39 protein-coding genes (1 of these 39 running past the window's edge) are annotated in these 44,111 nt (G+C 63.3%); 16 read left to right on the top strand and 23 right to left on the bottom strand.

From position 1 onward, the window contains the following. The 9 genes from D906_RS19245 to rpsB form a co-directional block, all read right to left on the bottom strand. Positions 1-511: POTRA domain-containing protein (locus D906_RS19245; RefSeq protein ID WP_305888496.1), on the bottom strand; the 511-nt coding region annotated here is incomplete at its 3' end. 73 nt (positions 512-584) lie between these two features. Beyond that, the gene (rseP, locus tag D906_RS19240; RefSeq protein WP_019097525.1) at positions 585-1,937 is read right to left on the bottom strand and encodes an RIP metalloprotease RseP; all 1,353 of its coding nucleotides are present in this window, start codon (positions 1,935-1,937) and stop codon (positions 585-587) included. A gap of 33 nt (positions 1,938-1,970) precedes the next feature. Next, entirely contained in the window at positions 1,971-3,161 is a 1,191-nt protein-coding gene (gene ispC, locus D906_RS19235; protein WP_019097526.1) for a 1-deoxy-D-xylulose-5-phosphate reductoisomerase, read from the bottom strand. Then, on the bottom strand, positions 3,158-3,973 hold the full coding sequence (locus D906_RS19230; protein ID WP_016712932.1) for a phosphatidate cytidylyltransferase: 816 nt from the start codon (positions 3,971-3,973) through the stop codon (positions 3,158-3,160). Before D906_RS19230 ends, ispC begins: the two co-directional genes overlap by 4 nt. Then, entirely contained in the window at positions 3,973-4,728 is a 756-nt protein-coding gene (gene uppS / locus D906_RS19225) for a polyprenyl diphosphate synthase (RefSeq protein WP_016712933.1), read from the bottom strand. The genes D906_RS19230 and uppS overlap by 1 nt, the downstream gene beginning before the upstream one ends. 15 nt (positions 4,729-4,743) lie before the next feature. Continuing rightward, the gene (frr, locus tag D906_RS19220; protein WP_016712934.1) at positions 4,744-5,301 is read right to left on the bottom strand and encodes a ribosome recycling factor; all 558 of its coding nucleotides are present in this window, start codon (positions 5,299-5,301) and stop codon (positions 4,744-4,746) included. Then, positions 5,298-6,041 carry a UMP kinase gene (gene pyrH, locus D906_RS19215; protein WP_003252294.1) on the bottom strand — a complete coding sequence of 248 codons (744 nt, stop codon included), beginning with the start codon at positions 6,039-6,041 and terminating at the stop codon, positions 5,298-5,300. Before pyrH ends, frr begins: the two co-directional genes overlap by 4 nt. 180 nt (positions 6,042-6,221) lie before the next feature. Then, complete coding sequence (gene tsf, locus D906_RS19210; protein WP_016712935.1) at positions 6,222-7,085, bottom strand: translation elongation factor Ts; 864 nt, start codon at positions 7,083-7,085, stop codon at positions 6,222-6,224. A 185-nt stretch (positions 7,086-7,270) separates the two neighbouring features. Continuing rightward, on the bottom strand, positions 7,271-8,008 hold the full coding sequence (rpsB, locus tag D906_RS19205; RefSeq protein ID WP_003252287.1) for a 30S ribosomal protein S2: 738 nt from the start codon (positions 8,006-8,008) through the stop codon (positions 7,271-7,273). 347 nt (positions 8,009-8,355) lie between these two features. Here rpsB and map point away from each other — a divergent pair, with 347 nt between their 5' ends. The 4 genes from map to D906_RS19185 all read left to right on the top strand — a co-directional run bounded on the left by map (position 8,356) and on the right by D906_RS19185 (position 13,929). Beyond that, on the top strand, positions 8,356-9,138 hold the full coding sequence (gene map / locus D906_RS19200) for a type I methionyl aminopeptidase (RefSeq protein WP_016712936.1): 783 nt from the start codon (positions 8,356-8,358) through the stop codon (positions 9,136-9,138). 41 nt (positions 9,139-9,179) lie between these two features. Beyond that, positions 9,180-11,882 (top strand): [protein-PII] uridylyltransferase, encoded by a 2,703-nt coding sequence (locus tag D906_RS19195; protein WP_019097527.1) that lies wholly within the window; start codon positions 9,180-9,182, stop codon positions 11,880-11,882. Positions 11,883-11,912: 30 nt separating this feature from the next. Then, complete coding sequence (gene dapC / locus D906_RS19190) at positions 11,913-13,106, top strand: succinyldiaminopimelate transaminase (protein WP_019097528.1); 1,194 nt, start codon at positions 11,913-11,915, stop codon at positions 13,104-13,106. A gap of 76 nt (positions 13,107-13,182) precedes the next feature. Next, the gene (locus tag D906_RS19185) at positions 13,183-13,929 is read left to right on the top strand and encodes a M12 family metallopeptidase (RefSeq protein ID WP_019097529.1); all 747 of its coding nucleotides are present in this window, start codon (positions 13,183-13,185) and stop codon (positions 13,927-13,929) included. Between the two features lie 54 nt (positions 13,930-13,983). On the opposite strand, the gene D906_RS19180 is transcribed toward D906_RS19185, so the two are convergent. After that, positions 13,984-15,630, bottom strand: coding sequence for a Na+/H+ antiporter (locus D906_RS19180; RefSeq protein WP_025753716.1), 1,647 nt, complete (start codon positions 15,628-15,630; stop codon positions 13,984-13,986). A gap of 276 nt (positions 15,631-15,906) precedes the next feature. Between D906_RS19180 and D906_RS19175 the strand changes: the two genes are divergently transcribed. The 4 genes from D906_RS19175 to D906_RS19160 all read left to right on the top strand — a co-directional run bounded on the left by D906_RS19175 (position 15,907) and on the right by D906_RS19160 (position 19,015). Continuing rightward, positions 15,907-16,254: an ArsC family reductase gene (locus tag D906_RS19175; protein WP_003252272.1), complete on the top strand. Its 348-nt coding sequence runs from the start codon at positions 15,907-15,909 to the stop codon at positions 16,252-16,254. Positions 16,255-16,286: 32 nt separating this feature from the next. After that, a complete protein-coding gene (gene dapD, locus D906_RS19170) occupies positions 16,287-17,321 on the top strand; it encodes a 2,3,4,5-tetrahydropyridine-2,6-dicarboxylate N-succinyltransferase (RefSeq protein WP_019097531.1) in 1,035 nt (344 codons plus the stop codon). 81 nt (positions 17,322-17,402) lie between these two features. Next, positions 17,403-18,608, top strand: a complete 1,206-nt coding sequence (locus D906_RS19165; RefSeq protein WP_025753717.1) for a cysteine desulfurase — start codon at positions 17,403-17,405, stop codon at positions 18,606-18,608. Beyond that, positions 18,605-19,015 (top strand): SufE family protein, encoded by a 411-nt coding sequence (locus D906_RS19160; RefSeq protein WP_019098052.1) that lies wholly within the window; start codon positions 18,605-18,607, stop codon positions 19,013-19,015. The genes D906_RS19165 and D906_RS19160 overlap by 4 nt, the downstream gene beginning before the upstream one ends. Before the next feature lie 49 nt (positions 19,016-19,064). On the opposite strand, the gene tcdA is transcribed toward D906_RS19160, so the two are convergent. Further along, complete coding sequence (gene tcdA, locus D906_RS19155) at positions 19,065-19,874, bottom strand: tRNA cyclic N6-threonylcarbamoyladenosine(37) synthase TcdA (RefSeq protein ID WP_161751460.1); 810 nt, start codon at positions 19,872-19,874, stop codon at positions 19,065-19,067. 119 nt (positions 19,875-19,993) lie between these two features. Between tcdA and D906_RS19150 the strand changes: the two genes are divergently transcribed. The 4 genes from D906_RS19150 (at position 19,994) to D906_RS19135 (ending at position 25,039) form a co-directional block, all read left to right on the top strand. Next, on the top strand, positions 19,994-22,585 hold the full coding sequence (locus D906_RS19150; protein ID WP_019098054.1) for a glycosyltransferase: 2,592 nt from the start codon (positions 19,994-19,996) through the stop codon (positions 22,583-22,585). 95 nt (positions 22,586-22,680) lie between these two features. After that, positions 22,681-23,832 carry a succinyl-diaminopimelate desuccinylase gene (gene dapE / locus D906_RS19145; protein ID WP_019098055.1) on the top strand — a complete coding sequence of 384 codons (1,152 nt, stop codon included), beginning with the start codon at positions 22,681-22,683 and terminating at the stop codon, positions 23,830-23,832. Next, the gene (locus D906_RS19140) at positions 23,832-24,644 is read left to right on the top strand and encodes a putative RNA methyltransferase (RefSeq protein WP_016712947.1); all 813 of its coding nucleotides are present in this window, start codon (positions 23,832-23,834) and stop codon (positions 24,642-24,644) included. The genes dapE and D906_RS19140 overlap by 1 nt, the downstream gene beginning before the upstream one ends. Before the next feature lie 17 nt (positions 24,645-24,661). Further along, positions 24,662-25,039, top strand: coding sequence for a hypothetical protein (locus D906_RS19135; RefSeq protein ID WP_016712948.1), 378 nt, complete (start codon positions 24,662-24,664; stop codon positions 25,037-25,039). Positions 25,040-25,103: 64 nt separating this feature from the next. On the opposite strand, the gene D906_RS19130 is transcribed toward D906_RS19135, so the two are convergent. Next, positions 25,104-25,313 (bottom strand): cold-shock protein, encoded by a 210-nt coding sequence (locus D906_RS19130; protein WP_003252255.1) that lies wholly within the window; start codon positions 25,311-25,313, stop codon positions 25,104-25,106. 233 nt (positions 25,314-25,546) lie between these two features. On the opposite strand from D906_RS19130, the gene plsB reads away from it, so the two are divergent. From plsB to D906_RS19115, 3 genes are all read left to right on the top strand, one after another. After that, on the top strand, positions 25,547-28,033 hold the full coding sequence (plsB, locus tag D906_RS19125) for a glycerol-3-phosphate 1-O-acyltransferase PlsB (RefSeq protein WP_025753719.1): 2,487 nt from the start codon (positions 25,547-25,549) through the stop codon (positions 28,031-28,033). A gap of 76 nt (positions 28,034-28,109) precedes the next feature. Beyond that, positions 28,110-28,508, top strand: a complete 399-nt coding sequence (locus D906_RS19120) for a YbaY family lipoprotein (RefSeq protein WP_019098057.1) — start codon at positions 28,110-28,112, stop codon at positions 28,506-28,508. A gap of 33 nt (positions 28,509-28,541) precedes the next feature. Beyond that, positions 28,542-29,231 carry a DUF4197 domain-containing protein gene (locus tag D906_RS19115; RefSeq protein WP_019098058.1) on the top strand — a complete coding sequence of 230 codons (690 nt, stop codon included), beginning with the start codon at positions 28,542-28,544 and terminating at the stop codon, positions 29,229-29,231. Between the two features lie 37 nt (positions 29,232-29,268). On the opposite strand, the gene D906_RS19110 is transcribed toward D906_RS19115, so the two are convergent. Next, positions 29,269-32,334, bottom strand: a complete 3,066-nt coding sequence (locus tag D906_RS19110; RefSeq protein WP_019098059.1) for an efflux RND transporter permease subunit — start codon at positions 32,332-32,334, stop codon at positions 29,269-29,271. A gap of 6 nt (positions 32,335-32,340) precedes the next feature. Continuing rightward, positions 32,341-33,441, bottom strand: coding sequence for an efflux RND transporter periplasmic adaptor subunit (locus D906_RS19105; protein WP_016712952.1), 1,101 nt, complete (start codon positions 33,439-33,441; stop codon positions 32,341-32,343). 282 nt (positions 33,442-33,723) lie between these two features. Between D906_RS19105 and D906_RS19100 the strand changes: the two genes are divergently transcribed. Beyond that, the gene (locus D906_RS19100) at positions 33,724-34,965 is read left to right on the top strand and encodes an acyl-CoA dehydrogenase family protein (RefSeq protein ID WP_025753721.1); all 1,242 of its coding nucleotides are present in this window, start codon (positions 33,724-33,726) and stop codon (positions 34,963-34,965) included. Between the two features lie 44 nt (positions 34,966-35,009). On the opposite strand, the gene D906_RS19095 is transcribed toward D906_RS19100, so the two are convergent. The 9 genes from D906_RS19095 to D906_RS19055 form a co-directional block, all read right to left on the bottom strand. Next, on the bottom strand, positions 35,010-35,387 hold the full coding sequence (locus D906_RS19095; protein ID WP_027609576.1) for a hypothetical protein: 378 nt from the start codon (positions 35,385-35,387) through the stop codon (positions 35,010-35,012). A 10-nt stretch (positions 35,388-35,397) separates the two neighbouring features. Then, positions 35,398-36,633: an SfnB family sulfur acquisition oxidoreductase gene (locus D906_RS19090; RefSeq protein WP_050587797.1), complete on the bottom strand. Its 1,236-nt coding sequence runs from the start codon at positions 36,631-36,633 to the stop codon at positions 35,398-35,400. Between the two features lie 168 nt (positions 36,634-36,801). After that, positions 36,802-38,145: an OprD family porin gene (locus tag D906_RS19085; protein WP_027609574.1), complete on the bottom strand. Its 1,344-nt coding sequence runs from the start codon at positions 38,143-38,145 to the stop codon at positions 36,802-36,804. A gap of 265 nt (positions 38,146-38,410) precedes the next feature. Continuing rightward, positions 38,411-39,187 carry an ABC transporter ATP-binding protein gene (locus tag D906_RS19080; protein ID WP_027615519.1) on the bottom strand — a complete coding sequence of 259 codons (777 nt, stop codon included), beginning with the start codon at positions 39,185-39,187 and terminating at the stop codon, positions 38,411-38,413. Next, on the bottom strand, positions 39,184-40,533 hold the full coding sequence (locus D906_RS19075) for an ABC transporter substrate-binding protein (RefSeq protein WP_027615518.1): 1,350 nt from the start codon (positions 40,531-40,533) through the stop codon (positions 39,184-39,186). The genes D906_RS19080 and D906_RS19075 overlap by 4 nt, the downstream gene beginning before the upstream one ends. A 29-nt stretch (positions 40,534-40,562) precedes the next feature. After that, positions 40,563-41,903 (bottom strand): ABC transporter substrate-binding protein, encoded by a 1,341-nt coding sequence (locus D906_RS19070; RefSeq protein WP_027615517.1) that lies wholly within the window; start codon positions 41,901-41,903, stop codon positions 40,563-40,565. Between the two features lie 79 nt (positions 41,904-41,982). After that, positions 41,983-43,047 carry a branched-chain amino acid ABC transporter permease gene (locus D906_RS19065; RefSeq protein ID WP_019098067.1) on the bottom strand — a complete coding sequence of 355 codons (1,065 nt, stop codon included), beginning with the start codon at positions 43,045-43,047 and terminating at the stop codon, positions 41,983-41,985. 4 nt (positions 43,048-43,051) lie between these two features. Continuing rightward, on the bottom strand, positions 43,052-43,933 hold the full coding sequence (locus D906_RS19060) for a branched-chain amino acid ABC transporter permease (protein WP_025753728.1): 882 nt from the start codon (positions 43,931-43,933) through the stop codon (positions 43,052-43,054). Then, a protein-coding gene (locus D906_RS19055) for an ABC transporter ATP-binding protein (protein ID WP_019098069.1) crosses the window boundary here: on the bottom strand, positions 43,933-44,111 show its final stretch. Its footprint extends 589 nt past the window's final position; the window shows 179 of its 768 coding nt (coding positions 590-768); its start codon lies off the right edge, out of view; its stop codon occupies positions 43,933-43,935. Before D906_RS19055 ends, D906_RS19060 begins: the two co-directional genes overlap by 1 nt.

Raw genomic sequence — 44,111 nt, 5'->3', positions numbered from 1 at the left:
CTTCGTTGATCTTGATCTTCAGCGCGACGCGGTTGCGCGGTTGCGGCACCACTTCGGCGTCGACCTCGGCCGAGTATCGGCCCTGGGCCACGTACTGGCGCTGCAGTTCGTTACGCACGCCTTCGAGGGTGGCACGCTGGAAGATCTCGCCCTCGGCCAGGCCCGATTGCTTCAGGCCCTTCATCAGGTCTTCGGTGCTGATTGCCTTGTTGCCTTCGATCTCGATGCTCGATACCGACGGGCGCTCGACCACGTTGATGATCAGCACATTGCCATCGCGGTTCAGCTGAATGTCCTGGAAGAACCCAGTCTTGAACAGGGAACGGGTCGAGTCCACCAGGCGGCGGTCATCCGCCTGGTCGCCGACGTTCAGCGGCAGGGCACCGAACACACTGCCGGCGGAAACCCGCTGCAGGCCGTTGACGCGAATATCGGAGATGGTGAAGGACTCGGCGTGAACTTCAGCGATCATCAGTGCGGACATGACCGCAGTTAGCAGCAGACGTTTCATGAAGTCCTTTTATTCCAACTGGCAATAAACAACCCGCCGCGACAACACGGCAGGTTCGCAATTGAGCGAAGCTTTATAGTCGACCCAGATCGTTGATCAGGGCGAGCAACATCACCCCTATGACCAAACTGATACCGATCTGGACCCCCCAACCTTGCACCCGATCCGACAGCGGACGACCGCGCGCCCACTCGACCAGGTAAAACAGCAAATGCCCCCCATCCAGTACCGGGATGGGCAGCAGGTTAAGAACCCCCAGGCTTATGCTCAGGTAGGCCAGGAAATTCAGGAAATCCCCCACGCCGGACTGGGCCGAAGCGCCCGCCACTTTAGCAATGGTTATCGGTCCACTCAAGTTTTTTACCGAGAGCTCTCCGAACAGCATTTTCTTCAGCGACTCAAGGGTCAGGACGCTCATGCTCCAGGTGCGCGACAAGCCCTCACCCACCGCGTCCAGCGGGCCGTAGCTGACTTCGCGGAGCATGCTGGCAGGCCACTCGCCACCTTTTACCCCGGCACCCAGATAGCCACCAACTGCTTTGCCCTCGCCTTTGCGAGCCAGGGTCACCGGAACGTCCAGGGCCGCGCCATCACGCTCCACGCGCACCACGACCTTGGCATCCGGGCGCGCACGCACGCTGTCGACAACCTGTTGCCATTCGGTCACGGCCACGCCATCGACCGCCAGCAGTTTGTCACCGGTTTTCAGGCCAGCAGCGGCAGCTGGCCCCTTCGGATCGATCTCGGCCAGTACGGGCACGATCGCCGGGCGCCAAGGGTGCAGACCAAGCGACTGGATCGGGTCCGGCTCGTCGGCGCCCTTGAGCCAGCTGTCCAGTTTGACCTGCAATTGGCGCTCGGCAGTGGCGCCTTCGTCGAGCACGCCAACCTGCAAAGTGCCGCTCTCGCCCAGGCGGCGAACCAGCTGTAGATTGACCGCTGACCAACCGTTGGTCGGCTTGCCGTCAATGGAGACGATTTCCTGACCTGCGGTCAGGCCAGCCGACGCAGCCAGGCTGCCACTGTCGACCGCACCGATCACCGGACGGACCTGCTGGGTACCCAGCATTGCCAACACCCAGAAGAACAGGATGGCCAGCAGGAAGTTGGCAATCGGGCCTGCCGCGACAATCGCGATACGCTGGCGAACCGACTTGCGGTTGAACGACTGCCCGGCCAACGCAGGCGGCACATCACCCTCGCGCTCGTCGAGCATCTTGACGTAGCCACCCAGCGGAATCGCCGCGACCACGAACTCGGTACCGTGGCGGTCATGCCAGCGCAGCAGCGGCGTGCCGAAGCCCACCGAGAAGCGCAGCACCTTGACACCGCAGCGGCGCGCCACCCAGAAGTGGCCGAATTCGTGGAAGGTGACCAACACACCCAAGGCCACGAGGGTGCCGATAATCATGTAGAGCGCTGTCATGTCCATCTCCGAATGATGTTCAGCAGGCCGGCTTCAGCGACCGTGACGCCTCAGCCACTCACGGGAAAGCTCCCGGGCACGCTGGTCGGCGGCAAACACCGCATCCAGCGATGGCAGCGGCACGACGGGCTCTTGGTCGAGCACCTGTTCGATCATACCCGCGATCTCCGGGAAGCGGATACGCCGCCCAAGAAATGCCTCGACCGCCACCTCGTTTGCTGCGTTGAGCACAGCGGGTGCACTGTTGCCGGCCTCGGCAGCCTGCCGCGCCAGGCGCAGACAAGGGAAGCGCTGTTCGTCGGGCGCCTGAAAATCCAGACGGGCGATGGCGAACAGGTCCAGCGGTGCCACCCCAGAGTCAATCCGCTCTGGCCACGCCAGGGCATTGGCGATCGGCGTGCGCATGTCAGGGTTGCCCAGCTGTGCCAGCACCGAACCGTCCACATAGTCGACCAGGGAGTGGATCACGCTCTGCGGGTGCACCACCACCTCGACCTTCGCCGGCGCGGCATCGAACAGCCAGCAGGCTTCGATCAGCTCAAGCCCCTTGTTCATCATGCTGGCCGAGTCGACGGAAATCTTGCGCCCCATCGACCAGTTAGGGTGCGCGCAGGCTTGTTCAGGGGTCACGTCCAGCAGTGCCTCGACCGGCGTTTCACGGAACGGGCCGCCGGAAGCCGTGAGCAGGATCCGGCGTACGCCGACCGCGCTCAGGCCACGCGCATAATCGCCGGGCATGCACTGGAAAATCGCGTTGTGCTCGCTGTCGATTGGCAACAGCACGGCACCACTGCGCCGTACCGCCTCCATGAACAGCGCGCCAGACATCACCAGGGCTTCCTTGTTAGCCAGCAACACCTTCTTGCCCGCCTCGACTGCCGCCAAGGTAGGACGCAGGCCGGCCGCACCGACAATGGCTGCCATCACGGCGTCCACTTCCGCTGCCGAGGCCACCTGGCAAAGCCCGGCCTCACCCTCCAGCACTTCGGTAGCGCAACCGACCGCAGCCAGGCTTTCGCGCAGCCGCTGGGCCGCCTCGGCGCTTGGCACCACGGCAAACGCCGGACGATGGCGCACGCACAGGGCCAGCAATTCATCGATACGCGAATAGCCGCTGAGGGCAAACACCTGGTAGCGGTCGGGGTGCCGCGCAATCACATCCAGCGTGCTCAGGCCGATGGAGCCAGTGGCCCCGAGCACGGTAATACGCTGCGGGCGACTCACATCACACCCCATTCGGCAGCCCACAGCAGCACGGCGAAGATCGGGATCGCTGCGGTCAGGCTGTCGATGCGGTCCAGCACACCACCATGGCCAGGCAGCAGGTTGCTGCTGTCCTTGATGCCGGAACGGCGCTTGAACATGCTCTCGGTCAGGTCACCGACCACCGAGGACATCACCAGCAACGCGGCGCCCAGAAGGCCCAGCAAGAGCTGGCCAAAGCCCCAGTCGCGGCTGATGCCGACACCCAGGGTAATCAACAGGCTGACGGCAAGGCCGCCATACACACCTTCCCAGCTCTTGCCAGGGCTGACCTGCGGGGCGAGCTTGCGCTTGCCAAACGCCCGGCCAGAGAAGTACGCGCCGATGTCGGCAGCCCAGACCAGCACCATGACCGAAAGGATCAGCCAGTTGCCAAGCGGCCAGTGCTTGAGCAGTACCAACCCCTGCCAGGCTGGCAGCAACACCAGCAGGCCAATCAGCAACCGGCAGGCGGCACTGGCCCACAGCTCACTGCTGCGCGGATAGGTAAGCACCAGCCAGGTGGCCAGCCCCCACCATATCACCGCAGCGCCCAACACCCAGGGTGCCAGCTCCGGGAGGATGTACAGCAGCATCAGCGCCCCGGCGACCACCAAGGCATAGGCAATGCGCAGCGGCTGAGCCATGAGCCCGGCCAGGCGCGCCCACTCCCAGGCGCCAAGGGTCACCACGAAGCCGATGAACAGGGCAAAGTCCCCACCGTTGAGCAGGAAGAAACCGCCCAGCGCGATCGGCAGCAGGATCAGCGCGGTAATGATGCGTTGTTTAAGCATTAAGCACGAGCTCCAGCCTCGACCTGCTCGCTGGTCTTACCGAAGCGGCGCTGGCGCGAAGCGAAATCGGCCAGGGCATTGCGCATGGCCTCGTGTTTGAAGTCCGGCCAGTACAGGTCGGAGAAGTACAACTCGGCGTAGGCCAGTTGCCACAACAGGAAATTGCTGATGCGGTGCTCGCCACCGGTGCGGATGCACAGGTCCGGCAGCGGCAGCTCGCCGGTTGCCAGGCACGTCTGCAGCAGACCCGGGGTGATATCTTCCGGGCGCAGGTGACCGGCTTGCACTTCCCGCGCCAGCCGCTGGGCGGCCTGGGCGATATCCCACTGGCCACCGTAGTTGGCTGCGATCTGCAGGATGAAGCGATTGTTGCCGGCGGTCAGCGCCTCGGCTTCGCGCATGGCGGCCTGCAATTCAGGGTGGAAACGCGAACGGTCACCGATGATGCGCAGGCTGATGTTGTTCTCGTTGAGGCGCTTGGCCTCCCGGCGCAGGGCCGAGAAGAACAGCTCCATCAACGCACCAACCTCTTCGGCCGGGCGCTGCCAGTTTTCACTGGAGAAGGCGAACAGGGTCAGTACCTCGACCCCGGACTTGGCACAGACTTCGATGACCGCGCGAACGGCGTCGACACCCGCCTTGTGCCCGGCAACGCCGGGCAGCAGGCGCTTTTTCGCCCAGCGGTTGTTGCCATCCATGATGATCGCGACATGACGCGGCACCGAGGACGGTGCCGCCAACTTGGACTTTTCCATTAAAAAACCCCGGCCTTAGACGGCCATCAGGTCCTTTTCCTTGGCTTTGTACGCAGCATCGACTTCAGCAATGAACTTGTCGGTCAGCTTCTGGATCTCGTCCGCCGCGCGACGTTCTTCGTCTTCGCTGATTTCCTTGTCCTTGGTCAGCTTCTTCAGGTCGCCCAGGGCATCGCGGCGCACATTGCGCACAGCGACCTTGGCATCCTCGGCCACACCGCTGGCCTGCTTGGTGTAACCCTTGCGGGTTTCCTCGGTCAGCGCCGGCATCGGCACGCGAATGGTGGTACCGGCGCTGGACGGGTTCAGGCCCAGGTCGGAGGTGAGGATGGCCTTTTCGATGGCAGCACTGAGGTTCTTGTCGTGCGCGACAATCTTCAGGGTGCGGGCGTCTTCGACGGTGATCGCGGCCACCTGGTTCAGCGGCATCTCGCTACCCCAGGCAGTGACCTTGACGCTGTCCAGGATGCTTGGGTGCGCGCGACCGGTGCGGATTGCCGCGAGGTTGCGAGCCAGGGCTTCGATGGACTTGCCCATGCGCTCCTGCGCGTCTTTCTTGATGTCGTTGATCATGCTTGGCCTTCCTCGATCAGAGTACCTTCAGCGCCACCCACCACGATGTTCAGCAGGGCGCCAGGCTTGTTCATGTTGAATACCCGCAATGGCATCTTGTGGTCACGGCACAGGCAGATTGCGGTCAGGTCCATCACACCCAGCTTGCGATCCAGGACCTCATCGTAGGTCAGGTGATCGAACTTTTCGGCGTGTGGGTCCTTGAATGGATCGGCAGTGTACACACCATCGACCTTGGTCGCCTTCAGCACCACGTCGGCATCGATTTCGATGGCGCGCAGGCAGGCCGCGGAGTCGGTGGTGAAGAACGGGTTGCCGGTACCGGCGGAGAAAATTACCACATCCCCGGAGTTGAGGTGGCGAATAGCTTTGCGACGATCGTAATGATCGGTGACACCGACCATGGAAATGGCCGACATGACCAGAGCCGGGATGTTCGAGCGCTCCAGCGCATCGCGCATGGCCAGGCCGTTCATCACGGTGGCCAGCATGCCCATGTGGTCACCGGTGACGCGGTCCATGCCGGCTGCGCTGAGCGCGGCGCCGCGGAACAGGTTGCCACCACCGATCACCAGACCGACCTGGACACCGATCCCTACCAGCTGGCCAACTTCAAGGGCCATGCGATCCAGCACTTTCGGGTCGATCCCGAAGTCTTCCGAGCCCATCAGGGCCTCGCCGCTAAGTTTGAGCAAAATGCGTTTATAGCGAGGTTGGCGACCACTCACCTGCTGAGCCATTGCGAGTCTCTCCTGCGGCGTACTTTTAGAAAATTCGTGCGGGCTGTTTGCAGCCTGCTAACTGTAGCGTGGCACCGTTTTGGTGCCAGCGGCGGCGAGTTTTATAAACCCTTCGCCGTTTTGACAAAGAGGCTGCGCGCGTGAGCGGGCAGCCTCTTTTGGGCGACAGACGGGGCTGTCTTACTGCTTGGCAGCAGCTACCTGAGCGGCAACTTCAGCAGCGAAGTCGTCGACTGGCTTCTCGATGCCTTCGCCTACTTTGAAGTAGGTGAAGGAAACGATTTCAGCGCCGGCTTTCTTGGCCAGTTCGCCAACTTTGACTTCCGGGTTCATAACGAAAGCTTGCTCTTTCAGCGAGGCTTCGGCTTTGAACTTGGTGATACGGCCGTTGATCATGTTCTCAACGATGTTTTCCGGCTTGCCGGCGATCTTGTCGGCGTTCAGTTGCAGGAAGACACCCTTCTCGCGCTCGATGGCCTCGGCGGAGATTTCCGACGAATCCAGGAACTCTGGGTTCGAAGCTGCAACGTGCATGGCGATGTTCTTGGCCAGCTCGACGTCACCGCCTTTCAGGACAACGGCAGCGCCGATCTTGTTGCCGTGCAGGTAGGCACCGACAACGTCACCCTCAACGCGCACCAGGCGACGGATGTTGACGTTCTCGCCGCACTTGGCAACCAGGGCTTCACGAGCCGCTTCACGCGAAGCGATCAGCGGAGCAGCGTCGGTAAGCTTCTCGGCGAAGGCTTGCTCGAGGCTTTCGGCTACGAAGTTCTTGAAGTCGTCTTGCAGGGCCAGGAAGTCGGTCTGCGAGTTCACTTCCAGCAGGACGGCGGATTTACCGTCGGTCTTGACGGCGATAGCGCCTTCAGCAGCGACGTTGCCAGCCTTTTTGGCGGCCTTGATGGCGCCCGAGGCACGCATGTCGTCAATGGCTTTCTCGATGTCGCCGCCGGCCTTTTCCAGGGCCTTTTTGCAATCCATCATGCCTTCGCCGGTACGCTCGCGCAGTTCTTTTACCAGCGCTGCAGTAATTGCTGCCATTTCAAAATCCTCTTGGAAAGTTTTTCAACCATTCCACCCGTTCGTCACGGGCGTTCAATTCTGCTAATCCGCTGTTTTCATTTCAGCGAGCCCATGATGCGGGGCCGATGCTGACAGCAGGATTTCAAGGTGGCAAAAAGGGGGCAGAGCCCCCTTTTTGCGTGCCAAGTAGACGCTAGCGCCTATTACTCAGCAGCAGGTGCAGCCGCTTCTTCAGCGTAAACTTCGGTGCCGCCGGCAACGTTGTTGCGGCCGCGGATGACTGCGTCAGCCATCGAAGTCATGTACAGCTCGATAGCGCGGATGGCGTCATCGTTACCCGGGATGATGTAGTCAACACCTTCAGGGCTGCTGTTGGTATCGACAACGCCGATAACCGGGATGCCCAGCTTGTTGGCTTCGGTGATCGCGATGCGCTCGTGATCAACGTCGATAACGAACAGAGCGTCTGGCAGACCGCCCATATCCTTGATGCCGCCCAGGCTGCGATCCAGTTTTTCCAGGTCGCGGGAGCGCATCAGGGCTTCTTTCTTGGTCAGCTTGGCGAAAGTGCCGTCTTCGGCCTGGGTTTCCAGGTCGCGCAGACGCTTGATCGAAGCGCGGATGGTCTTGTAGTTGGTCAGCATGCCGCCCAACCAACGGTGGTCAACGTACGGCGAACCGCAACGAGCAGCTTGCTCGGCGACGATCTTGCCGGCGGAACGCTTGGTGCCGACGAACAGGATCTTGTTCTTGCCCTGGGCCAGGCGCTCAACGAACGACAGAGCGTCGTTGAACATTGGCAGGGTTTTTTCCAGGTTGACGATGTGGATCTTGTTGCGCGCGCCGAAAATGTACTTGCCCATTTTCGGGTTCCAGTAACGGGTCTGGTGGCCGAAGTGCACACCGGCCTTCAGCATATCGCGCATGTTGACTTGGGACATGATAGTTCCTTGATAAGTCGGGTTGGGCCTCCACGTATCCCAATGACCAACCCGCGAATTTCGCAACTCGGGGCACCCAGGTCATCGTGTCGACACGTGTGTGGGTTTAAGTGCTGACGGGGTCGTCCCCGAAAGCGGCGCATTTTATACCACACACCGCGGCCGAACGGAACCCGGATACTGTTGCGTCCGTCAGCGGCTTTTGCAGCACCTGCGCTTTCGCGCCAGAATGCCAGCTATAGACAGCAGCCTGGCCGCCTTTATCCCGACCGATCGGCGCCTTGCTCTGCTAGAATCCGGCCTTTCCCGTTTGTTCGCGCCGTATACGGCGCCGTAGAGAGCCTGTAATGACCGTCACCATCAAGACCGCAGAAGACATCGAAAAGATGCGCATCGCTGGCCGCCTGGCCGCCGAGGTGCTGGAAATGATCGAAGAACACGTCAAGCCTGGTGTCACCACCGAAGCGCTCGACCGCCTGTGCCACGACTATATCGTCAACGTCCAGCAGGCCATCCCGGCACCGCTCAACTACAAGGGCTACCCGAAGTCGATCTGCACCTCGATCAACCATGTGGTCTGCCACGGCATCCCCAACGACAAGCCGCTCAAGGACGGTGACACGCTCAACATCGACGTCACCGTGATCAAGGACGGCTACCACGGCGACACCAGCCGCATGTTCCACGTCGGTACCGTGCCGGTATGGGCCGAACGCCTGTCCAAGGTGACCCAGGAGTGCATGTACAAGGCCATCGAGCTGGTCAAGCCAGGCTGCCGCCTGGGCGACATCGGTGAAGTGATCCAGAAGCACGCGGAAAAGAACGGCTTCTCGGTGGTGCGCGAGTTTTGCGGCCACGGCATCGGCAAGGTGTTCCACGAAGAGCCGCAGATCCTGCACTACGGCCGTGCCGGCACCGGCATGGAACTGAAAGAAGGCATGACCTTCACCATCGAGCCGATGATCAACCAGGGCAAGGCCGACACCAAGGTACTGGGCGATGGCTGGACCGCCATCACCAAGGACCGCAAGCTCTCGGCCCAATGGGAACACACACTGGTGGTGACCGCGACGGGCTACGAGATCTTCACCCTGCGCAAGGACGACACCATCCCGCGCACCTCGGCCTGACCGTACTCCGACAGGCCACCCCACGACAGGAACGTGACGCGATGCCCCAGGTGGATCCCGAGCTGTTCGACCGCGGTCAGTTCCAGGCGGAACTGGCCCTCAAGGCGAGCCCTATCGCCGCCTTCAAGAAAGCCATCCGCCTGGCCGGCGAGGTGCTCGACAAGCGTTTTCGCGCGGGCGGCGAAATCCGCCCACTGATCGAAGCCCGCGCCTGGCTCGTGGACAATATCCTGCAACAGGCGTGGAACCAGTTCGACTGGGGCGACCACAGCGGCATCGCCCTGGTTGCGGTGGGCGGCTACGGGCGCGGTGAACTGCACCCGCATTCGGACATCGACCTGCTGATCTTGCTGGGCGCCGCCGAGCACGAGCAGTACCGCGATGCCATCGAACGTTTTCTCACCTTGCTGTGGGACATCGGCCTGGAAGTGGGCCAGAGCGTGCGCACCGTCGACGAGTGTGCCGAGCAGGCCCGCGCCGACCTGACGGTCATCACCAACCTGATGGAAAGCCGCACCATTGCCGGCCCCGAGGCCCTGCGCCAACGCATGCTGGAGGTAACCAGCACCGCACACATGTGGCCGAGCAAGGAATTTTTCCTGGCCAAGCGCGCCGAACTCAAGGCCCGCCACCACAAGTACAACGACACCGAGTACAACCTCGAACCCAACGTCAAGGGCTCACCAGGCGGCCTGCGCGATATCCAGACGGTACTGTGGGTGGCGCGCCGCCAGTACGGCACCCTGAACCTGCATGCACTGGCTGGCGAAGGCTTTTTGCTGGAAAGCGAGAACGAGCTGCTGGCCTCCTCCCAGGACTTTCTGTGGAAGGTGCGCTACGCCCTGCACATGCTGGCCGGGCGCGCCGAGGACCGGCTGCTGTTCGATCATCAGCGCAGCCTGGCCGCACTGCTGGGATACAGCGACGAAAACCCCAAGCGGGCAATCGAGCAGTTCATGCAGCAGTACTACCGGGTGGTGATGAGCATCAGCCAGCTGTGCGACCTGATCATCCAGCATTTCGAGGAAGTGATCCTCGCCGACGAGGACAGCGGCACCACCCAGCCGCTGAATGCGCGTTTCCGCCTGCATGATGGCTATATCGAGGCCACCAACGCGAACGTGTTCAAGCGCACGCCGTTCGCCATGCTGGAAATCTTCGTGCTGATGGCCCAGCACCCGGAAATCAAAGGCGTGCGTGCCGATACCGTGCGCCTGCTGCGCGAGCACCGGCACCTGATCGATGACACGTTCCGCACCGACATCCGCAACACCAGCCTGTTCATCGAGCTGTTCAAGTGCGAAATCGGCATCCACCGCAACCTGCGGCGGATGAACCGCTACGGCATCCTTGGCCGCTACCTGCCGGAGTTCGGGCTGATTGTCGGGCAGATGCAGCATGACCTGTTCCATATCTATACGGTCGATGCGCACACCCTCAACCTCATCAAGCACCTGCGCAAGCTGCAATACACGCCGGTGTCCGAGAAATTCCCGCTGGCCAGCAAGCTCATGGGCCGCCTGCCCAAACCCGAGCTGATCTACCTGGCTGGCCTGTACCACGACATCGGCAAAGGCCGCCAGGGCGACCACTCCGACCTCGGCGCAGTGGATGCGAAGAAGTTCTGCGAGCGCCACCAGTTGCCGGCCTGGGACAGCCGCCTGATCGTCTGGCTGGTGCAGAACCACCTGGTGATGTCGACCACCGCCCAGCGCAAGGACCTGTCCGACCCGCAGGTGATCAACGACTTTGCCCTGCACGTGGGTGACGAGACACGCCTTGACTACCTCTACGTGCTGACCGTGGCCGACATCAACGCCACCAACCCCAGCCTGTGGAACTCCTGGCGAGCCAGCCTGCTGCGTCAGCTGTATACCGAGACCAAGCGTGCCCTGCGCCGGGGCCTGGAAAACCCGCTGGACCGCGAAGAGCAAATTCGCCAGACACAATCCGCAGCGCTGGATATCCTGGTGCGCGAAGGCACCGACCCGGACGACGTCGAGCAGCTGTGGTCGCAACTGGGCGATGACTACTTCCTCAAGCACAACGCCGCCGACGTGGCCTGGCACAGTGACGCGATTCTGCAGCAACCCGCCGATGGCGGGCCGCTGGTGCTGATCAAGGAAACCACCCAGCGCGAGTTCGAAGGCGGCACGCAGATCTTCATCTATGCCCCCGACCAGCATGATTTCTTCGCCGTGACGGTGGCCGCCATGTCGCAGCTGAACCTGAACATTCATGACGCGCGGATCATCACGTCGAGCAGCCAGTTCACCCTCGACACCTACATCGTGCTGGATAACGACGGCGGCTCGATCGGCGACAACCCGCAGCGGGTCAAACAGATTCGCGACGGCCTGACCGAAGCGCTGCGCAACCCCGAGGACTACCCGACCATCATCCAGCGCCGGGTACCGCGCCAGCTCAAGCACTTCGACTTCCCGCCACAGGTAACCATCCTCAACGATGCCCAGCGCCCGGTGACCATCCTCGAAATCACTGCGCCCGATCGCCCAGGGCTACTGGCCCGGCTTGGGCGGATTTTCCTGGAGTTCGACCTGTCGCTGCAAAACGCCAAGATCGCCACCCTCGGCGAACGGGTGGAAGACGTGTTCTTCATCACCGATGCCGACAACCAGCCGCTGTCCGACCCGCAGCTGTGCAGCCGCCTGCAGGAAGCCATCGTGCAGCAACTGCAGGCCGGCCAAGGTAGCGACGCCAGCCCGACCCGCGTGACCTTTTAACGATTAGACGATTGACGAGACCTTGCGCCGATGAACCATGCCTTGACCCAGCTTCAGCCCTACCCCTTCGAAAAGCTCCGCGCCCTGCTGGGTAGCGTGAAGCCTGCGGCGGACAAACGCGCCATCGCCCTGTCGATCGGTGAGCCGAAGCACGAATCGCCGGCGTTCGTCGCCCAGGCCATGGCCGACAACCTCGACAAGCTGGCGGTATATCCCAGCACCATCGGCCTGCCGGCACTGCGCCAGGCGATTGGTCAATGGTGCGAACGGCGCTTTGGCGTGCCCGCCGGCTGGCTGGACGCCGACCGCCACATCCTGCCGGTCAACGGTACCCGCGAAGCGCTGTTCGCCTTCACCCAGGCCGTGGTCAACCGCGCCGATGATGGCCTGGTGGTCAGCCCCAACCCGTTCTACCAGATCTACGAAGGCGCAGCGCTGTTGGCCGGGGCCACCCCGCACTACCTGCCGTGCCTGGAAAGCAATGGTTTCAACCCCGACTTTGACGCGGTGCCGGCCGAAGTGTGGAAACGTTGCCAGATCCTGTTCCTGTGCTCGCCAGGCAACCCCACTGGCGCGCTGGTGCCGATGGATACCCTGAAGAAGCTGATCGCCCTGGCTGACGAGCACGACTTCGTGATCGCTGCCGACGAATGCTACAGCGAGCTGTACTTCGACGAAGACGCGCCGCCTCCAGGCCTGCTGACCGCCTGTGCCGAACTGGGCCGCAGCGACTTCAAACGTTGCGTGGTGTTCCACAGCCTGTCCAAGCGTTCCAACCTTCCGGGCCTGCGTTCGGGCTTCGTCGCGGGCGATGCCGAGATCATCAAGCCGTTCCTGCTGTACCGCACCTACCACGGCTGCGCCATGCCGGTGCAAACCCAGCTGGCCAGCATTGCCGCCTGGCAGGACGAGGCGCATGTGCGCGAGAACCGCGACCAGTACCGCGCCAAGTACGATGCCGTGCTGGACATCCTGCAACCGGTGCTGGACGTGCAGCGCCCGGACGGCAGCTTCTACCTGTGGGCCAAGGTGCCGGGTGGCGATGCCGAGTTCACCCGCGACCTGTTCGAAGCCCAGCATGTGACCGTGGTGCCGGGGTCGTACCTGTCGCGTGAGGTGGACGGCGTGAACCCGGGTGCCGGGCGTGTGCGCATGGCGCTGGTTGCACCGCTGGCCGAGTGCATCGAGGCGGCAGAGCGGATTCGGGACTTTCTTCGCGCCTGACATTGCAGCAAATAATTAAGGCACGCGCGAGTCGCTGCCAGTTGAGACTGAAGCACCTCAACCAGGAGACTCGCGCATGCACTCACTTCCTTTCTGCCGCTGCCGGAGCGACAAAGACCCGCAGTTGTCATACGAAAACGCCATTGCGGTCAACCCGCTCAATGCGCCCAACAGTGCCTCGTCAGGCTCACGCAAGAAACGCTCGGTAGCTCAACATGGCAAGCTGTGGCCAACCGGCAGCACGCTGAAGGTATCGTTCCTGGGCAGCCCGAGCGCCGACTTGAAAGAAGCCATCACCGACGTCGCCGCCAAATGGCTTGCCTACGGCAACATCCGCTTCCGCTTCATGAAAAACAACACGACGGATGCCGATATCACCATCTTGACCAGCAACGAAAGAGGGCCGATCAATGAATGTGCAATCGGCACTGACTGCCTGCTGGACCGCCCATGGGAGTCGATGGTGCTCACGGTAAGGCCGGAGCAAGGCGATTACTTTACCCATACAGTCCTGCACGAATTCGGCCACGCACTAGGCGCACAACATGAGCACCAGCATCCTGATGCAGAGATCCCCTGGAACAAGGCGCTCATACACTCGCTACACATAGGTATCCCTGGTTGGAGTGCACAAGATGTCGAACAACAGTACTTCACCCCACTCCCAGCTTCAGGGTTGCTGACCACCCCCTATGACCCTCTATCGGTCATGCACTATCAGGTCCAACCGGAGTTAACCGACGGTAGTTTCGAGATAAAACTCAACACTGAACTGAGTGAAAAAGACAAAACGTTCATGAGCCGCGCCTACCCCTACTATTAATTCAAACATCAGGGCCGCCGCGCCAAGGTTCAGGCGGCAAAGCGGCCCCCACACTTACCTGACCTGCCCCAGGTTCGCCTCACTCATGTCCAACTCCCCCAGCACCTGCCGCACCACTTCATCACCCACCAGGTGCTGGCGGTGCAGGTTGTAAAGTTCCAGCCGCTGCGCCCGCAGGGCACGCAGGCGCAAGCGGCGCTCCAGCAAGTCCATCTGCTCGGCCAGGGCCTTGGCTTCGGCACTGTCGTTGTAGCTGTCCAGTTCATCCCGGTATTCAGCCATCAGGCGTGCCTTGAGTTCGGTCGCCAGGGTTGCTTGCGCGGCGTCCTGCGGCGCGTTGCTGTCAATCACTTCCTCTGCCTCCAGCGCATGGATCGCAGCCTCGGCCGTGCGCCGCCAGGCATCCTGCACTTCCTGGTGCAGCCGCTCGTCCGGGCTCTTGGTCACCCCCCGCAGCAACAGCGGCAGCGCAATACAGGCACTGATCAACGACAACAGGATCACCCCGGCGGCGATGAAGATCAGCAGGTCACGCTCCGGGAACGCCTTGCCTGCCCCCATCAGCAGCGGCACCGACATCACACCGGCCAGGGTGACCGCACCGCGTACACCGCCCAGGGTCAGCAGCCAGCAGGAGCGCGCCGTGGGCATCAGCACCAGCGCCGGCTTGCCGCGCCAGCGACGCACCACACCGATCGAGCGCCAGATGCTCTGCACCCAGATGAACCGCAGTAAAATCAGCGCTGCAAAGATCGCCACCACGTCCAGGCAGCGCCAGGCCAGGGTTGGCCACAACGTGGTTTCATGGCTTACCACGGCCTTGATGATGTCTGGCAGTTGCAGGCCCAGCAGCAGGAAGATCAGGCCATTGAAGGCGAACTCCAGCAGCGACCAGACACTGCGGTTGAGCAGGCGGGTGCTGGTTTGCCGTGGCAGCAGGTCGAGCCAGCTCTGCATCATGCCCGCCGCGACTGCCGAGAGGATGCCCGACACGCCCAGGCGCTCGGCCAGCACGTAGGCGGCGAACGGCAGCAGCAACATGAACACCACATGGGTGGCCGGGTCGTCCCAGCCACGGGCGATCATCCAGGCGCGCAGGCGGCCCACCAGCCAGCTCAGGCCCACACCCACCGCGAGGCCGCCAAGCGCCACCAGGACGAAACTGAAGCTTGCATCCGTCAGCGAGAACACCCCGGTGATCGCCGCCGCCAGGGCGAACTTGAAGGTCACCAGGCCTGATGCGTCGTTCATCAGGGCCTCTCCCTGCAGCATGTGCATCAGGGGCGTGGGCAAGCGGTCCTGGGCGATGGCCGAAACCGCCACGGCGTCAGTCGGCGACAGCACCGCCGCCAGGGCAAAGGCCACTGGCAGCGGGATGCTCGGCAGCAACCAGTGAATGAAGTAGCCAGCTCCGACCACGGTGAACAGCACCAGACCAACGGCCAGCGCCACCACTGGCCCGCGGATGCGCCACAGCTCACGCTTGGGGATGCGCCAGCCGTCGGCAAACAGCAGCGGCGGCAAGAACAGGAACAGGAACAATTCGGGGTCCAGGGCTACATGCAGGCCCAGTGTCGGCAAGGCCAGCAAGGCACCGGCAGCGATCTGCACCAGCGGCAGGGGCAGCGGAATCATGCGGCCGACCAGCTTCGACAGGCTGACCAGCGTCAGCAGGATGAGGACGGTGTAGGCGGACTGCATCCGGGAAAGCTTCCTTTATGAACCAGAAACGATAGCAGGGCGAAACATCGCCATTGAAACAATATGTTAGCGGCGAGCAGCGGTTTGGGGCCGCTGCACGATAGTCGCAGGTGGCCAGGGAATATGTAACATGATGATACCTCGCTCGATCTCCGACACGCTGCACGGTTCAAGACAAGTACACCCGTGGCGCTCACAGGATCGTTCCCGCATAATCCCGCGACTGACATTTGGAAAACGGAGAGATTGGGGCAACCTGTGACCCCAATGCACACAATGACCTACACGCTCTACGGCATCAAAGCTTGTGACACCATGAAAAAGGCGCGTACCTGGCTCGAAGACAAGGCCATCGCCTACGAATTCCACGACTACAAGACCCAAGGCATCGACCGTGACAGCCTGAACCGCTGGTGCGACGAACACGGCTGGGAAGTCATCCTCAACCGTGCCGGCACCACTTTCCGCAAGCTGGACGACGCCAGCAAGGCCGACCTCGACCAGGCCAAGGCCGTCGAGCTGATGCTGGCCCAGCCGTCGATGATCAAACGCCCGGTGCTGGACCTTGGCGCGCGTACCCTGGTCGGCTTCAAGCCCGACCTGTACGCCGCTGCCCTGGCCTGAGCCCCCTCCCCTATTTCGCACGAGGTAATCACATGTCCAATACCCTGTTCAGCCTGGCCTTCGGTGTCGGCTCCCAGAACCGCCAGGGCGCCTGGCTTGAAGTGTTCTACGCACAACCCCTGCTCAACCCGAGCGCCGAACTGGTCGCTGCTGTAGCCCCAGTGCTGGGCTATGAAAGTGGCAACCAGGCCATCGCCTTCAGCAACGCCCAGGCCGCGCAACTGGCCGAAGCCCTGAAAGGCGTTGACGCGGCCCAGGCCGCCCTGCTGACCCGCCTGGCCGAGAGCCACAAGCCGCTGGTCGCCACCCTGCTGGCCGAAGACGCTGCCCTGACCTCCACCCCAGAGGCCTACCTGAAGCTGCACCTGCTGTCGCACCGCCTGGTCAAGCCGCACGGTGTTAGCCTGGCCGGTATCTTCCCGCTGCTGCCGAACGTGGCCTGGACCAACCAGGGCGCGGTCGATCTGGCCGAACTGGCCGAGCTGCAACTGGAAGCGCGCCTGAAGGGCGAGCTGCTGGAAGTGTTCTCGGTGGACAAGTTCCCGAAAATGACCGACTACGTGGTCCCTGCCGGCGTGCGTATCGCCGACACCGCCCGTGTGCGCCTGGGTGCCTACATCGGCGAAGGCACCACCATCATGCACGAAGGCTTCGTCAACTTTAACGCTGGCACCGAAGGCCCAGGCATGATCGAAGGCCGCGTGTCCGCTGGCGTATTCGTTGGCAAGGGCTCGGACCTGGGCGGCGGCTGCTCGACCATGGGTACCCTGTCCGGTGGCGGCAACATCGTCATCAAGGTGGGTGAAGGCTGCCTGATCGGCGCCAACGCCGGTATCGGCATTCCGCTGGGCGACCGCAACACCGTCGAAGCCGGCCTGTACATCACTGCGGGCACCAAGGTGAACCTGCTGGACGAGAACAACGAGCTGGTCAAAGTGGTCAAGGCCCGCGACCTGGCTGGCCAGACCGACCTGCTGTTCCGCCGCAACTCGCTGAACGGCGCCGTGGAGTGCAAGACCCACAAGTCGGCCATCGAGCTGAACGAAGCGCTGCACGCCCACAACTGAGAACCTTCCCCGGTTTGAGGTGTTAAGATCGGGTCTGGCGCCACCGCGCCAGACCCGATTTTCATTCCAGGCCCCGTGAACATGTTCCAGCCCTCCCCCTGGCGTGCCGACTTCCCCGCCATCGCCGCCCTGCAACGGCAGCACCAGACCTACCTGGACAGTGCCGCCACCACCCAGAAGCCGCAAGCCCTGCTTGACGCCCTGAGCCATTATTACGGCCATGGCGCGGCCAACGTGCACCGTGCCCAGCACTTGCCCGGCGCACTGGCAACCCAGGCGTTCGAGACCAGCCGCGACAAGGTTGCCGCCTGGCTGAATGCCGCAGACTCCCGGCAGATCGTGTTCACCCACGGCGCCACCTCGGCGCTGAACCTTCTGGCCTATGGCCTGGAACATCGCTTCGAAGCCGGTGACGAAATCGCCGTCAGCGCGCTGGAGCACCATGCCAACCTGCTGCCCTGGCAACAGCTGGCGCGCCGGCGCAACCTGCGCCTGGTGGTGCTGCCGCTGGATGCCCACGGCCGCATCGACCTGGACCAGGCGCTGCAACTGATCGGCCCCCGCACCCGGGTGCTGGCGGTCAGCCAGCTGTCCAACGTGCTGGGCACCTGGCAGCCGCTGCCGGCGCTACTGGCCCATGCCCGCGCCCAGGGCACACTGACCGTGGTCGACGGCGCCCAGGGCGTGGTGCATGGTCGCCATGATGTGCAGCACCTGGGTTGCGACTTCTATGTGTTCTCCAGCCACAAGCTGTATGGCCCGGACGGGGTTGGCGTGCTGTATGGCCGCCCTCAGGCGCTGGAACTGTTGCGCCACTGGCAGTTCGGGGGCGAGATGGTGCAACTGGCCGAGTACCAGAGCGCTAGCTTCCGTCCCGCACCGCTGGGGTTCGAGGCGGGAACGCCGCCAATCGCCGGGGTGATTGGTCTGGGCGCAACCCTGGACTACCTGGCCAGCCTCGACGCCCAGGCGCTCGAAGCCCATGAAACCAGCCTGCACCAGCACCTGCTCCGGGGGCTGGCCGACCGCGAAGGCGTGCGGGTGCTCGGTGCGCCACAGGCGGCCTTGGCCAGCTTTGTCATCGAGGGGGTGCACAATGCCGATATCGCCCACTTGCTTACCGAACAGGGTATTGCCGTGCGTGCCGGGCACCATTGCGCCATGCCGTTGCTGAAAGGCTTGGGCCTTGAAGGCGCAATTCGAGTGTCGTTGGGCTTGTACAACGACAGCGATGACCTTCAGCGCTTCTTCGCTGCGCTGGATCAGGGCCTGGAGCTGCTGCGATGAGCATGCCGGAGCAAGCACGTCAGGCGCTGGAGGCTTTTGCACAGGGCAAGGGTTGGGAACAGCGGGCGCGGCTGCTGATGCAGTGGGGAGAGCGGCTGGAACCGCTGGATGATACCGAGAAGACCGACGCCAACCGGGTGCATGGCTGCGAAAGCCTGGTTTGGCTGGTGGCCGAGCACGTTGATGGGCTTTGGCGGTTCAAGGCCACCAGCGATGCACGCTTGTTGCGTGGGCTACTGGCCTTGTTGCTGGTAAGGGTTCAAGGCTTGGCCAGTGAAGAATTGGTCGGGCTGGACCTGCGTGAGTGGTTCACACAGCTGGGGCTGGAGCGTCAGCTGTCGCCATCGCGCAGTAATGGGCTGCATGCGGTGTTGCAGCGGATGGCGGAGCTGGCGTCCAACCGCTAAATCGGCGCTGGCTTCTTCGCGGGTTTACCCACGAAGAAGCCCACGCAATTTAATCAGGTTTGACTCGTTCCGAGGGCCGCCGCGCACCTGCCACCAACTTTTCGATTGCCTTGCTCGCCGCCACCATGCCAAAGGTCGCGGTCACCATCATCACCGCGCCAAAGCCACCCGAGCAGTCCAGCCGCACCCCCTCGCCCACGAAACTCTTCTGCAGACAAACGCTACCATCGCCCTTGGGGTAGCGCAGCTGCTCGCTGGAGAACACGCATGGCACGCCATAGTTGCGGCTGACATTGCGCGAGAAGTTGTAATCGCGACGCAAGGTGGACCGCACCCGCGAAGCCAGCGGGTCGTTGAAGGTCTTGTTCAGGTCGGCAATCTGGATTTGCGTGGGGTCGATCTGCCCGCCGGCACCACCGGTGGTGACGATGGCGATCTTGCGCCGACGGCACCAGGCGATCAGCGCCGCCTTGGCCATGACGCTGTCGATGCAGTCGATCACGCAGTCGAGGTTTTCGGTAATGTACTCGACCATGGTCTCGCGGGTAACGAAGTCGGCCACCGCATGCACCGTGCACGCCGGGTTGATCGCCCGCAGGCGCTCGGCCATGACCTCGACCTTGGGCCGCCCCACCTGGCCTTCCAGGGCATGGGCCTGGCGGTTGGTGTTGCTGACGCACACATCGTCCAGGTCGAACAGGGTGATTTCCCCTACGCCGCTCCGGGCCAGCGCTTCAGCCACCCACGAGCCTACCCCGCCAATCCCGACCACAGCCACATGGGCCTGGCCCAGGCGCTGCAGCCCTTGGTCGCCGTATAACCGGGCAACGCCGGCGAAGCGTGGATCTTCTGTGCTCATCTTCATACCCCAAAAAACCGGCGCGCATTATATGCCAGCCGGCCCATGGCCTGCATCGTTAGGAAAGACACTGCCAACCCTGCTTTAATGTCCTATCACTTCGACACAAATGGACGACAATGTCTTCACGTAAATTCGGCCTGAACCTGGTCGTGGTCCTGGCCATCGCCGCGTTGTTCACCGGGTTCTGGGCCCTGATCAACCGCCCGGTTTCCGCCCCCGCCTGGCCAGAGCAGATCTCTGGCTTTTCGTATTCGCCGTTCCGCCTGGGTGAAAGCCCGCAAAAAGGCCAGTACCCCAGTGACGACGAGATGCGCCAGGACCTGGAGCAGTTGAGCAAACTGACCGACAGCATCCGCATCTACACCGTGGAGGGGACCCAGGCCGACATCCCGCGCCTGGCCGAGGAATTCGGCCTGCGGGTAACGCTGGGCATCTGGATCAGCCCGGACCTGGAGCGCAACGAGCGCGAAATCGCCACCGCCATCCAGTTGGCCAACACCTCGCGCAGCGTGGTGCGGGTCGTGGTCGGCAACGAGGCGCTGTTCCGTGAAGAGGTTACCCCGGAAAACCTGATCAAGTACCTGGACCGCGTGCGTGCAGCTGTGAAGGTGCCCGTGACCACCAGTGAGCAATGGCACATCTGGAAGGAAAACCCGGAGATTGCCAAGCACGTCGACCTGATTGCCGCGCACATCCTGCCCTACTGGGAGTTCGTGCCAATGAAGGATTCGGTCGAGTTCGTGCTCGACCGTGCCCGTGAACTGCGGCACCAGTTCCCGCGTAAACCCCTGCTGCTGTCAGAGGTCGGCTGGCCGAGCAACGGCCGCATGCGCGGGGGTGCCGATGCCACCCAGGCCGACCAGGCCATCTACCTGCGCACCCTGGTCAACACCCTCAACCGCCGTGGCTACAACTACTTCGTCATCGAAGCCTATGACCAGCCGTGGAAGGCCAGCGATGAAGGCTCGGTAGGCGCCTACTGGGGCGTGTATAACGCCGAGCGCCAGCAAAAGTTCAACTTCGACGGCCCGGTGGTGGCGATCCCGCAGTGGCGTGCGTTGGCCGTGGCATCGGTCGTGCTGGCCATGATCGCCTTGATGGTGCTGTTCATCGACGGCTCGGCCCTGCGCCAGCGCGGCCGCACCTTCCTTACCTTCATCACCTTCCTGTGCGGGTCGGTGCTGGTGTGGATCGCTTACGACTACAGCCAGCAATACAGCACCTGGTTCAGCCTGACCGTGGGCGTGCTGCTGGCCCTTGGCGCGCTGGGCGTGTTCATCGTGCTGCTGACCGAGGCCCATGAACTGGCCGAGGCGGTATGGATACACAAGCGCCGCCGCGAATTCTTGCCGGTGCAGGCCGACAGCGCTTACCGGCCCAAGGTGTCGGTGCATGTGCCGTGCTACAACGAGCCGCCCGAGATGGTGAAGCAGACCCTCGACGCCCTGGCCGCACTGGATTACCCCGACTACGAAGTGCTGGTGATCGATAACAACACCAAGGACCCGGCCGTGTGGGAGCCGCTGAAGGCCCACTGTGAAAAGCTCGGCGAGCGTTTCAAGTTCTTCCACGTCTCGCCCCTGGCCGGTTTCAAGGGTGGCGCGCTGAACTACCTGATCCCGCACACCGCCAAGGACGCCGAAGTGATCGCGGTGATCGACTCGGACTACTGCGTCGACCGCAACTGGCTCAAGCACATGGTGCCGCACTTCGCCGACCCGAAAATTGCCGTGGTGCAGTCGCCGCAAGACTACCGCGACCAGCACGAAAGTGCGTTCAAGAAGCTGTGCTACAGCGAGTACAAAGGCTTTTTCCACATTGGCATGGTCACCCGCAACGACCGTGACGCGATCATCCAGCACGGCACCATGACCATGACCCGGCGTACGGTGCTGGAAGAGCTGGGCTGGGCCGAATGGTGCATCTGCGAAGACGCCGAACTGGGCCTGCGCGTGTTCGAAAAAGGCCTGTCGGCAGCGTACGCCCACAACAGCTACGGCAAGGGCCTGATGCCCGACACCTTCATCGACTTCAAGAAGCAGCGCTTCCGCTGGGCCTATGGCGCCATCCAGATCATCAAGCACCACGCCAGCGCCCTGCTGCGCGGCAAGGACAGCGAGCTGACCCGCGGCCAGCGTTATCACTTCCTGGCCGGCTGGTTGCCATGGATTGCCGATGGCATGAACATCTTCTTCACCATCGGCGCGCTGCTGTGGTCGGCGGCGATGATCATCGTCCCGCACCGCGTAGACCCGCCGCTGATGATCTTCGCCATCCCGCCGCTGGCGCTGTTCTTCTTCAAGGTGGGCAAGATCATCTTCCTGTATCGCCGCGCGGTGGGGGTTAACCTGAAGGATGCCTTTGCCGCTGCGCTCGCCGGCCTTGCGCTGTCGCACACCATCGCCAAGGCGGTGCTGTACGGGTTCTTCACCAGCAGCATGCCGTTCTTCCGCACACCGAAGAATGCCGACAGCCATGGGTTGCTGGTGGCGCTGTCCGAAGCACGCGAAGAGCTGTTCATCATGTTGCTGCTGTGGGGCGCGGCGCTGGGCATCTACCTGGTGCAAGGGCTGCCGAGTTCGGACATGCGCTTCTGGGTGGCGATGTTGCTGGTGCAGTCGTTGCCGTATGTGGCGGCTCTGGTGATGGCACTGCTGTCTTCGCTGCCCAAGCCAGTGGAGAAGGCCGCCGAGCCGCAGCAGGCTTGAGATTGCCGGGGCTGCTTTGCAGCCCCACCGCCCCTCAGTTTGATATAAGATAACGCCCCTCAGATTTCCCGCCTTGCCTTGCCCCGGAGTCCCCCATGACGGCCCCTGCCGAGCTCTCGCCTACCCTTCAACTGGCCTGCGACCTGATCCGTCGCCCCTCGGTCACCCCCGTCGACGCCGATTGCCAGGCGCAGATGATGAACCGCCTGGGCGCCGTGGGTTTCCAGCTGGAGCCGATGCGCATTGAAGATGTCGACAACTTCTGGGCCACCCACGGCACCCAGGAAGGCCCGGTGCTGTGCTTTGCCGGCCACACCGACGTGGTGCCCACCGGCCCGGTGCAGCAATGGCAGCATGAACCGTTCGAAGCGCTGATCGACGCCGACGGCATGCTCTGCGGCCGTGGCGCTGCCGACATGAAGGGCAGCCTGGCCTCCATGGTGATCGCCAGCGAGCGCTTCGTGCACGACTACCCTAACCACCGTGGCAAGGTCGCCTTCCTGATCACCAGCGACGAGGAAGGCCCGGCTCACCACGGCACCAAGGCAGTGGTCGAACGCCTGAAAGCGCGCAACGAACGCCTGGACTGGTGCATCGTCGGCGAACCCTCCAGCACCACCCTGCTGGGTGACGTGGTCAAGAACGGCCGTCGCGGTTCGCTGGGTGCCAAACTGACCGTGCGCGGCAAGCAAGGCCACGTGGCCTACCCGCACCTGGCGCGCAACCCGATCCACCTGGCCGCCCCGGCCCTGGCGGAGCTGGCAGCCGAGCACTGGGACGAAGGCAACGCGTTCTTCCCGCCGACCAGCTTCCAGATCTCGAACCTCAATTCCGGCACCGGCGCCACCAACGTGGTCCCGGGCGAGCTGACTGCACTGTTCAACTTCCGCTTCTCTACCGAGTCCACCGTCGAAGGCCTGCAGGCGCGCGTCTCGGCGATTCTCGACAAGCATGAACTGGACTGGTCCATCGACTGGGCGCTGTCTGGCCTGCCATTCCTCACCGAACCGGGCGAACTGCTGGACGCTGTGGCGGCCAGCATCAAGGGCGTCACCGGCCGCGATACCCTGCCGTCCACCAGCGGCGGTACCTCCGATGGCCGCTTCATCGCCACCATGGGTACGCAAGTGGTCGAGCTGGGCCCGGTCAACGCCACCATTCACCAGGTGGACGAGCGGATTCTGGCCAGCGACCTCGACCTGCTGACCGAAATCTACTACCAGACCCTGGTCCGGTTGCTCGCCTGATGCTCGCCTGCCCCCTTTGCCAGGCGCCGCTGAGCCGGCTCGACAATGGTGTGGTGTGCCCAGCCGGCCACCGCTTCGACCGCGCCCGCCAGGGTTACCTGAACCTGCTGCCGGTACAGCACAAAAACAGCCGCGACCCGGGTGACAACCAGGCCATGGTCGAAGCCCGTCGTGATTTCCTCGATGCCGGGCACTATGCCCCGGTGGCCAGCCGCCTGGCCGAGCTTGCCGCCGAGCGCCAGCCCGGCGCCTGGCTGGACATCGGCTGCGGCGAGGGTTACTACACCGCACAGATCGCCCAGGCCCTGCCGGCCGCCGACGGTTACGCGCTGGACATTTCCCGCGAGGCGGTCAAGCGTGCCTGCCGTCGAGCACCGGAAGTCACCTGGATGGTTGCCAGCATGGCCCGCGTGCCCCTGGCCGACGCCAGTTGCCAGTTCATCGCCAGCGTATTCAGCCCGCTGGACTGGGCCGAGGCCAAGCGCCTGCTCAGCCCCGGTGGCGGCCTGATGCGGGTCGGCCCTACCAGCGGCCACCTGATGGAGCTGCGCGAAGTGCTCTACGATGAAGTCCGCCCTTACGCCGACGACAAACACCTGGCCCTGGTCCCCGAAGGCATGGCCCATGCCCACAGCGAAACCCTTGAGTTCCGCCTGAGCCTGGCCGAACCCAAGGCCCGCGCCGACCTGCTGGCCATGACCCCGCACGGCTGGCGCGCCAGCGCCGAAAAACGCGCGCTGGTCATCGACCAGGCCGAGCCGTTCGAGGTTACGGTTTCCATGCGTTATGACTATTTCGTGCGCCAAGACTGAGCACACCCGGAGCCCTTATGCGCCAACCTGATATCGAGATCTACCTGAAGGACGCCGACGTCGACCACAAGCAGATTGCCGAGTGGCTCGCCCAGGCAATCGGCCCGTGCAGCGAATGGAAGCAGAAAGGCCACACCTTCAAATGCCAGGCCGGTAACATTCCGGTCACCTGGTTACCCAAGGCTGTAGGGAAATGGAACAGCCTGTACCTGGAAAGCGACCAGACGCCATGGGCTGATGATGTCGCCTGCGCCCGCGCCGCCTTCGCCGCACTGGGTGTGGAAGTGCGTTGCGCGCCGGGTGGCTGGGTAGAGGAAGACGGGGAAGAAGATGCCGACCGCTGGGTCCGCATCAGCGCCGACGGTGAAGAGGAAATCACCTGGCGCACCAGCTGAAACAGGTTGCTTCAGGCTGCAAGTTACACGGTCAACTTGCAGCTTGAGGCTTACCGCAAAAGGCTCAGAGGCCCACTACGTCTTCGGCTTGCAGGCCTTTCTGGCCCTGCACGCAGGCGTATTCCACGCGCTGCCCTTCGACCAGGGTACGATGCCCCTCACCGCGGATCGCCCGATAGTGGACGAATACATCCGCACCACCTTCGCGCTGAATGAAGCCATAACCCTTGGCATCGTTGAACCACTTTACGTTCCCAGTCTCACGAGACGACATCTGAACTACTCCGGATTTTTATTGTGAAGATCGCCGTGCAGGCATAGGGTCACCTGCCCCGTGCCAACGCCGCTTGCCGAAATATCCTGCAAGTGGCAGGCCGAGTATATGACACAGAACAAAAAAAATTGATGACGGTCCCGCAGTTGGCCGATTTTTGCTGAACTTACGCCGATACGGCAGACTAATTAGCTGGATACTCACCTGAACATCACACCCAGGGCACACACCCCATGACCCGTTCCCCCCTGCACCGCCTGATCTTCGGCGGCCTGCGTCGCCTGTTGTACCTGTGGGTGCGCTCCGAGACCATCAACCAGTCGTCCATGTCCCTCAACCTCGACCGCAGCAGGCCGGTGTTCTATGCACTGCCGTCGCCCGCGCTCACCGACCTGGCCGTGCTCGACCACGAATGCACCAAAGCGGGGCTGCCGCGCCCGGTATTGCCGGTAGCCGTGGGCCCACTGCAGGAGCCGGCCGGGTTCTTCTACCTCACCCCCGACCCGGACTGGCTGGGCCGGCAGGACAAAAGCGGCGCGCCACCGACGCTTGAACGCCTGGTCGCTGCCGTCACCCAGCATGCCGAGGAAGATGCGCAGATCATTCCCGTCAGCGTGTTCTGGGGCCAGACCCCGGCCAGTGAATCCAGCCCGTGGAAGCTGCTGTTCGCCGACAGCTGGGCGGTTACCGGGCGCCTGCGCCGGCTGCTGACCGTACTGATTCTGGGGCGCAAGACCCGGGTGCAGTTCTCCGCGCCTATCCACCTGCGCGAACTGGTGCAGCACAACAAAGGGCACGAGCGCACCGTGCGCATGGCCCAACGCCTGATGCGCGTGCATTTCCGCAACCTCAAGACGGCGGTCATCGGCCCGGACATCTCGCACCGGCGCAACCTGGTCAAAGGCCTGGTGCACGCACCGCAAGTGCGCCAGGCCATCGTCGACGAGGCACAGCGCGAAAACCTGCCGCTGGCCAAGGCCGAAGCCCAGGCGCTGCGCTATGGCAACGAGATCGCCTCGGACTACACCTACACCGCCATCCGCTTCCTTGAAGTGGTGCTGAGCTGGTTCTGGAACAAGATCTACGACGGCATCAAGGTCAACCACATCGAGCAGGTGCAGGGCATCGCCCCCGGCCACGAAGTGATTTACGTGCCCTGCCACCGCAGCCACATCGACTACCTGCTGCTGTCGTACCTGCTGTTCCGCAACGGCCTCACCCCGCCGCACGTGGCGGCGGGCATCAACCTCAACATGCCGGTAGTGGGCAATCTGCTGCGCCGTGGCGGAGCGTTCTTCATGCGCCGCACGTTCAAGGGCAACCCGTTGTACACCGCCGTGTTCAACGAGTACCTGCACACCCTGTACACCAAGGGCTTCCCGGTCGAGTACTTCGTTGAAGGCGGCCGCTCGCGCACCGGACGCATGCTGCAACCACGTACCGGGATGCTGGCCATCACCCTGCGCAGTTTCCTGCGCTCGTCGCGCACGCCGATCGTGTTCGTGCCGGTGTACATCGGCTACGAGCGCGTACTCGAAGGCCGCACCTACCTGGGCGAACTGCGTGGTGCCAGCAAGAAGAAGGAGTCGGTGTTCGACATCTTCAAGGTATTTGGCGCGCTCAAGCAGCGCTTTGGCCAGGTCTACGTCAACTTCGGCGAGCCGATCCGCCTGGCCGGCTTCCTCGACGAACAACAGCCCGGCTGGCGTGAGCAAGACCATGGCCCGCAGTACCGTCCGGAATGGCTCAACGCTACCACCACCCGCCTGGGTGAAACCGTGGCCCGTCACCTGAACGAAGCGGCTGCCATCAACCCGGTCAACCTGGTGGCCCTGGCGCTGCTGTCCACCAGCCGCCTGGCCCTGGACGAACGCGCCCTGACCCGCGTGCTGGACCTGTACCTGGCGCTGCTGCGCCAAGTGCCCTACTCGCCCCATACCACCCTGCCCGACGGCGACGGCCAGGCGCTGATCGAACATGTACGCAGCATGAACCTGGTGGCCGAACAGAAGGACGCCCTGGGCCGCATTCTGTACCTGGATGAAGGCAATGCGGTCCTGATGACCTACTACCGCAACAACGTGCTGCACATCTTCGCCCTGCCGGCGCTGCTGGCCAGCTTCTTCCTCAGCAGCTCGCGCATGAGCCGCGAATTGCTGGGCCAGTATGTACAGGCGCTGTACCCGTACCTGCAGGCCGAACTGTTCTTGCGCTGGACACCAGAGCAGCTGGAGGAAGTGATCGACCAATGGCTGGCCGCGCTGGTGGAGCAAGGCCTGCTGCGCATGGACGGCGAGGTGTATGTGCGCCCGGCGCCCAGCTCGCGGCAGTTCGTGTTGCTGACCCTGCTCGCCCGCACTATCACCCAGACCCTGCAGCGCTTCTACATGGCCACTTCGCTGCTGCTCAACAACGGGCAGAACAGCCTCAGCGCCGAGGCGCTGGAAGACCTGTGCGTGATGATGGCCCAACGCCTGTCGATCCTGCATGGCCTGAATGCCCCGGAGTTCTTCGACAAAACGCTGTTCCGCCACTTCATCCAGACCCTGCTTGAGCAAGGCGTGCTGCATGCCGACGCTCAAGGCAAGCTGGGTTACCACGACAAGCTCGGCGAACTGGCCGAGGGCGTGGCCAAGCGTGTGTTGTCTGCGGAGCTACGCCTGTCGATCCGCCAAGTGGCCCTGCACCGTGACGATGGCCTGGAAACTTCGACCCTCTAACGCTTTATCTGCCGGGAAAATCCGCTAAAGTCCCTGGGGTTGGCCACAAGCCAACGCCAAGGACACCGGAGACTCCATGAAAAAACTCTTTATGCTGTGTTGCGCATCCCTGCTCGCAGCCTGTTCCAGCCAAACCCCATCCACCCAGGCCAGCCTGGACGGTGAAGTCTTCTACCTGCAGCGTATTGCCCTGCCGCCTGCCGCTACCTTAAGCGTGGAACTGCAGGATGTTTCGCTGATGGACGCCCCTGCCGTGACCCTGGCCCGCCAGGCCGGCCCTGTAAAAGGCAACGTGCCGCTGCCGTTCCACCTCACCTACGACCCTGCGCAGGTCAAGCCCGGCCACCGCTATTCGGTGAGTGCGCGCATCGAGCTGGATGGCAAACTGCTGTTCATCAGTACCGAGCACCATGGTGTGATGCTCGACGGCAGCGACCCGAAATCTGTACGCATCAAGGTCGACCCGGTTCGCTGATACCCGCCTCTATCTGTTTACAAGGAAAGCTTCATGATCCGCACCTCCCTGCGTTTCACCACCCTGTGCGCCGGCCTGCTGCTGTCGGCCAGCGCCCTGGCTCTGTCGCTGGGTGACCTGACCCAGAAAGACGCCACCGGCGGCCTGAAAGATGCCCTGACCCAAGGCGCGCAGCTGGCCGTCAAGCAACTGAGCACCCCGGGCGGCTTCAGCAACAACCCGGACGTGCGCATCGAATTGCCGGGCAACCTGGGCAAAGCCGCCAAGGCAATGAAAATGTTCGGCAAAGGTGAACAGGTCGAAGCCCTGGAAACCAGCATGAACAAGGCCGCCGAAGCTGCCGTGCCGCAGGCCCAGGCAATTCTGGTGGATGCCGTGAAGAACATGAGCGTGACCGATGCCAAAGGCATCCTAAGCGGCGGTGACGACTCGGCCACCCAGTACCTGAACAAGAGCAGCCGCGAGCAGATCCGCGCCAGGTTCCTGCCGATCGTCAAGCAGGCGACCGACAAGGTTGGCCTGGCCCAGCAGTACAACAACTTTGCCGGGCAGGCCGTGGCACTGGGCGTGGTGGATGCCAAGAGCGCCAGCATCGAGAACTACGTGACCGAAAAGGCGCTGGACGGTCTGTTCGAAATGATCGGCAAGCAGGAGCAAAGCATTCGCCAGAATCCGGCTGAAGCGGCTACCAGCCTGGCCAAAAAAGTCTTCGGCGCCCTCTGATGCCCCTAGGGGGCTGCTTTGCAGCCCCCTACGGTCTTCAGTCCTTCCTGACCCTGAACCACGCCGCATACAACGCCGGCAGGAACAACAGGGTCAACACCGTGGCCACGATCAACCCACCCATGATCGCCACCGCCATCGGCCCGTAGAACACGCTACGTGACAACGGAATCATCGCCAGCACCGCCGCCAGCGCGGTCAGCACAATCGGGCGGAAACGCCGCACCGTGGCTTCGATGATTGCCTGCCAGCGCTCCATGCCCGCCGCGATGTCCTGCTCGATCTGATCCACCAGAATCACCGAGTTGCGCATGATCATCCCCGCCAGGGCAATGGTGCCGAGCATGGCGACAAAGCCGAATGGCTGGCGGAACACCAGCAAGAACAGGGTGACGCCAATCAGCCCAAGCGGTGCGGTGAGGAACACCATCACCGTGCGCGAGAAGCTGCGCAGCTGGATCATCAGCAAGCTCAGCACCACCACCACGAACAGCGGCATGCCCGCGTTAACCGACTTCTGACCGCGCTCGGAGTCCTCGACCGTGCCGCCGACCTCCAGCAGGTAGCCATCCGGCAGCTTGGCGCGGATGTCACGCAGGGTAGGCTCGATCTGCTTCACCAGCGTGGCCGGTTGCTCCTTGTCGTAGATATCGGCGCGCACGGTCACGGTCGGCAAGCGGTTACGGTGCCAGATAATGCCCTCCTCGAAGCCGTATTCCAGGGTGGCTACCTGCGACAGCGCTACGCTCTGGCCGTTATCGGTGGGCAATGCCAGGCTGCCGAGGTTGCCCAGTTCGCCACGTTCCTGTTGGGTACCGCGCAGCAGAATCTCGATCAGCTCGTTGTCTTCGCGGTACTGGCTGACCGTAGTACCGGTTAGCGAGCTTTGCAGGAAGCTGGACAAGTGCGAGGTGCTCACGCCCAGGGCACGAGCGCGGTCCTGGTCAATCTCCAGGAACACCGCCTTGCTCGGTTCTTCCCAGTCCAGGTGCACGTTGACCACATGCGGGTTCTCCCGCACCTTGTCAGCCACTTCACGCGCCAGCGCGCGGGCCTTCTCGATGTGTTCGCCGGTCACCCGGAACTGCACCGGGTAGCCCACGGGCGGGCCGTTTTCCAGGCGCGTAACGCGGGCGCGCAGGTCGGGGAATTGCTGGTCCACGGTGCTGATCAGCCAGCTGCGCAGGCGCTCGCGGTCTTCCATCGACTTGGCCAGCACCACGAACTGGGCAAAGCTGGCGGCCGGGAGCTGCTGGTCCAGCGGCAGGTAGAAGCGTGGCGAGCCAGTGCCCACATAGGCCACGTAGTTGTCGATACCGTCCTGCTGCTTGAGCAGCGCCTCCAACTGTTTGACCCGCTCGGCGGTATTGGCCAGAGAAGCACCTTCAGCCAGCTTCAGGTCAACCATCAGCTCCGGGCGCCCGGAGGCCGGGAAGAACTGCTGGGGCACGAAACGGAACAGCAGGATGCTGCCGACAAAGGCGGCGATGGTCAGCAGAATCACGGTTTTGCGCCGCCGCACGCACCACTCCACCACTCGCCGCACACGCTGGTAGAACGGCGTGGCGTAAGGGTCTGGCGCGTGGCCGTCCTTGCCGTGGCGTGCGGCATGCAACTTGGCCAGATCTGGCAGCAGGCGCTCGCCCAGGTAAGGCACGAACACCACCGCCGCCACCCATGAAGTCAGCAACGCAATGGTCACCACCTGGAAGATCGAGCGGGTATATTCGCCGGTGCTGGAGGCTGCCGTGGCGATGGGCAAGAAGCCCGCTGCGGTAATCAAGGTGCCGGTGAGCATCGGGAAGGCAGTGCTGCTCCAGGCATAGCTGGCCGCCTTGAGGCGGTCGTAGCCCTGCTCCATCTTGATCGCCATCATCTCTACCGCAATGATCGCGTCGTCCACCAGCAAGCCCAGCGCCAGCACCAAAGCGCCGAGGGAGATCTTGTGCAGGCCGATGCCGAAGTAATGCATGGCGGCGAAGGTCATGGCCAGCACCAGCGGAATGGCCAGCGCTACCACCAGGCCGGTGCGCAGGCCCAGCGAGAAGAAGCTCACCAGCAGCACGATGACCAGGGCCTCGACCAGCACCTGCACGAACTCACCCACGCCGGCCTTGACCGCCGCTGGCTGGTCCGACACCTTGCGCAGCTCCATACCGGCCGGCAGGCTCCGCGCCAGGCGCTCGAATTCGCCTTCCAAGGCCTTGCCCAGCACCAGAATGTCGCCACCGTCCTTCATCGACACGGCCAGGCCAATGGCATCCTCACCCATGAAGCGCATGCGCGGCGCGGGCGGGTCGTTGAAGCCGCGGTGCACCTCGGCGACATCGCCGATGCGGAAGGTGCGGTCACCCACGCGGATGGGGAACTGGCGAATCTGCTCGACGCTGTCGAAGCGCCCGCTCACCCGCAGTTGCAGGCGCTCGCTGGGTGTTTCGAAGAAGCCGGCGGTGCTCACCGCGTTCTGCTCCTGCAGGGCCTGTTGCACCGCCTGCAGTGGCACGCCAAGGGTGGCCAGCTTGAGGTTGGACAGCTCGATCCAGATTTTCTCGTCCTGCAGGCCGACCAGCTCGACCTTGCCCACATCCTTGACCCGCTGCAGCTGGATCTGGATGCGATCGGCGTAATCCTTGAGCACCGCGTAGTCGAAGCCTTCACCGGTCAGCGCGTAGATATTACCGAAGGTGGTGCCGAACTCGTCGTTGAAGAACGGGCCCTGGATTTCCGGTGGCAAGGTGTGACGGATGTCCGCGACCTTCTTGCGGATCTGGTACCACAGCTCGGGAATGTCCTTGGAATGCAGCGAGTCGCGGGCCATGAAGGTGACCTGCGATTCGCCGGGGCGTGAGAACGAGACGATCCTCTCGTACTCGCCGGTTTCCATCAGCTTCTTCTCGATGCGCTCGGTAACCTGGCGCGACACTTCCTCGGCGCTGGCGCCGGGCCACAGGGTACGGATGACCATGGCCTTGAAGGTGAACGGCGGGTCTTCGCTCTGGCCCAGCTTGGTGTAGGACATGGCGCCAATGGCCGCCAGCAGGATCATCAGGAACAGGACAATCTGGCGGTTGCGCAGCGCCCAGGCAGAAAGGTTGAAACCCATCGGGACTTACTCCTTGGCCGTCAGGTTCACTACACGGTTGCTGCGGTCCACAGGGCGAACCTCCTGGCCCTCGCGCAGCACATGACCGCCAGCGGCGACCACCCAGTCGCCCGGGGCAAGGCCTTCGAGCACTGGCACACTGTCGCTGCCATACGCCCCCAGACGCACCACTGCCCGCTCCAGATGGCTGTCCTTGTTGACCCGCCATACATACGCCTGACCGTTTTCTGCGGTAACCGCCGACAGCGGTACCGACAGCGGGATCAGCCCCTCATGGGCAATGAACACCCGGGCGCTCTGACCCAGCTCGGCCGGTGCTGCGGCCGAAGTAAAGGCGATGCGCGCCGCGAAGGTGCGCGAACGCGGGTCGGCGGCCGGCGACAACTCGCGGATACGGCCCTGGAAGCGCTCCCGTGGGTACGACCACAGCTCCACGCTCACCGGCTCGCCCACGGCGAAGCGGGCGAACTGCTGCTCTGGCAGGCCGATAGCCACTTCCCGTTCACCATCGGCGGCCAGGGTGAACACGGTCTGCCCGGCGGCGACCACCTGGCCCACTTCAACCTGGCGCTTGGCGATCACCCCGGCCTGTGGAGCACGCAGCACGGCATATTCGGCCTGGTTGCCGGCCACATCGAATTCGGCCTTGGCCTGCTTCAAGCGGGCGAGGCCGGCACGGTAGAGGTTTTCAGCGTTATCGAACTGGGAATGGCTGACCATCTGCCGGTCCAGCAGTTTCCGGTAACGGTCGCGCTCGGCGCGCACCAGTGCCAGGTTGGCCTCGGCGGCTGCCAGTTGGGCGCGGTTGGCTTCCAGTTGCAGGCGCACGTCCTGTGGGTCCAGTTCAGCCAGCGGCTGGTCGGCCTTGACCCGCTGCCCCTCCTCGACCAGGCGTTTGCTGACCTTGCCGCCAATGCGGAAAGCCAGCTCCGGCTCGAAGCGCGCACGCACTTCACCGGGGTAACTGTCGGCAGCGGCTTCAGCCGGCTGCGGCTGCACCACCAGCGCCGGGCGCGGCGCTGCAGGTGGTGTGGCTTCCTGACCGCACGCCGCCAGTAACAGCACGGCAGCGGCGGGCAGAGCGATGGACAAGGCATGGCGCAACATGATGAATCCTTTCGCAGAGGTGCACATCGAATATTTATACTGGCAAGTATATTAAATCAGGCAATCGGTGCCGGGAAGCTGGCGTTACAAAGAAATCCAGACGGTTTTTCAACGGCCGTCAGCTGTTGCACAGCCCACAGCCAATCAACAAGTTGCCCCACCCCGCCACAGCCAGAAATCCCTCATATACGCCACAAACCCCGTATCACGGGCGTTCCACCAACCGGCACGACCTGTGCAATCAACGGTACACCCCCTCCTTCATGTACCTGGAGTATTCCGATGACTGCCCTCGAACAACACCTGACCGTCCCCGCCAACGGCGCCGACTACGCCACGCTGGCCGCCCGCTTCAGGCCCATCTTCACGCGCATTGCCGAAAGCAGCGTGGAACGCGAACGCAACCGCGCCCTGCCCCACGAACCGATCCGCTGGCTGAAGGAGGCCGGCTTTGGTGCCGTGCGCGTACCGGTCGAGCACGGCGGTGGCGGCGCTTCGTTGCCGCAGCTGTTCCAGTTGTTGATCGAACTGGCCGAAGCCGACTCCAACGTGCCTCAGGCCCTGCGCGGCCATTTCGCCTTCGTCGAAGACCGCCTCAACGCCCATGCCAGCGCGCCACAAAATGTGTGGTTCAAGCGCTTCGTTGCAGGTGACCTGGTGGGCTGCGCCTGGACCGAGATCGGCGCGGTGAAAATTGGCGATGTCATCACCCGCGTCTCACGTCAGGGTGAACAGTGGGTGGTCAACGGCACCAAGTACTACAGCACCGGCAGCCTGTTCTCCGACTGGATCGACCTGTTCGCCCGCCGCGACGACACCGGGGCCGACGTGATCGCAGCCATCCGCACCCAACAACCCGGCATCCGCCAGAGCGACGATTGGGATGGCTTCGGCCAGCGCACCACCGGCAGCGGTACCTCGGTGTTCGAAAATGCCGTGGTCGAGGAAGAGAACATCATCGACTTCGCCACCCGCTTCAAATACCAGACCGCGTTCTACCAGCTGGTGCTGCTGGCGGTGATCACCGGTTCCGGGCGTGCCGCCGTGCGGGATTTCAGCCACGAGACCCGCAAGCGCACCCGGGTGTTCAGCCACGGCAACGGCGCGGCAGTCAGTGAGGACCCACAGGTATTGCAAGTGATCGGCAAGGCCTCGGGCCAGGTGTATGCCGCCGAAGCCGCGACCCTGCGCGCCGCCGAGGCCAGCCAACAGGCTTACCTGGCACGTTTTGCCCATGACCCGGCCGCAGAACAGCAGGCCAATGTGCTTGCCGAACTGGAGTCGGCCCAGGCCCAGGTGGCAGCCATCGACTTGGTACTGCGCGCCACCAGCGACCTGTTCAATGCCTTGGGTGCCTCCACCACCAGCACCAGCCGCCAGCTCGACCGCCACTGGCGCAACGCCCGCACCGCGGCGTCGCACAACCCGGTGATCTACAAGGAGCGGATCGTCGGCGACTGGCATGTGAACGGTACTGAACCGCCGTATGTGTGGCAGATTGGTGGGGGGGCCAAGCAGTCCTGAGTAACCGCATTGGGGCCGCTTTGCGGCCCCGGCACTATCAGCAGCTAACCCAAGCCGTCGGCCAACGCCGCACCATTGAGGTAGTGATCCCCCAACAACCGCCGTTGGGTGGCCAGCACAGGCTCACCACCGCTCACCTCTGGCCGCGCCACGCTGCGACCGGCCAACTCGAAATACGCCTCGTCAGCAAGCCGAGCGCCCTCGGCAGCCGCCAGGCGAAACGCAATTGCCGACGCCTGCGAATCATCGGCCCGCTCCAGCAATGCATCGGCCGCATCAATTGCAATGCGCACCTTACCCACCGTGGCAATCACCAGGGTTTCGTGGCGGGCATTGCGGTCACGCAAGAACTCAAGCAGGGCCGCTTCCACCTGACGGGCATAGACCAGATCGTTCCGGCCGTGGGAATGGGTATTGGACATGTGCGCCTCCTCAGTTCCAGGCGTGACGTTGCGGCTTGATGCCGTTAAGCAATTGGTTTCCGACCAGGTGGTACTTCCAGCGCACCGGGTCATGCAGGGTGTGCGTGCGGGCATTGCGCCAGAAACGGTCCAGCCCCCGGCTGGCCGAAACACTGCGCGTACCGCCCAGTTCCAGCAGGCGGCTGGAAGCCTTCAGCGAAATGGCCGTGGACAGCACCTTGGCCTGGCCGACTATCACCGAGGCTTGCGCCACGTGCTCTTCGTCAGGCTGGGCAACCGCCAGGTCCACGGCCTGCCCCGCACGACGCAAGATGGCTTCGGCTGCCTGCAGGCGCCAGGCCAGTTCGCCGATCAGCGCCTGGCTCAACGGGTCCTGCCAGCCATGCTGCAGGCCACTGTCGGCCCACGGCCTTGCCTGGCGGGCCACCTGCAAGGTCGCGGCGAAAGCGCCACGGGCGATACCGGTGTCCACAGCGGCCTGGATGATCTGCGAGATCGGGCCATCGGCGGTGGGCTGGTCGTAGGCCTTCCAGGCCGGTATCACATCGCCCACCGGAACCCGCACGCCGTCGAGGCGCACCTGGCCACTGGCGGTGATGCGCTGGCCAAAGCCGTCCCAGCTGTCGATCACGGCGAGGCCTTCGGCATCACGCGGGACAAAGGCGATATGCGGTCGCCCGTCTTCATCAACGCCAGCAACAGGAACGATATGGGCAAACAAGGCACCGGTGCAGTACGCCTTCTCGCCGTCGATCACGGCGCTGTCACCGTTGAAGCGGATTTGCGTCTGGAAGGTGGTCACGTACTGGCCACGCGACTCGGAAAACGCATTACCGAAGCGGTAGCCCTGCAGCACCTTGGCGAAGTAGTCGCGCTTCTGCGTTTCGCTGCCGGTCAGGCGCAGGTTGCTGAGTACACCAAAGTGGTTTTGCGGCAGTTGGCCGAGGGACGAATCGGCCGCCGAGATGGTTGCAATCACTTCGCTGAGCGTGGTGTAAGACACGCCCGCGCCACCGTACTCCTTGGGCACGGTGATTGCCCAAAGGCCGCTGTCGGAAAAGCGGTCAAGCTCATCCCACGGCAAACGCCGCTCACGGTCGCGAAGGGCGGCCTCCTGGGCAAATTCCTCGGCCAGGCGCTGCGCGACTTCGATGGCTTCGGCATCGCTGCGGATGACATGGGCGGCGCGTCGTGGCGCCGAACGGGCCTGCGCAGGCAGGCTGGATGCGGATGAAAGGGTCGTCATGTGCTGCTCCATGCGTAACAGGTTCCACAGCTGTTGAGCAGAACCTGTGCCAACCTTACAAAGCCTTTAAATTCATATGGTTAGGTGAGTTATCCAGGCGTTCGAAAAGCCCCGAGGCCGACAAACTGCAGATTGTCTGTTGCCCCGCAAACAGTTCGCCGTGGCCACTCAAAGGCTGATGTCCAGCGGGTACTCGACGATCACCCGCAACTCGTCGACGTTGGCCTCGGCGGTATGGCCGCCGCCAACCCGGTGGGTGGCTTGCATCACGTTGAACGACAGGTTCCTGGCCGGCCCGCCCTGCACCACGTAGCGCACCCACAGGTTGCGCTCCCAGTGGCGGCCATCCTCGATGCCGTTGTAGTAGCTGTAGGCGCCGCCCGCGCGGGTGCCATCGATATCGCTGCCGCGCACATAGCGGGCAGTAAGCGACAGGCCTGGCAGGCCGAGCACAGCGAAGTTGTAGTCGTAGCGCGCTTCCCAGGCCCGTTCGTTGGGGTTGTTGAAGTCAGATACCTGCGATGCCGCGTCCAGCTGGATGTCGTAGGTGTTCCACACATAGTCGAACGGCGTGTCGCCGTCGATGCGCGTATACGACAGCTTGAAGCCATGCCCGCCTGCGTTGACCCCGGCATGCACGCTCCATGAATCGTTGTCGATCTTGCCGGCCAGCGCCTGGCCGCTGTCGCGGGTGCGGTAGTAATCCAGGCCTGTTTTCAGGGTCAGGCTGTCGCCCAGCGGCTGTACATAGTCGACGTTGAAGAACTGCTGGTTCCACACATCGTCCAGCCGGCTGGCGTGCAGGCGCAGGTTCAGCTGGTCATTGAAGCGGTAGTCGCCACCCAGGTACACCACGTCATTGGCGCCCTTCAGCCGCCCGGCGTACACGGTGCCAAGGTCGCCACGGTGGTTGCTGGCGTTGCGGTCGCTGCTGGACTCCAGCTTGCCGCCCTGCAGGCTCAGGCCTTGCAGTGAGTGGTCGTTGAACATGAAACCGCGCAGGGTCTGCGGCAGCAGGCGGATGTCACTGGCATGCAGCACCGGGCTGGTCGGGCTGACATCGCCGTAGCGCAGTTCGGTGTCCCGCACGCGCGCCTTCAGCGCTACGCCGACCTTGCCGTAGGCATCCTTGGGCTCGCCATCGAAGTTGCTGCCCGAGCGCGAGACGATGCCCGGCACCCCAACACCATTGCCCACCGTGCCATTGCCACCGTCCAGCTTCAGCCCGACCAGGCCTTGCACGTCCAGGCCAAGGCCGACCGTGCCCTGGGTGAACCCCGACTGCAGGTTGGCGATGATGCCGTGGCCCCATTCGCGGTGCTGGCTCTGGCGTTCGCCGGTGTTGGGGTTACGGGTGAAATCGCCGTTGCGGTAGTCCTGGCTGAAGTAATAGTTGCGGTTGATGATTTGCAGTTGAGTGCCGTCGAGAAAACCTTCGTCCTCGGCGAATGCCGGCGTGGTCAGGCCGATGACCAGGGCGAGGGTGACGGGTGGGTAGTTGCGCGAGCGCATGGCAGAACGTCCTTACGAGTTGGATAACCCCGCCGGGGCGGTGGGGTGTTCTGCGACTCCAATAACTGTGCCATACGTAAAATTCATATTTTTCAGATAGTTATGAATATTTTACAGCTCGGAAAAATGTGTTTTGCAGGCAAATTGTTCAGTTGCTGTTGCACTTCATACAGAAGGTTGCAGAAGACGCGTGTAGGAGCGGCCTTGCGGCCCTTTCGCGACACAAGGCCGCTCCTACAAAAGATCGTGCTCAGCAGCAGAGTGTTTAGCCAGCCTTCCCCCCCAGGTAGAAATGCCGCAGGTCTTCGCGCACAGCCAACTCCGCAGCAGCCCCCTCACCCGCCACTCGCCCGTTCTCCAGGATGTAGGCATAGTCGGCATGGCGCAGGGCAACGTTGATGTTCTGCTCGGCCACCAGAAAACTCATGCCTTCCTTGACATTGAGCTGGGCGACAATGTCGAAAATTTCTTCGACGATGATCGGCGCCAGCCCCATTGAGGGCTCGTCCAGCAGCACCAGCCGTGGCTGGGTCATCAGCGCACGGCCGATGGCCAGCATCTGCTGCTCGCCACCCGAGGTCAGCCCGGCCTGGGTCTTGCGCTTGGTTTTCAAACGCGGGAACCAGGCATAGATGCGCTCCAGCGCCTGTTCCAGTTCGCGCCGTGCCGGCTTGCGCAGAAAGCCCCCGGTACACAGGTTTTCCTCTATCGTGAGGTGAGCAAACACGTGCCGCCCCTCCAGCACATGCACAATGCCTTGGGCCGCCAGGCGGTTGGCAGCGATGCCGGCGGTGTCCTGGCCCTGGAAGTGGATGTGGCCACGGCTGACCCGCGCACGGTCGGCTTGCAGCAACCCGGAAATGGCTTTGAGCGTGGTGCTCTTGCCTGCGCCATTGGCACCCAGCAAGGCGACGATGTCGCCCTGCCCGACCCGCAGGGAAACCCCGGCCACGGCCAGGATCGCGCCGTCGTAGATCACTTCGATATCCTGCACGCCCAATAGCGCGTGGGCCGGCTCGGCAGCAAGCGGGCTGTGGGTCATGGGGTGGCCTCGTCTTTGGCGCATTCGCGGGGGGTAACACCTTTTTCACGGGCAAACTCGCCTGCCTTGGCATCGATCAGCGGGCGCAGGGTGGCGCGGTCGGCCTGTACCCAGTCGGTCACCAGCGTCCACTTCTGGCCATTCCATTGCTGCACCTTGGCCGCGCCACCCCCTTCATGGTCGCTGCACGACAGCTTCAGCGGCTGCATCAGGCCAAGGAAGCCGATTTCCTTCAGACGGGCATCGCCCAGGTCCAGGTGCTCCAGGCCCCAGCGCCCTTCCTCACCAGTCAGTGGGCGGTTGCCGAACTTCTTCTGCCCGGCGCGGATGGCCTCGACAGCGATGGCCGCGTTCACCAGGCCAGAGTTGTAGTACACGCTGCCAAAGCTTTTCGGGTCTTTGAGGTCGCTCTTACCGGTGTCGACGATGTACTTGCGGATGCGCTGGTGAATGTCGAAATCGGCGCCGCCGGGATAGGGCGTCAATGCCAGATAACCCTTGCCGGCCTCGCCCGCCGGCAGCACGTCTTCGTTGGAGCTGGCCCAGATGTCGCCGACGATGCGGTCTACCGGGAAGCCGAAACGCGCCGCCGTCTTGATCGCTACCGGCGTGGACACACCCCAGGTACGCAGGAATACCCAGTCCGGCTTCTGCTGGCGCACCTGGCGCCATTGCCCGGCCTGTTCGTTGCCCGGGTCGGCCACCGGAATCTGGATGTTCTCGAAGCCGTATTTCTGCGCCAGCAGCGCCATTGGCCCTTGGGTTTCGCGGCCATAGGCGGAGTCGTGATAGACAGTGGCAATCTTTTTGCCCTTGAGCTTGTCCAGCCCGCCTTCGCGCTCGGCCACGTAGTTGAGGAACGCCGAGGCCTCGCTGTAGAAAGTCAGCATCACCGGGAAGTTGTAGGGGAACACCCGGCCGTCGGTGGCTTCGGTGCGGCCATAGCCCAGGGTAATCAGCGGAATCTTGTCGGCCTCGGCCTTTTCCGCCAGGGCGTAGGCAGCCGGTGCGCCGTTAGGCTGATACAACGCCACCGGCGCACCGTTCAGGCCATTCTTGAAGCGCTCATAGCATTCGATGCCCTTCTCGGCCGTCCATTCGGTTTCGCATTCCTGCCAGACCAGCTTTACGCCGTTGATACCGCCTTCGACCTCGTTGATGTAGCGCAGGTAGTCGATCATCCCGGCCCATACCGGAATGCCACTGGAGGCGTAAGCGCCAACCCGGTAGGTGGCCAACGGGAAGAACTGTTCGTTGCTGGCGGCCTGGGCCACCGGCTGCCAGGCCGAGGCAAGGCCCAGTGCCAGGCCGAGGGCGGCGCCGTAGCGTTTGAAAGGTACGTACATGGTGATTTCCCTGATCTGTTATTGAGTGTTCACTGCTCGCCGGAGCAATCGCGCGGCGTGATGCCTTTTTCCTTGGCGTAGGCGGCCGACTTGGCCTCGATCAACGGGCGCAAGGTGGCACGGTCGGCCTGCACCCAGTCGGTCACCAGTACCCATTTCTCACCGTCCCACTGCTGCACGCGTGCCGCGCCGCCGCCTTCGTGGTCCGAGCAGGAAAGCTGCAGTGGCGGCAGCAAGCCTTCAAAGCCAATGGCCTTGAGCCGTGCCGCGTCGATGTTCAGGTGCTCGAAGCCCCAGCGCGCCTCTTCGCCGTTGAGCGGGCGGTTGCCGAACTTGGCCTGAGCCGTGCGTAGCGCCTCGACGGCAATGGCGGCGTTGATCAGGCCGATGTTGTAGTACACCTTGCCGAAGTAGCTCGGGTCCTTGAGGTCGCTCTTGCCGGTGTCGAGGATGTGCTGGCGCAGGCGCTGGTGGATGGCAAAGTCGCTGCCGCCCGGGAATGGTGCCAGCGCCTGGTAGCCCTTGGCCGCAGTGCCGGCCGGGATTACATCGGCCTCGGAGCCGGCCCAGACGTCACCGATGATGTGGTCGACCGGAATACCGAAACGCGCCGCCGTCTTGATGCCGACCGGGGTCGACACACCCCAGGTGCGCAGGAACACCCAGTCCGGTTTCAGCTGGCGTACCTGGCGCCACTGCGCCGACTGTTCATTGCCTGGGTCGGCCACCGGGATCTGGATGTTTTCGAAGCCATACTTCTGCGCCAGCAATTGCATCGGCGCCTGGGTTTCGCGGCCATACGCCGAATCGTGGTAAACGGTGACGATCTTCTTGCCCTTGAGCTTGTCGAAACCACCTTCGCGTTCAGCGATGTAGTTGATGCCCACCGAAGCCTGGCCGTAGTAGTTCAGCAACAGCGGGAAGGCATAGGGGAACACGCTGCCATCGGTGGACTCGGTACGCCCACCGGCACCGTCGATCAACGGAATTCGGTCGGCTGCGCCCTTCTCCATCAAGGCATACGAGCCCGGCGTGCTGTGGGTGAAGAAGAACGCCGTGGGCGCCCCGTCCTGGCCGTTCTTGTAGCGCTCGTAGCATTCGAGGATGCGGTCGACGTTCCACTCGGTCTCGCATTCCTGCCAGGTGAGTTTGACGCCGTTGATGCCGCCTTCGACCTCGTTGATGTAGCGGAAATAGTCGATTTCGCCGGCCCACCACGGGATCCCGCTGGAGGCATAGGCGCCGACCCGGTAGGTGGCCATGGGCACGAATTGCTGGTTGTCGGCAGCTGCGGCAACAGCCGGCAGCAAGGTAGGCGCGCCCAGCAGGAACAGGCTGGCGAGCAGGTGGCGACGCAAGGTTTTACGCATATTCGGTTCTTTTGAGTGAAGGGTTTGAAACCTCCTTTCCCGTGGCCGGGTCAAGGCGCCTGAAGGTGTTGGTTTGGAGTCAGAAGCGCAGCGGCCAGACGCGAATGCGTTCACGCAGGTTACCCAGCAGGCGCACCAGGCCCTCGGGCTCCTTGATCAGGAACCAGATGATCAGGCTGCCGAACAGGATCTTCTGCAGATTCTGCAATTGCCCGGCATCGACATGGCCGTTGAACAGCCACTGCCCGGCATGGCTGAGCAAAATCGGCGTAAGGCTGATGAAGGCTGCGCCAATGAAGTTGCCGGCAATGCTGCCCATGCCGCCGATAATGATGATGAACAGGATCTGGAATGAGCGGTTGATGTCAAAGCTGCTGGCGCTGGCCGTGCCCAGGTAGGCAAAGGCCCACAGCGCCCCGGCAATGCCCAGGTAGAACGCGCTGACGGCAAAGGCCAGGCGCTTGTAACGCTCCACCTGGATGCCGATGACGGCGGCGGCGGTGTCCATGTCGCGGATCGCCATCCAGTTACGGCCCACCTGGCTACGCACCAGGTTGACCGCCACCCAGGTCAGTACCACCACGCAACTGAGGGTCAGCAGGTAACGCCCTACTGGCGTGGCCAGGTTATGCCCGAACAGTTCCAGGCGCGGTGCGCTGATGGTGCCGGACGAGGCGTAGTTGTAGAACCACGGGAACTTGGCGAACACCCACTCCAGGAAGAACTGCGCGGCCAGGGTGGTGACCATCAGGTAGAAACCCTTGATGCGCGAACTGGGCAGGCCGAACACCAGCCCTACCACCCCGGCGATCAGGCCACCGCCCAGCAGCGCCAGCGGCAATGGCAGCCCCGGCACACGCAGCAGCAAGCCGTAGGTGGCAAAGGCCCCCACCGCCATGAAGCCCGCCGCCCCCACCGAGGTCTGCCCGGTGTAGCCGGTCAGCAGGTTCAGGCCAAGGCCGGCCAGCGACAGCACCAGGAACGGGATGAGGATCGCATTCAGCCAGTAGTCGCTGCCCAACCAGGGCAACACGACAAAGGCCACCAGCAGCAACAGGGCCAGGCCCAACGGGCGGTGGCGTGCCACCAGGGTCAGCGGTGCGTCGTCGAAGCGCGCTGTCAGGCGCGCGGCAGTCGTGGTCATGCGGTCATACCCGTTCAATGGCTCGGTCGCCGAACAGGCCGGCCGGGCGGATGTAAAGGAAGATCAGCGCCAGGAAGTAGGCGAACCAAGGGGTGATGCCACCGCCGATCAACGGCCCGATGTAGGCTTCGGCCAGGTTCTCTGCGGCACCCACGATCAGGCCGCCGACAATCGCCCCGCCAATCGAGGTGAACCCACCGATGATCAGTACCGGCAGCGCCTTGAGCACCACCAGCGACAACGAGAACTGCACGCCTTGGCGTGCGCCCCACAGCAGCCCGGCCACCAGCCCGACCACGCCCGCCACGGCCCACACCACCTGCCAGATGCGGTTGAGGTTGATGCCCAGCGATAACGCCGCGCGGGTATCGTCGGCCACCGCGCGCAAGGCCAGGCCGATGCGGGTGCAGTTGAACAGCACGGCCAGCAGCGTTACCAGTGCGGCGGAAACACCAGCGGCCACCAGGTCGAACTGGCTCATCATGATGTCGCCGACGAACAGCGGCACGTCTTCGATGCCCAGGTCCAGCGCGCGCACCTGAGCCCCCATCAGCCCTTGGGCCAGCCCTTCGATGATGAACGACAGGCCCAGCGTAGCCATGAACAAGGTGATCTGTGAGCGGTTGACCAGTGGCCGCAGCACCAGCCGTTCGATCAGCAGTGCGCCGATGATCATCACCACCACGGTAATGGCCAGCGCCACGGCAAACGGCAGGCCTTGCTGGTGCAGGCTGACGAAGGTCAATGCAGCAAACAGCAGCATGGCGCCCTGGGCAAAGTTGAACACGCCGCTGGCCTTGTAGATCAGCACGAAGCCGATCGCCACCAGCGAATACATGGTGCCGGCGAGCAGGCCGCCGATCAGGGTTTCGAGGAAGAAGTTCATCAGTGTGCTGCCCCCAGGTACGCGGCGATTACATCGGGGTTGGCCTGCACGTCGGCGGGCGAGCCATCCCCCACCTTGCGCCCGTAATCCAGCACCACCACATGGTTGGACAGGCCCATCACCACTTGAATGTCGTGCTCGATCAGGATCACCGTGGTGCCAAGGTCACGATTGATAT

The organism is Pseudomonas sp. LAIL14HWK12:I1 (genome assembly GCF_003202095.1).
Classification (GTDB): domain Bacteria; phylum Pseudomonadota; class Gammaproteobacteria; order Pseudomonadales; family Pseudomonadaceae; genus Aquipseudomonas; species Aquipseudomonas monteilii.
This window is presented reverse-complemented; position numbering and strand designations above follow the sequence as displayed.

Bases quoted from the DNA above. Each gene is read 5' to 3' on its own strand.
- rseP (WP_019097525.1), bottom strand. From the start codon at position 1,937: ATGACAGCGCTCTACATGATTATCGGCACCCTCGTGGCCTTGGGTGTG.
- D906_RS19230 (WP_016712932.1), bottom strand. From the start codon at position 3,973: ATGCTTAAACAACGCATCATTACCGCGCTGATCCTGCTGCCGATCGCG.
- uppS (WP_016712933.1), bottom strand. From the start codon at position 4,728: ATGGAAAAGTCCAAGTTGGCGGCACCGTCCTCGGTGCCGCGTCATGTC.
- frr (WP_016712934.1), bottom strand. From the start codon at position 5,301: ATGATCAACGACATCAAGAAAGACGCGCAGGAGCGCATGGGCAAGTCC.
- pyrH (WP_003252294.1), bottom strand. From the start codon at position 6,041: ATGGCTCAGCAGGTGAGTGGTCGCCAACCTCGCTATAAACGCATTTTG.
- tsf (WP_016712935.1), bottom strand. From the start codon at position 7,085: ATGGCAGCAATTACTGCAGCGCTGGTAAAAGAACTGCGCGAGCGTACC.
- rpsB (WP_003252287.1), bottom strand. From the start codon at position 8,008: ATGTCCCAAGTCAACATGCGCGATATGCTGAAGGCCGGTGTGCACTTC.
- map (WP_016712936.1), top strand. From the start codon at position 8,356: ATGACCGTCACCATCAAGACCGCAGAAGACATCGAAAAGATGCGCATC.
- D906_RS19195 (WP_019097527.1), top strand. From the start codon at position 9,180: ATGCCCCAGGTGGATCCCGAGCTGTTCGACCGCGGTCAGTTCCAGGCG.
- dapC (WP_019097528.1), top strand. From the start codon at position 11,913: ATGAACCATGCCTTGACCCAGCTTCAGCCCTACCCCTTCGAAAAGCTC.
- D906_RS19185 (WP_019097529.1), top strand. From the start codon at position 13,183: ATGCACTCACTTCCTTTCTGCCGCTGCCGGAGCGACAAAGACCCGCAG.
- D906_RS19180 (WP_025753716.1), bottom strand. From the start codon at position 15,630: ATGCAGTCCGCCTACACCGTCCTCATCCTGCTGACGCTGGTCAGCCTG.
- D906_RS19175 (WP_003252272.1), top strand. From the start codon at position 15,907: ATGACCTACACGCTCTACGGCATCAAAGCTTGTGACACCATGAAAAAG.
- dapD (WP_019097531.1), top strand. From the start codon at position 16,287: ATGTCCAATACCCTGTTCAGCCTGGCCTTCGGTGTCGGCTCCCAGAAC.
- D906_RS19165 (WP_025753717.1), top strand. From the start codon at position 17,403: ATGTTCCAGCCCTCCCCCTGGCGTGCCGACTTCCCCGCCATCGCCGCC.
- D906_RS19160 (WP_019098052.1), top strand. From the start codon at position 18,605: ATGAGCATGCCGGAGCAAGCACGTCAGGCGCTGGAGGCTTTTGCACAG.
- tcdA (WP_161751460.1), bottom strand. From the start codon at position 19,874: ATGAGCACAGAAGATCCACGCTTCGCCGGCGTTGCCCGGTTATACGGC.
- D906_RS19150 (WP_019098054.1), top strand. From the start codon at position 19,994: ATGTCTTCACGTAAATTCGGCCTGAACCTGGTCGTGGTCCTGGCCATC.
- dapE (WP_019098055.1), top strand. From the start codon at position 22,681: ATGACGGCCCCTGCCGAGCTCTCGCCTACCCTTCAACTGGCCTGCGAC.
- D906_RS19140 (WP_016712947.1), top strand. From the start codon at position 23,832: ATGCTCGCCTGCCCCCTTTGCCAGGCGCCGCTGAGCCGGCTCGACAAT.
- D906_RS19135 (WP_016712948.1), top strand. From the start codon at position 24,662: ATGCGCCAACCTGATATCGAGATCTACCTGAAGGACGCCGACGTCGAC.
- D906_RS19130 (WP_003252255.1), bottom strand. From the start codon at position 25,313: ATGTCGTCTCGTGAGACTGGGAACGTAAAGTGGTTCAACGATGCCAAG.
- plsB (WP_025753719.1), top strand. From the start codon at position 25,547: ATGACCCGTTCCCCCCTGCACCGCCTGATCTTCGGCGGCCTGCGTCGC.
- D906_RS19120 (WP_019098057.1), top strand. From the start codon at position 28,110: ATGAAAAAACTCTTTATGCTGTGTTGCGCATCCCTGCTCGCAGCCTGT.
- D906_RS19115 (WP_019098058.1), top strand. From the start codon at position 28,542: ATGATCCGCACCTCCCTGCGTTTCACCACCCTGTGCGCCGGCCTGCTG.
- D906_RS19110 (WP_019098059.1), bottom strand. From the start codon at position 32,334: ATGGGTTTCAACCTTTCTGCCTGGGCGCTGCGCAACCGCCAGATTGTC.
- D906_RS19105 (WP_016712952.1), bottom strand. From the start codon at position 33,441: ATGTTGCGCCATGCCTTGTCCATCGCTCTGCCCGCCGCTGCCGTGCTG.
- D906_RS19100 (WP_025753721.1), top strand. From the start codon at position 33,724: ATGACTGCCCTCGAACAACACCTGACCGTCCCCGCCAACGGCGCCGAC.
- D906_RS19095 (WP_027609576.1), bottom strand. From the start codon at position 35,387: ATGTCCAATACCCATTCCCACGGCCGGAACGATCTGGTCTATGCCCGT.
- D906_RS19090 (WP_050587797.1), bottom strand. From the start codon at position 36,633: ATGACGACCCTTTCATCCGCATCCAGCCTGCCTGCGCAGGCCCGTTCG.
- D906_RS19085 (WP_027609574.1), bottom strand. From the start codon at position 38,145: ATGCGCTCGCGCAACTACCCACCCGTCACCCTCGCCCTGGTCATCGGC.
- D906_RS19080 (WP_027615519.1), bottom strand. From the start codon at position 39,187: ATGACCCACAGCCCGCTTGCTGCCGAGCCGGCCCACGCGCTATTGGGC.
- D906_RS19075 (WP_027615518.1), bottom strand. From the start codon at position 40,533: ATGTACGTACCTTTCAAACGCTACGGCGCCGCCCTCGGCCTGGCACTG.
- D906_RS19070 (WP_027615517.1), bottom strand. From the start codon at position 41,903: ATGCGTAAAACCTTGCGTCGCCACCTGCTCGCCAGCCTGTTCCTGCTG.
- D906_RS19065 (WP_019098067.1), bottom strand. From the start codon at position 43,047: ATGACCACGACTGCCGCGCGCCTGACAGCGCGCTTCGACGACGCACCG.
- D906_RS19060 (WP_025753728.1), bottom strand. From the start codon at position 43,933: ATGAACTTCTTCCTCGAAACCCTGATCGGCGGCCTGCTCGCCGGCACC.